Here is a 57,235-nt window from a genome sequence, read left to right on the forward strand (position 1 = left end):
GCCGCCGCATTCGTTATCGCGATGGTCGGCGTCACGGCGGTCGAATTCGGAACCAATCGGCCCATCTCCAGCCTTGTCTCGTCGACGTCGAGCATCGACAGCGGTGCCACCGGGCACACAACAACGCTGGGGAAAGCATTTAGCGGCAATCCGGCTGTCCCGAACGAGACAGACAAATCGCCCGGGAACCCGGCGGAAGTGCCTGGGCAAGTCAAGGAAGGCGCTGGCAAAGCGGGTGCCCTGACTACGGACGGTAGCCCCAGTGGCGTGGGCAGTGGGGCGGCCGGAACTGAAGCGCCGGGAGCTAACGGAGCAAGCGACACCCCGCCGGCAGACCTCGCACCCGACGCCGGACAGAGCCCGGAGCCTTCCCCCGTGACCGAACCGACCTCSGCGCCGGCGGTTCCCTCGGATTCGGGATCGGCCGCGCAGCCCGCACCGTGATGGCGAAGATAGCCCGCTGCTGTGGGCGACGTGCACGTCGCCCACAGCAGCGGGCTWTATAGCTGCCGCGGTCAGAYGGCCGGCTGATGCTGGGTGATGCAATGGATGCCGCCGCCCCGGGCGAAGATGGGGCGGGCATCGACCATCACWACTTCGCGGCCCGGATACGCCTGCTCCAGGATCCGGCGGGCTCCCGCGTCSGCGGGGTCGTCGAAACTGCAGGCGATGACGCCGCCGTTCACCACCAGATGGTTGATGTAGCTGTAGTCGACCCAGTCGAGYTCGTCGCGCAGCGTGTCCGGGGCCGGTACCTCCACGATTTCCCAGGCACGGCCCTGCGCATCCCGGGTCCCGGCGAGCATCGCAATGATATCKGCAGTGATCTGGAAGTCCGGGTGCAGTGGGTTGCGCTGGGAGTGGACCAGCARCACACCCGGYGAYGGGATAGCRGCCACGATGTCCACGTGTCCGCGGGTTCCGAGTTCCTGCGAATCACGRGTCAGCCCACAYGGCAGCCAGATGACATGCGTGGCGCCGATGGTGCGGGCCAGCTCGGCTTCGACGTCCGCCTTGCTCAGGCGCGGGTTYCGGAACTTATCCAGCTGCACCGTCTCGGTGACCAGYACGGTGCCCAGACCGTCCACCTKGATCCCGCCGCCTTCATTRACCAGCGGGCTGTCCAGCAGCTCCGCCCCGGCYAGCCTCACCACTTCCGCGCCGACYTCGGAATCCTTGCCCCAGGTKGCCCAGTCCTGCTGCCCCCAGCCGTTGAAGACCCAGTCCACCCCGCCCAGCCGGCCGTCGTSGCCGGTCACGAATGTGGGCCCGATRTCCCGCATCCAGGCGTCGTCGAGGGGCGCTTCCACGAGGTCAATGSCAGCCGAAAGATAGGTCCGTGCGGCCGYCATGTCYGGCGGGTCCACCACCATGGTGACCGGCTCRAATTCCGCCACAGCATGTGCCACGGCTGCCCACGCCGTGCGGGCCTCATGGGTTTCTTCCGCGGTGTGMCCTATCGAGGAWCKCTCCGGCGGAAATGCCATCCAGACCTTTTCCTGGCGGGCCGTCTCGCTCGGCATCATCCAGCTCATGGCTGGTCCGCGGTCTGCTTGGCGGAGACYGCCCCGTACGGGCGGTCAAAATCGACKTCCCGGGTGAGCTCGGCGTAGGTGTCGGGGCGGCGCGTGGTCAGGAACGGGAACAGGTCCAGCCAGTCCTTGCGCTGGTCCAGGTCRAGGTCGGCTACCAGGACKGCTTCCCGGTCSCGCGGSGCCTGGACCAGKACYCGGCCGTAGGGATCGGARATGAACGAGGAACCGTAGAAGTTGATGTCGCCTTCGTCGCCGGTCCGGTTGGGGACCACCATGAACGTSCCGTTCGTGATGCCGTGGCCYGTGATCACGTGCTGCCACAGCGGCTGGTGGTCGAACTCSGGGAATGTCGGCTCCGAGCCGATGGCCGTGGGGTAGACCAGGATTTCCGCGCCGGCCAGCGAATATAGCCGGGCGACCTCCGGGAACCATTCGTCCCAGCAGGTGGGGAGTCCGACGGCGGCCCCGTCCAGTTCCGCGGGGCGGTACACGGGGTARGCGTCGACGGCCGGWCCGGCGCGGAAGTACGTGTCCTCGTAGTAGCCGGCGCTGACRGGAATGTGGGTCTTGCGGGTGCGTGCCAGCAGCTCGCCCTGGGGCGAGACSAGGATGGCGGTGTTGAAGCCCAGCCCGTCGTTTCCGTCGGAGCGCTCRTAGAGCGAGGCGTGGACGGTGACGCAGTGTTTCCGGGCTGCGTTGGCGGCGAACTCGAASGTGGGGCCGTTGAGCAGGTCCTCGGCATYCYGGGCGGGGTTGCTGCCGGCCCGGACGTTGGCCGGATATTTGGACAGCGTAAGTTCCGGCAGGAACACKGCCCTGGCTCCGGCGTCGGCGSCTTTGCCRATRGCWTSGGTCAGCACCTGCCTCAGCTCGGCGGCGTTTTCCCGCCAGCGGTGCTGSACCAGGGCCACGCGGAGGGGCMKGCGGGTGCTCTCCTGGYTCCGGGCGAAGGAGGCGGGCGGTTCGGTGTTGGCGATGATGTCCATGGTGGTGCTTCCTAACGGGACCCTAGGGGTCCTTGCATGATCGTGGGATTCCGCTGGAATCGCGTCGATTKATRAGTGATTGARAGTTCGGTYGGTGGTTCATTTGCCCAGACCCTGTYCGGAAGGTTCCTGCAAGGTACTCGGGCGTGCTGCGGTGAGTGAGTCGATGGCGGTCGTCACCAGGGAACGCGCATGGTCTGTGGTGATGAAACCGTTGAGCCAGCGGCCGGAGATCCCTTCCACCAAACTGGTGAGGATCTCCGCGGTGACTGCGGCCTCGTCCTCGCTGGTGCCTTCACTGGCGGCCACGATGGCCTGGGCGATCTCACGGTTCCATTCCGCCGTTGTCCGGGAAAGCGGTTCCGCCAGCTCCTTTTCGAAGATGGAGCAGGCCCTCAGTTCGTTCCAGGCCACCGAATTCCGGCGGACATCAGGGTCGTCCTTGATTTCGTCGAGGAGCAGGTGCCTGAAGTGCCGGGCGCGGTCTTCGGCGTCAGGGGAGGCGGGGGCGGCGTCGTCCTTGCTGACCTGCTTGTTGATGTGTTCAAGCGTTGCGGCAAGCAGGCCGGCCCGGTCGGTGAAGTGGTAGTACAGGAGGCCCGGWGAAACTCCGGCTTCTGCTGCCACGTCGTTGACCCGCATTCCCCGGACSCCGTTCCTGGCGATGCAGGTGGTGGCGGCGGTGAGGATCTTGGCTAGTTTGTCAGTCATGGTTTGACAGTAATACGTGCTCACCCCGCTCCGGTGCGGCCTCGGCCAGGGAGGCAGTCGGTTCGGGCCAGAGCCGGAGAGCCGCGAGATAGCCGACGGCTCCGATGACTGTGGAGCCAAGGAAGCTGAGGTCGATTCCCCCGGCGAGCTGCGAGAGCGGGCCCGTGTAGAGGGATGTGTCCGTGGCCAGCAGGCCGAAGACTGATCCGATGGCCCAGGGCATCACGGCCCGGAGGTTCCAGCCGTTGCTGTACCAGTACCGTCCGCGCGGTCCGTTGGCACGAAAGAGCTGGAGGTCTGCGGCGTGGTATTTGCCACGWCGGGCSACCAGGAAGCCCAGAACGTTGATGGCCACCCAGGGGCCGGCGAATCCGTTGAGCACCAGCGTCATGGCGGTGATGGAGTCCACCGCGTTGAACACGAAGACTCCAAGGTAGAGGAGCCCGACGGCGAYCACSGACGTGATCAGCGTGGTGTGGATGCGGCGCAGGCGCGGGAAGAGGGCTTCGAGGTCCAGGCCGCTGGCGTAGAGGTTGAGCACACCCTGGCCGAGCCCGCCGGCCAACGCGATGATGAGGATCGGCAGCAGGTACCAGGCCGGCGCGGACCTCACCAGATCTGCAACGTAGGAACTGCCGAGTTCCGGGATGGCCGAGGCTGTGAAGGCGCCGAAGAGAGCCGTGACAAACAGGCCCAGGAACACACCGAGGCAGGTGGCGCCGACCACGGAACGGTCCGAGTGGCGTTTCCTGGAGATGCGTCTGCTGTAGTCGCCCAGCGTGGGCGCGTAGGACAGTGGGCCTCCGACGGAAATGACGGCGGCCAAAATCCAGGTGGGCCAGAAATCGCCCAGAAGGTAGTCGGCATGTACGGAGGTGGGGCTGAACGTGGGCGCGAAAGCAACGACGCCGACCAGCAGCAGAATGCCGACCACCGGGGCGACAAATTTCTGCATTGCCACCACGGTGCCGTGGCCAAAAAGCGCGACCAAGACGATTTCCACGGAGATCACGGCGTAGCCGATGGCCAGCGTGGTGCCGTCAACGGGGACGCCCAGCAGCCGCTCGGCGGCGGCAACCAGCGCGTCGCCCGAAGTCCAGACCGCGATGGCGGCGTACGCAAGGGCGAATAACAGGGTCAGGGCCGAACCGATCAACCTTCCGCGGGTGCCGAAGTGTGCGGCGCTGGAAACGGTGTTGTTGGTGCCGGTCCGTGGCCCCAGCAGAGCCATCGGGGCGATCAGGGCCGTACCAAGCAGGAGACCGGTGAGGCTGGCCGTGGCGGCGCCGACGAAGTCCAGGCCGAAGGTAATGGGAAGCCAGCCGAAAACGATGACGGAGAAGGCGAAGTTGCCGCCGAAGAACACGGTGAACAGGTTCCGGGGGCGGGAGGTGCGTTGGTCGTCGGGAATGAACTCAATGCCGGCCGACTCAATGCGGCCGAAGCGGTCCTTGTGCGCGGATGCGGCACCGACGGAATCCGCGTCTTTGCGGAAGCGCGTGCTGATCATGGCAAACCTTTCGTGAGCTACATCACATTGATGTATTGCATCAACCATAAGTCCTGACTGAATTTTCAGTCAATAGCTCTCATCGCACAATCTGCCTTATTTTTGGACGGATCCGGCGCTGCGCAGGCCGCCTGCCAGTGGGGCACCGGAAAGCGGACGACGGCGGTACGTCCCGCCGTCGTCCGGGGACGGGATGAAGTTGCGGTTCACTTATCCGGCGGGACCACCGGATTCTCAGCGGTCAGCCCGCGCCCTGGCCCTCCCGGGCCACCTCTTCCAGAATCCTGGCGGTCGGCGCTGCCGTCATCAGCTGTCCTATCACCTCGGGGTTGTCCCACACCTGGGTCCGCAACTTCTCCAGAAAGGCGGTCGCGGCGTCCTGGGTGTCGAAGTCAAGGAGCACGGCCACGCTGTTCCCGTCCTCGGTATCCCGGAACACGCGGACAGACCGGGCGCCCGAGGCCGCGCGGCCTGCGGGATCCGTGTCAAACACTTTCTTGAAAGCCTCATACTCCCGGACCGGGTAGCTAATTTGCAGGGTGAACATCGTCGTTCCTTTCCCTCGGGCTATGGCAGGGACCACGATAGGCCGTCCGGCGTTATCCCGGTAGGGCCGAAGGTGAGCTTAGAACGTGCTGCCCTGCCCTCTTGGCGCAGGTAAACGTAGCAGACGACGGCGGGACCTCCCGCCGTCGTCCGCCTGCACCTGGATGCTCGTCTTGTTCAGGCACCTCCGAGTGTTGCGAGGAGGTTCTTCAGGGCAGTCTGTTCGGTCGCCGCCTTGGGGGTGGGCGCGCGGACAGCGGACAAGACGGGATCGATCTGTTTGTCGATGTAGGTCCAGGCACCGCAGTCGGCAGCGTTCAGCGCAGATTGGTTGTCATCCCAGGCGGTCTCGAGATCGGTAACGCGGGCCGCGGCTGCGGCCTGGTCGCCCTTCTTGACGAAGGCGAGGGTGTCGGAGGCAATGGTTCGGAACTCGGTCATGTTCGCGGCAGGGAAGTTTGCTTTCGCTGCCGCCTGGGCCTCAGGCTGGGTCGGCACGGAACCGGCAGTGCAGCTCTTTGCAGGGCTTTCGTCGGCGAGGGCGCTCTTGTGCGGGAGGCTGCTGGTGTAGGCGAGGAGCATGATGGTGGCGACCGCGACAACTGCCAGGATTCCCAACGCTGTCCGAGGACGCCCGGGAGGCGTTGGAGTCGCTGTCTTGCCCGATGCGCGTTCGACGGTGTCGGTTTTGCTGATTGAGAGATACACAACGGTGGCGAGGATGGCCAGGAGGAAGATGATGCTCGTGGTGAGCGTGCCCAGGCCCAGGCCGCCTTCGGGGGCGGTGAGGCTGAGCCAGTCTCCGATATTCGCGCCCAGGGGACGGGTGAGGATGTAGGCAATCCAGAAGGCGAGTACTGGGTTGGCGCCGAAACGCCAGAGGGCGGTGACGATGCTGATGAGGATGAGGGGCAGCAGAATTGACGCGCCCGGTCCCCATCCGGTGAGATCGAGGGTCCAGTCGCCCAGGGCCGTGCCGAGGGCGAACGTCACGAGGACAGCGAGCCAGTAGAAGGCTTCGCGGGGCCTGGTGGTGATGCTGTGGATGGACAGGGTTCGTTCTTTGACGAACCAGATGGCGAAGACCACAGCGAGCATCACAGAGAACACGCTGGCGCTGATCCAGAGCGGTACGCCTGCCTGGTCCGTGAGCAGGTCGGTGTAGAGCGTTCCGGTAATGCTCAGCAGAACCACCGTGAGCCAGTACGTGTCCGGGCGGTAGCGTCGGAGCCTCATCTGCACGGCGAGTACGACGGCGGTGACGCCGGTGAAAATGACAGCCGTTTCAACGAGGCCTACTCCGAGGGCTACGTTGATGAAGTCGGCAAAGCTCTCTCCGACCGTGGTGCAAAGGACTTTGATGATCCAGAACCAGATCGTGATCTCGGGAACCTTGCTCAGAAGCTTGGTTGGGGGCGGCGACGTCATCTCTCGGGTGCTCATGAACTGCACCCTTCCATTCGTTGCTCCGGTGAAACTGCGAAAAAAGGGCCCCTGTCTGAGAATTCTCACAGACACGCCGAGGGGACACCGTGGCGGTGCCCAGAAGTGCCAACGCGACGCCCGGTTCGGCGAGAATAGCTCCATGGCTGAATCTTGTGACCGTCCCGTGCGAGTGCTGGTGGTCGAAGACGACACTGAACTTGGGCCTCTCCTCGCCCGCGGCCTCGGCGTCGAAGGTTACGAGGCGCACTGGATCGAAGACGGCCTGACAGCCCTGATCGCGGCCCAAGAAACGGACTACGGCGTCGCGATACTCGATGTGATGCTGCCGGGGATGTCCGGATTCGAACTTTGCCGCCGATTGCGCGAGGCGTCACCCGCGCTCTTCATCCTGATGCTCACGGCCCGGGACGACGTCAGCGACCGCGTGAGAGGGCTGGACGCCGGCGCCGATGACTACCTCATCAAACCCTTCGCTTTCAACGAGCTCGCAGCCCGGCTGCGGGCACTCCGTCGCCGGGAGGGCCTGGCGCTCAGTCCCCGGATCGAGGTCGGCGAGCTGATCATCGACAGCCACGACCACGAAGTGCGAGCGGGCGGGAAGGTAGTTCCGCTGAGTCCCAAGGAATTCGCGCTGCTGCGTTTTTTGGCCCAAAACGCGGACGAGACACTGCCACGGGAGCGGATCCTGCTGGAGATCTGGGGAACTCTTCAGCACGCAGATTCGAATATCGTCGATCAGTACATCAGCTACCTCCGCCGCAAGCTCGATCCGCTCCCGACCGGGGTGAGCCTGCGCACCAAACGAGGTGTCGGTTTCCAGCTTGCGCGAGACCTGTGAAGGCGCTTTACAGGCTCTCCATCCGTGCCCGGATCACGATGGGCACGCTGCTGCTGGCCGCTTTGTTCTTCGGTGCCGTTGGCCTCGTCGTGCGGCAGCAGGTCGAGAGCCTTATGCAAAACGCCGCTTTCGAAGTACTCCAAAGCGACGCCGCCCAGTTCGAGACGGCCATTGAGCAGGAGCCAAACGAACCTCGTGACAATCCCGGCGAGGGTCAGCTCGTTGCAGTCATCGATCCTGCCGGAACCAGCCAGGTTTCGACGCTGCCTGCGGCCATCACCTCGAATATGGCTCATATCAACCGATCCAGCACCGGTCCGCAGCAGCTTGTCGCGGGTGAGGCCACCTACTTGGTCGCCGTCGAAACCGTTCCGACCGGCGCCGGTAACTGGACCATCATCTCGGCCCGCAACCAGCAAGAATCCGATCTCATCCTCACCAACCTCACCACGGGGGTGACCTTGGGCCTCGGCGCCCTCACGCTTCTGTTCGGCGCCGCCTCGTGGCTTCTGACGGGAGCTGCGCTCCGCCCAGTTACGCAACTTCGCCGGAGCGCGGAAGCGATCGTCGCGGCCGGTGCGGACGACTTGCTGCCCGTGGGCCCGGCCCGGGATGAGATCACCGGCCTCGCCGCGACCCTAAACCGTCTCATCGAGACCCTCCGGGCATCGGCCTCCCGGGAACGGCAGCTGGTCTCGGATGCCAGCCACGAACTGCGCACACCACTGGCGGTTCTGCAGGCGCACCTTGAGCTGCTCCGCGCCGGCGACCGCAGCAACATTGACTCCGATATCCTCGGCGCCGAGCGTGCAACCACCCGGCTCTCCGAACTTGTAGAAAGCCTGCTGGAACTCTCCCGCCTGGATGCCGGTGGCCCAACACCGTCGGCCACCGACTTCGGGGCCCTCGTCGATGAGGCGGGCGAAGCCATCGACCGGGCCCGGCTCCGCGCCATGGGCCAGGACGTCGAGATCGAATTGACCACACCCGAGAACGCAGACCGCGCCGTACCGACACCAATGCCTGCCCTCCTCTACGGGAGGGTGCTCGATAACCTGCTCTCGAATGCCCTCCGCGCCGTCGACGGGAAGGGAAGGATCACCGCCACCATCAGGCAGGAACCCTCCCACATAATCACCGTCATCACCGACACCGGCCCTGGCATCGAGCCGGACTTCCTTCCCCACGCGTTCGACCGCTTCTCGCGGGAAGAGAACGTGCGCGGCACAGCGAACGGCTCGGGATTGGGATTGGCAATCGTCGCCGCCGCCGCGGAATCGGTCAGCGGCACTGTCGCCCTTGAGAATGCAGCTACCTCCGGCCTTGTTGTGAGACTCGAGATCCCTGTCCCCCGGGAACGCCCCGCGCCTCTCCAGGATCACCCGTAGGTGGGGCCTAATCTCACCCTTCGGCTACCTTCATCAAATTGACACAGGGCTGCGCTACGGTTGGCAGCACCGTCAATTCTCAGGGGGACAAATGGAGTTTGCAGAAAAACTTTCAGCTTTGGCAGCAAAGGTGCGCCAGCAGCGGGGTGTGATCCAAACGGAAGAGGCCACAAAGAATGCCTTTGTCATGCCCTTCATTTCCACAATTCTGGGCTACGACGTCTTCAACCCCATGGAGGTCGTTCCGGAGTTCATCGCGGATGTTGGGCTCAAAAAGGGCGAGAAGATCGACTACGCGATCGTCAAGGACGGCGAGGTCCAGATCCTGATCGAATGCAAGAAGTCCACGGAACCGGTGAAGATCGAGCACGCATCCCAGCTTTTCCGGTACTTTGCCGTCACCAACGCCAGGATCGCCATCCTTACCAACGGCGAGGTGTACCAATTCTTCACGGACCTCGATGCACCGAACCGCATGGACGCCAAGCCGTTCCTCGTGCTCGATTTGAACGACATCGACGAATCCCTCATTCCGGAGCTGCAAAAGCTGTCAAAGGACGTCTTTGATCTCGATTCGATCATCAGCGCGGCAGGCGAACTGAAATATATCGGCGAACTCAAGAGGACCTTGGCGGCACAATTCAAGGAGCCCGAGGACGAGTGGGTTAAGTTCCTCACCGGTCGCGTGTACACAGGCCCCTACACCCAGAAGGTGCGCGAGCAGTTCACCGCGTTGGTGACTAAAGCGTCCAAGCAGTTCCTGAACGACCAGGTCAACGAGCGGCTGAAGAAGGCCCTCGGCGGCGCGGCCTTCCCGCAAGTTGAGGACGTAACGGTGGCTGCCAGCGTCACCAGCGCACCTGTGGCCGAAGCGGATCTGGCGGAGGCCGACGGCTTGGAGACCACGCTGGAGGAAATTGAGGGTTACCAGATCGTGCGGGCCATCGTCTGCAGCGAGGTCAAGCCCGCCCGTGTGGTGCAGAGGGACGCCAAGTCCTATTTCGCAGTGCTGCTGGACGACAACAACCGCAAGCCGATCGCGCGCCTGCACTTCAACCGCACCCAGAAGTACATCGGCATCTTCGACGACAACAAGGAAGAGACGCGGGTGCCGATTAGCTCACTGGAAGAGATCTACGAGCACACGGCAGCACTCCGTGCGAGCGTCAAGAGCTACTTGTAAACGCGACCGCTCTCGACCGGCTCCCACTGGAGGCCTGCCGGAAATACCCTGAACCAACAGGACAGAGTGGGAAGACGACGGCGGGACCTCCCGCCGTCGTCCACTTGCGTTGGGTGCCGGCCACCAGCATTCAGCGGCACAACGGCGCGGGGTGAGGCGGCATGAGGGCGGTGACGTTGATTCGGAAGACGCGCTCCCAGAGCTCGCCATCCACCTCGTGGACCGGACCTAGGGGGGCGTTCATACGAACATCGTGGCGCGGTTGGGCAGCCGCCACGGTGACGATGTACAAGCGTCGACATCGGAGTCAACATGCCCTGCCGCTCCAAGGGCAACGGCGCCATCCTCAGCTCCGGCGTCAGCTGGTTGGCGCTGCAGGGAGCGGCACCGGTGCCGGCGTCCAGCATCAGCGGGTTCAGACTTCCTTAAGGCTGATTTTCAGTGCATCCAGGAGAAGGTCCGCGTGCTCGCTCCGGAATGCAAGCGGCGGGCGGATTTTCAGCACGCTGTCATCTCGGCCAATACGGCTGATCAACACGTGGTTGCGTTTCATGGCCTCGACCAGCCGTTTGGTCCGGTCTGCAGAGGGTGCTTCCGGGACTTTGTCGTCGAAGACCTCAAAACCGAAGAAGAGGCCGGTTCCTTTGATGGGTCCAATAAGCGGATACTCTGCGCGGAGCTTCTCCAGGGATTCCTTGATTGACGCCCCAAGGATGGTGGCCTTTTCCGGAAGCTGCTCGTCCTGGAGGATTGAGAGCACGGTGCTTCCAACCACCGCCGAAACGGGGGTTCCGGCGAAGGTGTTGAAGTAGTTGTTGTGTGGACCGAAGCGGTCCAGCATTTCACTGCTGGTGACCACTCCCCCGATGGGATGACCGTTGCCCATCGGTTTGCCCAGCGTCACGAAGTCGGGGGCTGCACCGATCCGCTGGTGGCCCCAGAAATGCGTTCCTGTACGTCCGAAGCCGGACTGGACCTCGTCAGCGACCACGAGCCCGCCCGCCGCGTGGACTCGGTCGATGACGCCAGTTATGTAGCCTGCCGGAAGGGTGTTCAGTCCCTCCGTGGAGAAGAGGGAGTCGAAAAGGAAGCCTGCAAGGCCATAACCGGCACGGACGAGGGATTCGATTGCGGCATCTACTTCAGCAAGGGATGCGGCCAGCAGGTCTGGCTCGCTCAGTGTGGTGCGGTCCATGTCCGGAATGCGGATGGGCCGGACTTCGGCGGCCAGGGCCTCGCCTGTCCGGAGCCCGGTGGTCAGACCGGCCAAATACGAAGTGTGTCCGTGGTAGCTGAAGTCCGAGACCAGGACGCCCGAGGCACCCGTAGCCTGCCGGACCATTCTGAACGCGAGATCGTTGGCCTCTGAGCCACTGTTAGTGAACAAGACCCTGTTTAATTCAGGCGGAAAGGTGCCCAGGAGTTGCTCGGCGTAGTCCACGACGTGGTTGTTCAGATAGCGTGTGTGGATGTTCAGCCGGCTCGCTTGATCAGCCATGGCGGCTATGATCCGGGGGTGGCAATGGCCTACCTGGGGCACGTTGTTGTAGGCGTCAAGGTACTGCTCGCCGCGGGCGTCCGTGAGCCAGACGTCATGGGCCGCCACAAATTCCAGGGGCTCATCGTAGAAAAGCGGTGAGTAGGGTCCAAGTGTTTCGTAGCGGCGTTTCAGCAGGTTCGCGGTCATTTCAGATTTCTCCTTTGGGTGTTGCCGATGAATCGTCGTGGTGTATCCACCCGGTTGAACCGCTACCGGTAAATCTTTTTGCCGCTTCGACCACCCAAGGGGCCAGCCGGGATTCAGCAAAATCGCTGGCCGGATCCCCTGGACGGTCTGCGGCCCAACCCAGGTAACTCATGCCCCGCGCAATCAAGAAGGCGTCCAATGCGTCGCGTTCGGAGGAGCACAGCGCACGGACGCTTTCGTAACCGTGCAGGAATGCCTCCGCCAGGGTGGCGTAGTTCGCGTGTGGGGTGGCGAAGAAGAGCGCCGTGGCGATGTCGAAGCCGAACCAGCCTTCGCCGAAATCGTCAAAGTCGATGATGACAAGTCCGTTGCCGGTGGCAAGGACGTTTTCGAAGGTCATGTCGGCATGGATGGCCCCGAACACACTGCCATCCCTTCCGAGCGCTCCAATTACTTCCGATGCAGCCTCCGCGGCCTCGGCCAAGGACAGGCGGTCCTCCGGCGTGAGGGACCGCAGCCGGGTTCCATCACCCCAGAGGGCGCCGGGACCGAAAAGCCCGTCCAGGTCCCAGACAGGTCTCCGAAGGGATTCCGGCGAGGTGGTGGATTCTGCGTGACGATGGTGGCGGGCCATCACAGCACCCAGTTCGCGCATGTGGTTCTGGTCCAGAGTGCCGGCCCCCGTAAAGACCTGGAACGAGTCTGCGATAGGGAAGGCATCGGGGAACCAACGCTGGACGGAGACCAACCGCTGGTCGCAGTCCACAGGGACGGTGTAGCCGCCAAGGAGACTTTCAACGGGCTCTGGTACTAGGAGACCGGCTTTCCGAAGGCCGCGCAGATGGTGCGATTCGCACTCGATCTCGGCGGCCGCCCGGTAACCGGGCCGATGAATCCGCACGGCGCAATCCTGGTCGTCGTGTTCGACCCGGAAGACCTGATTCTCGCGTTGTTTGATGAACGTAACTCGCGCTGCGGAGTCGATGCCAAACATTGGAAGGGCCTCACGGACCATGGCCACGCCGGGGGCAAGGGAAGCTGTCATAAAACTAGACTAGCGGTCTAGTTTTCGGACTGCAAGTCTTTTTTCGAGAAGGACGTAGGGTGAGATGTGGGCCGCGAACGGAGTGGCACAAAGGCTGAGGAGGGCACATGTCAGTGGAGAGCGCGAAGCGACTAAGTCTCCGCGAACGCCGGCAGGTGAGTACGCGCAATGACCTGATCCAGTCGGCATTGGCCGTGATTGCCGAAACCGGGACAAGCGACCTCTCTTCGGTGACGGTGGGCAAGATCCTGACGGACAGCGGAATGGCGCGGGCCACCCTTTATGCCCATTTTCCCGGTGGTCGCGAAGAGTTGCTGGCCGCGGCATATCAGCGGGTGGCCCATCAATTCTTGGACAACGCCCGTTCGGCAATCGAATCCAACGGCGGCGAGAAGCTGAATTGGACGCAGCGGGTTGAGGCCTACGCAGAAGCACTGCTTGCAGTCTCAGCGGACAAGGGAATCGGTTACTTCTACAACATTTCCGGACCTCAGCTCTTGGGCTTCAGCAAAGAACGTGGCGTCGGATCCACGGGCGTGTTCACGGCCTTCAGCGCCGAACTCCAAATCGGGACTCGTGAAGGAAAGCTACCAACAGGCTCGAGCGAACCGCTGGCCGTCCTGCTCGCCGGGAGCTTGCGGGATGCCGGGATCCAAGTGGCGCTCAATCCGGACAGCGGGGGCCAGTTGCTGGGCGCTTTTCGGTTTCTCCTTCGATCCTTGAATGAAACGCACGACGCTAGCTGACGGAGCAGCGGGTTCGGACGGCCCTTTGTGGGCAAGCCGCGCATGTCGGCGCCGGCGCCTAACCTTCGGGCAGGACGCGAGGCCTTAGCCGGGATACGAGCGTGGCGGCGAGCAACGCCGTCGTGAGTTCCAGCCCGATGACCAGCAAGAGTTCAGCGGCGCCGGACGCCTCCACAACCTTCGACGCTGGCCCCCCGCCGTGGGCATGACCGGCGCCGCCCGATCCGAGCAGCAAGACAGTATGCAGGAGCACCATCGCCACGGCCGAAATGGTGACCTGGTGGAGAGCTCCAATTCTGCTGTGGCGCCAGATATGCACAGTGCATGGGACACAGACCGCCGCCAAGGCAATCATAAGAGCGCCGAGCCAGGCGTCGTGGTGCCCCGAGGCCGCAAGCCACAGGTGCACCAGGCAGGACACGGCCGTAAGTGCTGCGCAGATTCGCGGGTGCAGGACGGGTCCGGCTGACCGGACCCGTCCCGCCGTCGTGGTCATTTCGTGATTCCTGATGCGAAGGCGCTTAGCTGTGGCAGTGTCCGCCGGCGTCGCCGTCGGCATGGCAGCCAGCGGACGGCTGCGAGTTGGCGGGCACGTCCAGGACGGGGCTGCGGTCGAAGAAGCCCTCCGGGCGGAGCTTGAAGCCGACGGTGTCCACRGGCATSATGGGCCAGTCCTCCACCCGGGGGAAGTGSGTCAGGCCGAAGGWGTGCCACACGACGAKGTCCTGGCCGTCGATGTCGCGGTCCTGGGAGATGTACGCCGGCAGCCCGGCTCCCCCGCTGTGCTGGTTGACGAAGTCGCCGGTGGGGTAGCGCTCGTCTTCTGCGTAGCGGGTGACCCAGAGGTCCTTGGTGGCAAACGCGGCGCGGCGTGCGATGGACGAGCCCGGGTCGGCCAACAGGGTGGGCTGATTCTGGGAGTGGAGCTTGTAGCCCACGGCTTCGCCGAGCCGGTTGCGGGACTCCGGATTGGAGATGATCCACGTCCGGCCATTGGCGGCATCGGCGTCGCGGACGGCTTCTGATTCCCGGGTGAGGACCGTGCGCTTGCGGGAGAATGCGTTGCCGCGTTCGTTGCCCTCGCCCATCGCCTGCCGGACCACGTCCTCTTCCTCCACCCGGTTGGTGAACCCATCGATGGCCATGTCCAGGCGGGCACTGAAGATGTGCTGGTGGAACGGCGCGCCCAGGCCCGGAGCGAGCTGGGAGATGTTGTCGGAGCCGCCTTCAGGGTAGGCGGAGGTGAAGACGACGCCGGTGGCTTTGGCCTCGAATTCAATGGTGCCGTCGAGGTAGAGGTACCAGTAGAAACCGTAGTCGTAGTTGCCGATAGTGGTGAAGAAGGAAATCACCAGGCGGCGGTTCCGGCGCGTGTAGTTGATGCCCGTGTACATATCAGAGTGCTTGGACAGGATGCCCCAGTCCTCTTCGTGCATGCAGATGCCGTTGCGGATCTCGCGCGGATTGCCGAACGCATCGCTGACGATCGGGCTGAGGTACGTGATTTCGCCGAGGCAGTCGCAGCCCAATTCGAGCGAGTTTGCGTACTGGCCCACGAGGTACTCGCCGGTGTCGAAGTAGTTCTGCCAGGACCGGATCGGCGACGGATCTCCGTAGGGAACCACCATCTCGGCGATGGATGCCCGGTTGATGATGGGCCGGAGCCGGTCCCCGTCCTGGAAGGCCAGGTTGTGCAGCACAATGCCTTCGCGGGCGTCGAAGCCGACGTCCAGCCTCCACTTCTCCCACTCGATGTGGTTTCCGCCGGTGACGGTGAAGCTGGGCCCCTCTGGCTGGGTGATGTTGATGGGCTTCTGCGTGGTCCGCAGCGGGCCGGTGAGCTCCGGGTCGGTGTAGTTGCCGTGTTCGGCGGGAACCGGGAAGATGCCGGTGTCGATCACCTGGGTCACAGCCTTGCTAACGACGTCGACGTATCCAACCAGGCCATCGACCGGGTGCGCCCACGCGCTGTCCTCGGGGAAATCCTGCACGAAGGCAAGCCCGCGGAGGATGCGCCGGCCCTTCTCCTCCGGGTACTCGTAGACACCAGCGGAGAGCGGGGCGACGCGGACCTTGCTGACATCCAGGTTCCGGGCGGCCAAGGCCTTGAGCCACCGCTCGTCCTCGGCCAGGAGCTGCTCGACGATCTCGAACTCCTCCTCCAGGACGGGAAGCTCCCCCGCGACTGTTGTATCGAGCTCCAGAGCGGAGATCAGCGTCCCCGTTGTCACAGAAACAATCGCGTCCGTCGGTGCGGCTCCTGACACGTCATGAATGAATGCGCGGAACCGGCGGTCCTCCGCCTCCTGCTCCCGTGACGGATCCAGAAGTCCGAGGTAGGCGATCCGCTTCTCCGGTCCTAGCAGGCCGTTTGCACTCAACAGCGACTGAGCTTCCTGGATTTCGTCAGGGGACGCCAACGGGTGGCGGACGGCCGTTTGCAGTACTGAAGTTCGCATGGATCCTCCGGTTCGACTTCGAAAAAATGTTTTTCTATGACTGTAGATAATACGCGATTGTGATCCTGCCCACAAGCGCGAGGCGGGTCTCGAGATTTTTTTTCGCCAAGTGTGGAAAAAAGATGGATTGGCGTCTACTGTGTGATGTGTCACACGGTAGAAATGTGCCGGACAGTGACGGCAGCGCGCTGAGACCGCGCGGAGTGCGCCGATCGGCCACCAGCAAAACTCTCCCCGTAAGACCAGCACCCCCTCTCCCTATCCCCTAAAAGGAGCACGATGAGCACCAGCACAGCCACAAGTAACGTGGAACCGTCGCCGGCCGCGGCAGGATCGACCCGGACAATTCTTAACCCCGCCACAGGCCAGCCCGTCGGGGAGGCTCCCGTCCACACCGTTGAGGACCTGGAACGCGCGGTCGCCGGCGCCGAGGCAGCGCAGCCGGCCTGGGCCGCGCTGGGCCACGACGCCCGGTCCGCCGCGCTGCTCAGGGCCGCCGACGCCGTCGAACGCTCCGCCGAGGAACTCGCCCGCCTACTCTCCCGCGAGCAGGGCAAGCCGCTGAACGGCCCGAACGCCCGCTTCGAGGTCGGCGCCTGCGCGGCCTGGCTCCGGACGGCCGCGAGCACTCCCCTGGAAGCGGAAACCGTGGTGGACGACGGCGAAACCCGCGCCGAACTGCACTACCGGCCCATCGGCGTCGTGGGCGCGATCGGGCCTTGGAACTGGCCCATGCTGATCACCATCTGGCAGATCGGACCGGCACTGCGGATGGGCAACGCCGTGGTGGTCAAGCCCTCCGAATACACCCCGCTCTCCGTCCTGGCCCTGGTCGAAATCCTCAACCAGGAACTCCCCGACGGCCTCCTCACGGTGGTTTCCGGCGGCCGCGACGTCGGCGAGGCCCTGGCCGAACACCCGGCGATCGGCAAGRTCATGTTCACCGGCTCCACCGCCACGGGCAAGGCCATCATCAAATCCTCCGCSGRCACSGTCAAACGCCTCACCCTTGAGCTCGGCGGCAACGACGCCGGCATCGTCCTGCCCGACGCAGACCCCAARGCCATCGCCGAGGGCCTGTTCTGGGGCGCGTTCATCAACACCGGCCAGACCTGCGCCGCACTCAAACGCCTCTACGTCCATGCGGACATCTACGACGCCGTCTGCGAAGAGCTCACGGCCGTGGCCGCCGCGATGCCGATGGGCAACGGCCTGGACGAGAACAACGTGCTGGGCCCGCTGCAGAACCGGGCCCAGTACGACATCGTCGCCGGGCTCGTCGAGGCCGCCCGCGACTCCGGCGCCAAGATCCTGCTCGGCGGCAACCCGGTACTGGACCAGCCCGGCCACTTCTACCCCACCACCCTCGTGGCCGACATTGACAACGACAACCCGCTCGTCGCCGAGGAACAGTTCGGCCCCGCCTTGCCGATCATCCGCTACACCACCGTGGACGAGGCCGTGACAATGGCCAACGCGCTCGACGTCGGACTCGGCGCCTCCGTCTGGTCCGCCAACCCCGCCGAAGCCCGCAACGTCGCGGCCCGGCTCGAAGCCGGGACTGTGTGGATCAACGCCCATGGCATGGTCAACCCCCTGATTCCCTTTGGCGGGTCCAAGCAGTCCGGCTACGGACTCGAATTCGGGGTCGAAGGCCTCAAAGCCCTCGGCGTTCCGCAGATCATCAACGGCTGAAACCGGCCGGCGTCCGTAAGGGCGCCGGGCCGGGCAGCCCACCAGATTCTTCCTCCGGCAACAACGGCAACGTGACCACGCGTCCCCGTACCTGACGAACCCGGACTGTGTGGTCATTGGTCGGCCACCCCCTATTTTTCAGGAATACCCCATGCAGCGTCGGTCAGCGTAGACCGCCTGCGTCACCCCTTAACCATTCCCCGGAGGCTGAAAATGTCCCACGAATCTCCACAAATCCCTGCCGCTACCCAACCACCGGGCCTGAGCCGGCGGACTCTTGGTGTTCCCGCCTTGGTCTTCATGACAATTGCGGCCTCGGCACCGCTCACGGTGGTCGCTGGCGGTTATCCCGCCAACTTTGCGGTGACGGGAGTGCTCGGGGTTCCCCTGTCCTTCCTTGTGCTCGGAACCTGCCTGACCCTGTTTACCGTGGGCTACGCCGCCATGAGTTCGCGAATTCGAAATGCCGGGGCGTTCTATGCGTACATCGCCCAGGGCCTCGGCAAGAGGACCGGCGTAGGAGCTTCCTTCGTGGCCCTCACCGCGTACAATTCCATCCAAATCGCCGTCTACGGTCTCTTTGGCTTTGCTTCGGCTACGTTCATCAATGAGAAGACCGGGGCGGATGTCCCGTGGTGGGCAACTGCCGGAGTTGCCTTCCTGGTCGTCGCGTGGCTCGGCATCAACAAGGTTGATTTTTCTGTGCGGGTAGTCGCCGTGATGGTGGGCCTGGAATTTCTTGCAGTCATCGTTTTCGATGTTGCCGCCTTTGCTGTGCAGCCGGAAGGCGTTTCGGCGACAGGCCTGTTGCCAAGCGATCTGTTTACCGCCGGAGTTGGCGCTGCCTTGGCATTCAGTATTGCCAGCTTCATGGGTTTTGAATCGGCGGCGATCTACAGCGAAGAGTCGAAAGACCCGAAACGCTCCATCGCACGGGCAACGTACATATCTGTAGCCATTATCGCCGTTTTCTACGCATTCTCAGCTTGGGCAATGATGACCGCTACAGGCCCTGGCCAAATCGTGGCGGTGTCCAGGGAATTGGGCCCCGGGCTGCTGTTTGCTTTTCTAGGTCAAAACGTCGGGACACTCATGGCAGACCTTGCGCAGATGATGTTTCTCACGAGTCTCTTTGCATCGCTTCTGGCATTCCACAATGCTGTTGCCCGGTACGTCTTCTCGCTGGCCAGGGAAGACGTGCTCCCAAAGCAACTGGCTTATGTCAACCCGCGCACCCATGCGCCTGTGGCCGGATCCATTGCCCAATCCATAACCGCGCTGACCGTCATCGTGGCGTTCGCTATTGCCGGCAATGCATCCGATCTGGGCCCGCTCTTTCCCGTCCTGACCCTCTTTACGTGGCTTTCGAATTCAGCCGCCGCCGGACTCGTTTTACTCCTGGTCCTGGTTTCCTTGGCTGTCGTTGGATACTTCCGCCGCAACGCCCACGAGCTTTCCCTTTGGACCACCGTCGTCGCCCCGGTGCTTAGCGCGCTGGCCCTCGGAGCCGTATTCGTGCTTATCCTGGCAAACTTCGATGTTCTCATCGGGTCCTCCGGCCCATCGGTTCTGTCCTGGGTGCTGCCGGCTATTGCGATCGTCCCCGGTGCCGCCGGATTGTGGTGGGGCCATCGCCTGAAGATCAAGTCTCCGGCTGTCTACGAATACATCGGCCATGGCGGCGAAGGCTCTCCGGAGGAGAACGAATATGATCTGCCGACGCCGGACTGCGACGAAGTTCGGGTCAATTAGCAAGAAATAGCTGGACTCCTGTGCGGCATCCTCCGTCCCCTGACATGGGACGGAGGATGCCGATCCGCGTTACCCCGTTCTTGGCTTGAACGGACAGAGCCAAGGCTGCTGCCCCAGGGCGCCGGACGAGGGTGCGACTACCCTAGAGGAAGTCCAGGGAAAAGCATCGGGTAGAGAGAGGTCTCCTTGCCGAAAATTGTCGATCATGACCAGCGGCGTGCAGATGTGGTCAGTGCCACGTGGCGGCTCATCGCCCGCGACGGCATTGAAGGCGCCACCATGCGGGAAATCGCAGCTGAGGCCGGATTCGCCAATGGCGCCCTCAAGCCCTATTTCGGGAGTAAAGAACATCTGCTTGCTTTTGCCTTCGAGCATGTCTTTCACGAAACAAACAAAAGAATCGACACGGCCACCGGAATCAATACCGGTCTGGCCGCTCTCCGTGTGTTCTGCCACGAGGTGCTCCCGCTGGATGAAGAGAAGGAGAACGAAGCCCGGATCGTGATCGGATTCTGGCAACGTGCGCTGGGAGATACGTCTAAGTCAGCGCTCCATGAACGGTCGATGGAACAGTGGCGCGAACGAATCCTGGTCCACTTGAGGGATGCCCGGGCTGCAGGAGAGATCTTCTCGACGGTGAGCGATGAAGACTTTGCCGGAATCCTTATGAATATGCTTCTTGGGGCGCAAATCAGCGTTGCCCTCGCCCCCGGCACCAGCACTCGGCTCCAGCTCATTTCCCAGCTGGAGGCCGTGTTGCATCTCCTTCAACCCTCCCAGGCATGAATCCAGCGCGGGAGCCTTGGAGCAAGGCGTAGGGAAGCAGCGCCACCTGCCAGCGCTTCCACCTGGTGATGTTCTAAAGAATTGACCTGCCGGGATCTGGCCCTGTCCGGACACAGCAAACCACCGGATGGCACCACATCCCCATCAAGGGAACGCGTGGACTGTGCCATCCGGTGGAAAGGGTGTTACTGGGCCGGTGCGAGTACGAAGTCGTACGTCACCTCTCGGCCCGTACCGTCTGCCTTGTCCTGCGGGTCGAGTACCAGCTCGGGCTTCACTGCCGAAGCGATGTCATCGCCAAGGTGCTTGTCGGCCGTGAAATACAGCTGGGTCGTGATCAGCTGATGGTCGGCTGCCGCGATCTTCAGGTGCAGGTGGGCCGGCCGCCATGCATGCCATCCGGCCGCCTCGATCAACTGCCCGCAGGCACCGTCGGTAGGGATCTGATAGGGCGCAGGCTGCACTGTGTGGATCTGGAAGAAACCTTCGGAGTCAGTTAGCGCCGTCCCCCGGAGGTTCCACTCGGGAATATTGGGGGCGAACTGTGAGTAAAAGCCCAGATCATCGGCGTGCCAGATTTCAATCGACGCCCCCGCCAGGGCTGCACCCGCAACTGAAGTTACTTTGCCCTGGAAAACCAGCGGCGTCCCTGGTTCGTCCTCGCGCATCGGGAGAGTCGCCGGCGACTCGAGGACCGGCGACCCCGGGACGTAGTACGGGCCTTCGATGGTGCCCTTGCTGCCTGCCCGGCCGCTGTTGGCGACTTCTTCCACCGCGTGTTCCAGCCATACGTCCAGGAAGAGCGGCCATTCCCCGGTTTCGCCAACCTGAATGAGCCACGTTTTCAGCGCGTTGTACTCCTCGTAGGTGACCTTTTCTTCCAGAACGGTTTCAACGAGGGCGTTAATGGCACGGGAGGCGAGTCGACTGACCCGGTCGGCGCCCACTTCCAAGGCCGAGGATTTGTCAGACCGGAAGCGCTCGGTGGCCTTGGCTCCGGAATCAGCGGCCGTCGCTTCAATTTCTACAGACATTTGATGTCCTTTCTTTGCTTTCCGCCTCCGCGTCGATGCGGAATTGGGTGGTTAGTGTTCGGATGCTGCGAGGGAGGAAGGGTGTTGGGCCAGGGGTGTGACCTGAATGGCCATGTAGGGGTACAGGGGCAGGCGCTGGAGAATTTCGTGCAGCTCGTCATTGCCAGCCACATCGAAGACCGAGTAATTCGCGTACTGGCCCACGACGCGCCAGAGGTGGCACCATCGGCCGTCGCGCTGCAGGGCCTGCGCGAGTTCTTTCTCGGCTGATTTGGCAGCTTCCGCTGTCGCCGGCGGGACATCCGCTGGGATGTTGACGTCCATTCGGACCAGGTAGAGCATTTTTCCTCCGTTTGTGGAAATGGCGGTCGCTACTTGTCCTGTCGGTAGCGTTCGAGTTTTTCGTTGTCGATTTCGGCGCCCACACCGGGGACCTGGGGGACCAGAATTTTTCCTTCGCGGATTACGATGGGGTCCGCGAGGAGGTCATCAGACATATCGAGGAAGTTCGACAGCTCACCCGCGCGGCGCGACGTCGGTTCGTGGGCTGCCCCAAAAGCGACCGTCGCCAAGGTGCCGATTTGCGTGTCGATTTGGTTCCCCATCACGACGTCGATGCCAAGACCCGTGCACAGCCCCAGAATTTGCTGCGCCTCAGTGAATCCGCTGCGCGCCGTTTTGATGCTCACGGCGTTGCATCCGCCCGAGAGCAACTCACGCGAAACGTCACCGGCCGTAGGGACGCTTTCATCACCGACAATGGGAATCGGTGATTTGTCGACCAACCGGCGCCGGCTCATCGTTTCTTTTGCATCGCAGGGTTCTTCCAGGAGGGACAGCCCAAGGGTTTCGGTGCGCCGCAAGACCTCGAAAGCCTCATTGGCGGTCCAACCGCGGTTGGCGTCAAGGTATAGGTCAATGTCAGGTCCCAAACCAGCCCGGAGTGTGTGGCACGCCTCAATATCCAGGATCAGTGGCTTGCGGCCGACTTTCAGCTTGAAGGTGGTGATCCCGTATTCACTGCGAACCCGAAGTGCTTCGTCCAGAAGTTCGGCCGCCGGCTTGAAACCGAGCATATGGCTGACATTCATCTCCGCGGCGTAACCGCCGAGAAGCGCCGATACCGGCATGCTTGCGGCCTTGCCGATGATGTCCCAGAGTGCGATGTCCAAGCCGCCCTTGGCGGTTTGGTTATGGACGGTCCTCGTGAGGATCTGGTGAATCTTGCCGCGGTCCAGCGGGTCCAAGCCCACGATGGCGGGTGCGAATACCTTGTTGATGATCGCCAGCACCGAGTCTTGTGTTTCCCCATAGGTGTAGGGCCGGGGTGGAACATCCGCTACGCCGGTCAGTCCTTCATCGGTGTGGATACGGACCAGCACATGTTCGGCGTCTGTGACCTCGCCGCTCGCGAAGGCCAGCGGCCTCGTGTACGGAATCGAGTAAGGAATTGTCTCGATGCGCTCAATCTTCACGGCATCTTCCTCTGGGTCATGGCGGCACATTTGCCGACGTCGGGTCCGGGCAAGGGAGGTCGTCCCTCCCCATGTGAAAGATTCTTTCCTTCCGCTCGTAAAGGCGACAGACGAAGTATCACCACGTCGAGTAAGGGTTTATCCCCTGTTGGCGCAGGGAAATTGCGTCGTACGGTGTCTGAAATACGATGCAAAGGAGTACCTGTATGCCGCATCCCAAGAACCACGACCGGATGTTCCTGACTTGCTACACGGACACGTTCGGATACGGGTGGCATCATGTTGATCTGTTCGTGCATGACGACGCCGGTCTGGAAGTGAACTGGGTCCACTGGCAGGTGGACGAGGACGGCCCTGCCGCAGCAGATGCGGTAACTGCCAGGGTGGAACCCCAACTGCGCCGAACTTCGGAGTGGAAGCACGGAGTAAGCGCCAATGGCTCCGAGTACTGGACCGCTGACGCCGCGTGGCGCTGACCGACAATGAAAGAAGGGCTCTGTTGGGAAACCCAACAGAGCCCTTCTTTTCGTCCGCTTTTTAGCCGAGTCGCGCCAGCTTTCCCTGCAACCGGCGGCCGGTCAATCGTCAAGGGGCAGCGTCCCACCGCGCTTGGCACCTGTCTGCCGCAAGGCTTCTTCGATGCGCTGCCCGATATCAAACAGCCGGGGTTCCCGCCCAGGAGCTCCGATAAGTTGCAGCCCCAACGGCATGCCATCGGCGGAGGTAAGTCCTGGAATGGTCAGCACAGGTAGGCCAAGCGCCTGCCAGGGGCGGCTGAGAATTGGGCTGCCGGTTGCTTCCAGTCCTGGCGGAGCGGCGCCCAGGGCCGCTGGTCCCAAAACCGCGTCAAAGCGCTCAAGGAGGGCGAGAACCCTCTGCCGGGACACCGCAATGAGCTCCACGGCGGCGGTGTATTCGTGGTGGGGCAGGGAACGGCCGGAGGTGAGGAGCTCGGTGAAGGGCACACTCAATTCATGGTGGTGTGCCAACTCTTCGGCGCGTGCTGCAGAGGCTTCGCTGGCCATGACCGTGGCATGATGCTCGGCGAGGTCCCGGACCATTCCATGGTCTGACCAATCGGTGAAATGGAACCCGGGTTCGTTGCTGAGAGTCGCCTGGGCGGCGGTTAGCGCCGCGGACATTTCCCTGGAGAGTTCGCCGAGCCCGCTTCCGGCCCAGAGCAGAAGTCTCACCGAGCCCAAGGGCTCATCCTGTTTTACTGTCTCGAATCGACTGAGGGATTCCCACGCATACCGCAAGTCCGCAACGGTCCTGGTGATCAGTCCCAGCGAGTCAAGCGAGTGGCTAAGGCCGGTTATCCCGGTAGTTGGGAATTGGTCCTTCGCGGCCACAAAGCCGGCCAGGCCGCAGTAGGAGGCCGGCCGGGTAAGCGATCCCGCGGTTTGCGTCCCCAACGCCAGAGGCACCATTCCGGCGGCCACTGCGGCCGCGGATCCACTCGAGGAACCGCCGGGGGTATGCGCAGGATTTACCGGGTTGCGCGTCGGTCCCGGGGCGAAGTATCCGAATTCGGTGGTCACCGTTTTGCCCACGATGATAGCCCCGGCTTCCCTCAACAACCGCACACAATCCGCGTCCGCCGTTGCTGGCTCGTGGCCGCGCAGTGGGCTGCCGCAGCCGGTTGGAAGGCCCTTGACGTCGATCAGATCCTTGACTGCAACCGGGATCCCCCACAGGGGTCCGTGCAGGCCAGCGGTTTCCAGCGCCTCCGCCTGCGCGGCTGACCCGTCGACGTCGACTCTCACCCAGGCGTGCACCGCGGGTTCTTTCGCACGCACCCGCTCGAGGGCATCGGCGAGGACCCGGCTCGGCTGGGTCCGCCCAGCCCTGAGGTCCGAAACCATCTCCAGGAGCGCGTCCGGGGACGTCAAACAGTCACCAGCTCAGGAGTCACGGAAAGGCGATGAAACTGCCTCTTGAAGTACACGAGGCTGTCACGCTCCCCCTGGACTTCAATACGCTCGACCTGGACGAAAATTACCGAATGGGATCCTTGCACGGAGCGATCGCTAATGCGCCCGACGATTTTGACCAATGCATCCCGGAGCACCGGCACGGATCCTGAGCTTTCCTCCCAGATATCCCAGCCAAAACGTTCCTCCATGGGTACCTTGGTGGCTCCGGAAAAGTGGCGGGCCAGTTCCTCATGTTCGCCGCTGAGGACGTTGATGCAGATTTCACCGTTACTGTTGAAAATGTCATGCGTTGCGCTGGACTGGTTCACGCAAACCAGGACCGTGGGAGGGGAATCGGTTACCGAGCACACGGCGCTGACTGTGATGCCCACCCGGCCGAACGGCCCGCCAGTAGTGATGACATTCACCGCCGCCGGCAAGTGCGCCATCGCAGACCGGAAGTCTTTCTGGATCTGACTGAGTTCAGGCATTTCTTCCTCCAAATGACGCGGCCCTCATTGGGCCTTCCATTAGTTCGTAATGAGAATCTAGGAGGAATTGGAGTTAATAAATATTGCAATTTGTGCCACTGATCGGCAGGTATCGCTTTAGCCGGGTAGGTAGCATCCTTACGGCGGAAGTATTGACTGTGCGGGCCGACCGTCGATAGCGTCGTTTAAGCCCATTTCTCTGCTCTGCAAGGTCGCCATCATGGATTTACCGGAAGCACTCGTGTACATTGTCGACGATGATCAGGAGCTATGCGATTCGTTGTCCTGGCTTCTGGAATCGGTCAACATCCGTTCCCGCATCTACAACGATGTCGCATCATTCTTGGACAACTACGACCCTTCCGTCCCGGCGTGCCTTGTCTTGGACGTGCGGATGCCCAGGACCGGAGGATTTCAGCTGCAGGAGACGCTGAACAGCATCTCCTCTCCGCTGCCTATCATTTTTGTTTCGGCACACGGCGACATCCGGATGTCCGTCAAAGCCCTCCAACAGGGCGCAGTGAACTTCCTCGAGAAGCCCTACGACCCCCAGCACATGCTGGACGTTGTCCAGGAGACACTCGAGTTGGCGCGTCAGCGCTTTGCATCAGACCGAAGCCGCCGGGAAATTGAGGAACGCATTGCGGGTCTGACCCCGCGGGAACGGCAAATCCTGGCCCTCGTCATTGACGGGCTGCCAAGTCAGAACATCGCACGGAAGCTGGGAACCAGTGTCAAGACAATTGACGTTCACCGGACCAGGATCAAGGCGAAGACCGGCGCTGACAGCATTGCCACGCTGGTCCGCGACATCCTTCAACATCACGTGTCAGTTCTTTGAAGATCCCGGATGAACGGGAGAGCAGTGAAGTCTCCCCCGCCGCGGCGGGGGAGACTTCACTGTGGTGCATCCTGAACAGGCGCTGATGGCTGCGGGTCAGTTCCCAGGAACAACATTCTTTAGTACGCGGAGGCGGGCCGGTCTTGGGTGCCGCCAGTCAGAAGAGCTCCAGTGTGAGCCGCGGAGATTTGGCTCGGGACACACAGGCTGCGATCTGGTCATTGGCTTTCTTTTCGCTGTTTGACATGCACTGGTCCCGGTGGTCGGGCTGCCCGCCCAGAACACCCATAATGCAGGTGCCGCAGATTCCTTCTTTGCATGAGGTGTCCACTTCGATCCCGTTGTCGGCAAGGACCTGAACAATGGATTTTCCGACAGGCACTTCGTACACTTCGTCGTCCAGTTCGACTTCAAACGGGGTGTCGCTGTCTGTGTCGGCTGGCTCGCCGGCCTGGAAATGCTCGATGTGGATGTTGTCCGCGGCAATAACGGCGGAGGCAGCTTCTTTCACCCGCTCCATAAAGCCCTGCGGTCCACACGTATACACATGAGACGAGCTGGTGAGGGGCGCCAGAACCCTGCCGAGGACTTCTGCTTGTTGGTCTCGGGTTAGGCCGAAGTGAAAGAAGACCCGATCACCGAAACCGCTTCTGTCCTTGAGCAGGTCGCAGAATGCCGCTTCCTCCCGGGAACGGGCGAAGTAGTGCAGCTCAAACTCTTCGTTGATCCTGTGAAGGTGATAGGCGATGCTGATCATCGGGGTCACCCCGATTCCGGCCGCCACGAGGACGTGCTGGTCCGCCCCTCGTGCCACGGACAGCAGGTTTCGAGGCGTGCTGATTTCCAGCTCCTGGCCCACTTCGACCTGATCGTGCAGCGCGGCCGAACCGCCGCGTGATGCCGCCTCGAGCTTGACCGCGACAACATAGTCGTGGAGTTCATCGGGCGGGCTGCAAAGCGAGTACTGGCGCATGACGGCTGTCGGTCCGACGACGTCGATGTGGGCGCCGGCCGGATAGGGACCGAACGGTGCCCCATCCGTACGCTTGAGGCGGAAGGACTTGATGTTGCTGGTTTCCTCCAGCACTTCGGCTACGCGTACTTTGAACATACCCATGGGGCAACGCTCCTTTCCTTTTCTGTTGGTGATGTGCTGGCCGGCGGCTAGCGCATGTAGAGTCCGCCGTTGATGTCCCAGCAGGCCCCGGTGACCGATGACGCCCCCTGGGAGGCGAGCAGCGCCACCGTGTCCGCGATAAACTCGGCATCCCCCAACCGGCCAACCGGAATGGTTGCCTTTATGATGTCGAGTTTCTGGGGATCAACGGTTTCGTAGACGACGGGAAGATCCAGCGGTCCGGGCGAGACGGCATTGACGGTCACACCGGAGGATGCAAACTCCCGGGCGAAGACCTTGGTGAGCGTGGACACGCCGCCTTTGGATGCGGCGTAGTGGGCGCCAGTGGCAGTCCCGCCGTTGTGTCCTGCGAGCGAGTGGACGTTGATGATGCGGCCGTAGCCGCGTTCCCGGAAATGTGGGCCAAATACCTGGCAGCCCAGGAAAGTTCCCCTGAGGTTGATATCCACATTTTCGGTGAATTCTTCCGGAGTGATTTCCAGAACAGGTGCCACCTTGGAACGTCCGGCGTTATTGACCAGGATGTCAGTGCCGCCCCATTTTTCAGCGAGAGCATCACGGACAGTTTCGAAGTCTGCCTTGCTGCGGATATCCAGTGCGCCTGCCCAGACAGTCTCCCCGGATGGGTCAAGAGCGTCGGCAAGGGGATAGACGGACTCTGCCGTGGTGCCCGTGATGGCGACGCGGAAACCTTCTTTATGGAGTTTGCGGGCAATGACTTCACCCAGCCCGCGGGCTGCGCCGGTAACGAGTGCGACTTTATTCATGGTCGAAGTCCTTAGAGTAGGAAGCCGGAGGCGTTCACGGCGGCGTCGGCGTTGACAAGGCGAATGAGCTTGAGCTCGATCCGGGCGTCGTCGCCGTCGAACCGGATGCGGTGGGTGAGATCGGCGCCAAGTACCTGGAATTTTTCACGTTTGAAGCCCACCAGTACCTGCGCGGAACGCAGCGTGACCGTTTCCGCTGTCTGCTCCTCCACGGTAAACCGTGAAATGGTCCGGGTGGTGCGTGCCGCGGCCMCAGCCGACATGGAGTAGCCCTGAACCAGGCGCGTGATGCGCATGTGCCTCATCCGGGCGTCGTCGTAGACCATGTTTAGGGATGATTCGAAGTCGTCCGTGTCCGGATCGACAGGGATGACGTACTTCGCGTCGTCCGTGTAGAGGGTTTGCCAGGCCTCGTATGCCTTGTCGTCGAGGAGCCGGGCTTCGTGCCAGATCAGCTCGATGGCGCGTCCCACCTGGGGATCGGCGAGCTTGCCCAGGCCAAGGTCGGAGGGTTCCTGTGCGGGGCGGTTATCAATACCGGTGCTCTCTTCGATGGTCTCAGCGGTCATCGTTCATCATCCTTTTCCACATTGCGTATGACTCGCGCATGCCGGTTTCGTCTGTGACATGCGACGTTTTCCACCCCTCATCGGCGGCCACTTCCCGGCCCAGCCCACGGTTGACCAGGATGGGCATCTCGGGGTTGGCCACGGCTCCGCGCTGGACCCGGTCCCATGCTTCTGAATCGTCGGAAGTGCCGAACCCGAAGGGTCCTTGGAAGTGTTCGTGGATGCGCAGGCGTTCCCGGTTTACGCTGTCCGGTCCGCCGTCGAGGCCCAGTGCCATGTGCTGGATTTCGGTTTCGTTCACGGAGATCGGCCGCAGAACGCGGAAGAACGACATTGACAGGGACAGGTTCGGGAACAGATTCAGGTTGTATCCCGCGCCGTGCATTGATCGCACGATGCGGCGCACCTGCTCTGGTGGCATCTTTTCGGAGAGTTCGTCGATGATGGGACGGAACCTCTCTTGGAGTTCTTCCGTGCCGTCGTCGACTTCCAGATCCACGTGCTCGGGGACCATGATGGCAACGCTGTGTCCGTTGCCGAGTGCGTGGGTCACAGCTTCCTCGTCCGTCATGAAGGACAACATGTCTGCCGTTTCGGCGTCCACCGAGGCCATCCAGGAGCGGTGCACGATCGGGAAGTGGTAACCGTCTGTGGTGTTTTCCAGCTGGATTTTCCAGTTTCCGTCAAAACGGAACTTATGCTCACCCTGGACCTTGACCGGGAAGCCGGCCCCCTGCTTCATGAAGCGATCGATCCATAGCTTTGCATCCCCAAGAAAGTCCGCCAGCGGTTCAACGTCCGTCTTGAAGCTGGCGAAGATGAGACCGTTGTAAGTTTCCACGCGCAGCCGCTGCAGGGGCAGGTCACGCTTCTCGGCAACGCCCTCGTAGCCGTCGGGATACGGGATGCCGCGCAGGTTCCCTTCGAGGGAGTATGACCAGGAGTGGTAGGGGCAGGTGAAGCCGTTGGCTTTGCCTTTGGGTACTTCGCAGACGCTCGCTCCCCGGTGCCGGCACCGGTTCAGRAGGACATTGAAGGTTCCCTTCCGGTCGCGGTTGACGATCACCGGCTGCAGGCCGATGTGAGACATCTTGAAGCTCCCGGCGTCGGGAATCTCACTTTCGTGTGCAACCCACACCCAGGTGCTGTAGAAGATCTTCTCCATCTCCCAGTCGAAAATCTCGGGGTCTGTGTAGAGCCTGGCCGCGACGCGGTCCTCGGCTGCCAGTGATGCGAACTCGGTGGCCCGGTCTGAAGTTGGGGCGGTCATCGGTACTCCTTAAGATTTTGCAGGTTAGGTGTTGCTTGTTCACTGAGATGGGCGCCGAACGGGCGTGCGGAGGAGAACATCTTTTCTGTCCGGAAATGGCTGATGACGGCCGTGCCGTTGCGTATGTCAAAGTCGACATTTAGCCGGGCAAATATCAGGTCCAGGTCGCCGTTCCCGTACTCGGAGAGTTGCTGCATGATCCAGCTCCCGGCAGCCGTTCCCGCGGAGACAGTGATGTGGCCTTCGCCCAGGAGGTGGATGTTCCTCCGAAAGTGCGGCGACGGCGGGAGGTATGAGCCCAACATGGCGCAGATGGATTCCCGGCCTTCGATCCGGCCGAACTTGCTGCCATAGTCCGGACCGATTCCTTCCCAGATTGCCTCGTCGGAAAAGAGTGCTTCCAGGACCTCCGGCGCATAGGCGGCACGGGGCACGTCGCATAGGTCCATGTAGCGGCTCATGGTGCGGCGGACTGCCCCGGTGGCTTCGACAGCTGTGAGGCGCTGTGCAAGCTCCGACGTCGAAATAGGTGCCATGGTCAGCCGGCCGCCACTGGGACGTCGTCCCGGATGACGTCGTCCCGAATGATGAGGGCGCGTCCGATCCTGGCCTCGATCTTGGCGTAGTGCCACAAAGCGTGCTCGCCCACCATGGTGGTCCGGAACAGATTGCACGCTGCCTTGATCGTTTCCTGGCTGTCGACGTCGGCCAGGATGTAGCAGGTCCAGGGCCAACCATCGGAGGGACCGACCATGTGGGAGTCGTCATCCATGTTGCCGATGACATTGACGCCGTCCATCTGGCCCATTTCGGACATCATGCCGGAAAAGGCGGTCCAGACGGCGCCGATGCCGCTCTTGGGCAGATCGAAAAAGTTCTGGTTGATGCCGATGCAGAACAATACGCGCAGTGGATCTGCTGGGTTTGTAGTCACGTTCTCTCCTTGTTGCCGCAGGTTCAGATGAAGGCCGGGATGGACGGCGGAATGTCCATAAGGACCGCGCCTGCCCCGTCGTAGATGCCGTCGCCCAGGAAAGCGTGCTGGGTTACGACCGAGGCGTCCCTGAGGTAGCGCTGCATGGGGTTGGCATCGTAGATGGCCGCAGTCCCCGAGAGGGTGTAGGCGGCCTGCACGGCGGCGGCGCCGACCTTGGCGACATGGGTCGACGCCAGGCGCAAGAGCGCTTTCTGCTTGTCTGTCGGGCTGTCGCCGGTCTCGACCGTGGCATAGACCTCGTCGGAAATCTCGTAGAAGAAGGCCCTGGCAGACAGCAGCGCAGCTTCCGCCTTGGCTATGTCAATCCGGTAGTAGGCGCGGTCCGCCAGCTTGGGTGCGCCCGTGATCCCGGTGCGTCCACTGCCGGCGCGGATTGCGTAATCCAGAGCGGCGCGTCCGGTGCCGAGATTCACGGCCGCAAGCACCTGGGCGGCATATGCGATAGCGGGATAGCGGTAAAGGGGCTCGTCGACAGTGGGCTCCCCACCGCGGACGAAGGTCCACTCGTCGGGAACAAATTGACCGTGAACCCGCAGATCGTTGCTGCCGGTGCCCTGCAATCCGACCACGTCCCAGTTTTCGACGATCTCAACCTGTTCCGGCCTCAACAACGCCGTGAGTGGTTTGCCTTGGGTTCCCTCGCCGCCGGCGAGGCCCACGCCAATGATGTCAGCCCCCCGGCAACCGCTGGAGAACTTCCACTCCCCTGAAACTTTCCAGCCTCCGTCAACGCGCTCAGCCTTCTGCACGGGGAAGAGACCGCCGGCAAACACGACGTCGGGGCCACCGCTGTAGAGGGCGGCTTGGGTTTCCAGCGGCAAGGCTGCGAGGTATACGGCTGAACCGAAGCTCGCCACCCAGCCCGCCGAGGCGTCAACCTGTGAGATGCGCTCTACGATGCGCAGGAATTCCGACGGCGGCAAAGCATCGCCGCCGAAGCGCCGCGGAGTCGCTGCCCGGTACACGCCGGCCTTCTTGAACGCCTCAATAACATCCGTCGGGACTGATTTTTGGGCACTGAATTCGTCGCGACGGCGCTCGACTGTAAGCAGCACTTCATCCAGAGTGATCGGTGATGCGGCATCCAGGACATTTGTCATGTTGGGCTCCCACGGGTTGGTCGTCGTCGTTGTCTGTTTCCCAAGCTATGACGCGGTTAGGAACGCAACAATTGGTGATTCACTCCCTACCCCGGCGATAAAACTTCCCCGGCCTAAAGAATTCACCTATGTCGGTCCGGATTCTGTGCGCAGTAGGATCTGGTGTGTCTACTTCCCTGCCGTTGCCCGGCGATGAACGCGAACAGCAGTTCCCGAGTCGCTCGGATTTCGCCCGGTTCATGCAATCCCTCACCCATTGCATCCTCATCCATGACGCCGCCACGAAGGACATCCTGTGGGCCAACCCGGCGGCGTGCGACATGCTCGGCTTCACGTTGTCAGAGCTGAAACCGCTGAAGGCCCCAGACATGAGCAGCGCCGATCCCCGCTTCCGGCGCGCAGCGGGCGTCCAATGGCTTCAAGATGCCGCAGACCACGGCACTAGCCGTACGGAATGGATGTATCGCTCCAAGAGCGGGCGCGATTTTCTCACCGAGGCCATAGCGGTCAGGGTCAATCTCGCAGACCGCTCCATAGTTATGGTGCAATTCCGCGATATCGAAAAAGAGGAGTCGCTCAAATCCGACCTTCAACGTACTGAGGGGCGGCTCCAGGCTTTCCTGAGTCACATGGCGGAGGGGATCCTTGTCATGGACGCCGATTCGGTGGTCAGCTATGCCAGTTCGGCCGCTTCGGACCAGCTTGGCCTCAGCACCGCCGAGCTGGTGGGAACCAAGTTTCTGGAGCTCTGCTCCCCCGGCTCAAAGCAGATGCTTGAAAAAGCCCTGGCCACTCCCCAGCCGGACGGATCTGCCACAAGCATCCGGCTGGAACTGTCCCGCCCCGACAAAACCAAGGTGTGGGTGGGGGCCAGTTGCCAGCACATCGAGCTGGAACGTGATCTTAAAGGGACGCTCGTACTCCTTCATGACATCACCGATCAGGTCGCCGCGGAGGAACAACATCGTCGGGACCTCGAGCACCTCAACTATCTTGGTCGCTACAACGCCATGGGAGACATGGCCATGGCCATCGCCCACGAGTTGGGGCAGCCGCTGGCCGCCGCCACCAACTTCGTCGACGGCGTGTCCCGACGGCTGCGCAATCCAGACACTGCCGTGCAAGACCTGGAGTACGGCCTGGAAAACGCCAAAAAACAAATAAACCGCGCCAACCAAATCGTATCCAGCCTTCGCGCCTTCGTTGTCCAGCTTGAACATTCCGAACAGATTGTCGACCTCAATGAAATCGTCGAAGACTGCCTGTATTTCATCCAGCTCCGCGGCCAGCAGCACGAAACGGAAATTCAGGTTGTCAAGAGCGATGCGCCCATCTGGATTCGATGCGAAAAAATATTGACCGGACAGGTGATCCTGAATTTGTGCCACAACGCCATCGACGAGATGTCCACATGGCCGCGGCGCGAGCGCCATGTCACCATCACCACATACGCCACGGCGGAATCGGGCGTGTTCCGTGTCGCCGACCGGGGTAAGGGCATCGCACATGTCCCGGACGGGAGAATTTTCGATGGCGTGTTCACCTCTAAATCCACGGGCAGCGGAATAGGCCTGGCCCTTAGCCACCGGATCATCACACGCCAGCATGGCAGGCTATGGGCGGAAGAGAATGAGTCCAGGGGTGCCTCGTTTACTTTTGAGCTTCCATTGGCCAACGAATGAGAACACCTGATATGTAGTTCTCGATTTCCCCGGGCTTTGAGCTGGCTCTCGGTCCAGCGACGGGAAGTAGGTTCACACCAGCGGACGACGGCGGGACTCCCCGCCGTCGTCCGCTGGTGTTGGGTGCCGAGGTCGCTCCGGACCAGATGCCTGTGTCGCTGCTGCCGCTAAGCCAATACGAACTCACCACGATCGTGGTCTTCCTCACCGTGGGAGGTGCAGCAGCCGGACTCGCGGTGCACCTCTGGTCTCCCGCCGGACGGCGACTGGTGGCGTGGTGCGCTGCAGCCGGCATTCTTGTGGTTCAGTTCACGGCGCACGACATCCTCGTCCGGTCAGACCGCAAAGCACTCATCCAGGGAGTAGACCCTCAGCCCACGGCGACTCCCGCGGCGACTCTCAGGTCGCCACGGCTCGCGGCTTGGGCCACGTTGCGTCCGGCGATGCGTCCGGAAACCATCGCCCAGCCGATGTGCAACCCGTGGTTGAGCAGCTGGAGCCCGCCCTGCCCGGTTGATCCGGCAGCCCACAAGCCCGGGATGGCTTCGCCTTCGGCCGTGGTCACCCGGAGTTCGGTGTCGACTGCCAGTCCGCCGTCGGCCAGGGTAATAAAGGCGTTCATCGGGCCGAGCGCGTAGAACGGCCCCTCGGTCACGCCCTGGCCCAGGTGCTGGCGGTCGAAGTCGCCGTCCTTGCCGGCCGCCACCTTGGCATTCCATTCCTCAACGCTCGCCGTCAACACCGCGGAATCGAGGCCGGTGCTCGCGGCCAGTTCCTCGATGGTGCCGGCCCGGTGGTAGACGTCCGGGCGGTACCGCTTGTAGTCGTCAACGTAGGCGTAGGCCACGCCGGGGAACGTGGAGACCGGATTGGGCCAGGCCGAGAACTTCTTGGCCACCCGTTCGTCGAAGATCATGTACGCGGTGTTCTTGGCGTCCGCCGCGGTGGCCCGAGCCATGGCCTTGTCCGAGTCCTCGTTGGCGATGCGCTTCCCGCCGTGGCCCACCAGGATCGCCCCGGCGCGGTACATGGTGTTGTTGGGGCCAACCCAGCTGGTCAATGCTCCGCGGACCACGTAGGCCAGGATCTTCCGTGGCAGACGCTCGACTACCAGGCGCATGGCCTTGGAAATGAGCGGATGGGACGGCAGCATCTTGATCGGGTCCACCCGAGTAGAGGGGGCAAAGCGAAGCCCTTCATACAGGCGGTCCATCTGGATCATGACCCCGCCTGCGTCGGCCCCGAGCTTGAAACCATCGCCGGTGTTGTTGGGGTTAACCGGCGGGATCTTGGCCGCCTCCTCGCCCACGAACTTGGCCTTCATTTCGGTCGACGCCGAGTAGTCGCCGGTGGCCAGGATGACGCCACGGCGGCCGAAGTACTCCCTGCCGTTGGCACGCGCGCCGATGACCTCGCCGTCGGCGTTGCTCAGCAGTTCCTCCACGCGCATGGAGGTGTGGATGACGACGCCGCGCTTCCTGCACTCGCGCAGCAGCGCCTCGGCATAGGCTCCGGAGTTCGGCAGGACGTTGTGCATGCGCGGCTTCTCGTAGGGCGGTTCCGGGGTGGGGCCGAGGAACTGCACGCCGATGCTGCTGAGCCACTCCACCGTGGGGCCCGCATTTTCGGCGAGGATTCGGCGCAGTTCCTTGTTTTCGCGCTGCTCGAATTCGCCGTTGGCCAACTTCATGTCCTCGACGAACAGCTCGATGCTGTCATTGACCCCGGCACGGTACTGGTAGGCCGTGTTGGCCGCGGTGAAAGAGCCCACGGACATCGCCGTGCTGCCGCCCACCTTCGGGCACTTTTCCAGCACGATCACCGTGGCACCGCTGGTGGCCGCGGAAATCGCGGCACTCATGCCGGACCCACCGCCGCCGATCACCAGGACGTCTGCTGTTGAACTCGCTGCTGTCGAAATCACAGTGCATTCCTTTCAATTCCGTGCCCGTCGGCGGCGACGGCGCCGCTTCCGTTCCGTACCAATGCGGCCGCCCGTTCGGCCGCCGAGGTCCCGGCCCAGCGGCCGGTGATGTAGCCGGGGGCGAGGCCGCCGGCGTAGCCATAGTTGGACAGCCCGCCGATATCGGCCCCGGCGGCGTACAGCCCCGGTACCGCCGCGCCGTCGTGGTCCAGAGCCTCGCCGCGCGCATTTGTGCGGATCCCGCCGAACGTGAACGTGATGGACGGCTGGACCATGAGTGCGTAGAAAGGGCCATTTTGCGGCGCCCGCGCGGAGGACGAGACCGGAATGCCATCGGCGGTGCCGCCCTGGCCCGCAAGTTCCGCATAGCTATCCAGGGTGCGCGAGAGCTGATCGCGGTCAACGCCCCAGCCGGCCAGCATGTCCACGAGTTCCGGCAGAGTCTGTGCGACGGCGTGCTGCCCGCCTGCGTCGATGGCGATGCCGAGACGGTCGATGCTGCCCAGGCCCGGGAACGGTTCCTCGAGCACTTCCGTGCTCCGCACGAACTCATCGAAGATGAGGATCCCGCGCGCTTCGGGCTGGAAGGTGACGGCCTGGTTGAGCAGTTCGTCGCCGTCGGTCTCGTCCGCAAAGCGCTTGCCCTGCAGGTTCACCAGCACCGTGGAGCCGGAGTAGTACTGCGAATAGGGCAGGTAGTGTTCCGTCTCGAAACTGGAGAGCGGATATGGCAGCAGGTGCCCGTAAAAGGTGCTCATCGCCGTCGTTCCGCCGGTTCCTGCGGCGCGCGCGAGGCGCAGCCCGTCGCCGACGCTGCCGGGATTGGAGCGCAGCACCAGCCGGTCCGCACTGGGGCCGATGGACCGCGTCAGTTCAGCGCGGTCACCCTGGAATCCGCCGCTGGCGAGTACGRCGGCGCCCGCCTCGTACCGGATGCGGCGCCCGTCGATGGTGCGCACCAGGACACCGGTGACGGTGCCGCCGTCACGCATGAGTTCGGTAACGACTGCTCCCGCGGCGGTCTCTCCCCCGGCCGCGAGGACCCGGTCCCGGCACCAGGCCAGGATGCCGTGGATGTCGGTGGAGTAGCCGATGCCGAAGGTCATGATGTCCCGCTTCGGTTCCTCGGCAACCCGGACGCCGGAGGACCGCAGCTCGGCCAGCGCTTCCTCGTAGTCGCCCACGAGTCGGCTGCCGAGGTCCACGTTGCCCAGCGGAATCCGCTTCCGGTAGGCGTCGACAGTGGGTGCGGTCCAGAACATGCCGGCCGAGAGCGCTGCCGATCCGCCGAACGCCGCCTGCTTCTCCAGCAGTGCTACTTTGGCGCCCCGCCGGGCGGCGGTCATGGCCGCGGCCGAACCGCTGACGCCTGATCCGACCACCACCACGTCCACGCGGCGGACCTCGTCCACGCCATGTAGCCCGCCCACGCCACGGTGCCGGACCGGAACACTGTCCCGATGCTGCGTTGCCGTGCTCATTGCGTCACGCCCGATGCCAGCTTGGCGGCGGCGTGCTCGGCGGCGATGCGGCCGAAGACGGCACCCTTGCCCAGCGACGTGCCGGTCATGTAGGCGGCGCCGTGGAATCCGCCGGTGAGCTCACCGATGGCGTACAGGCCGCGGATCACCTCGCCGTCGACGTCCACCACCTCGGCGTTGGGATTGATGGTCAGGCCACAGTAGGTGGTGGTCATCAGCGACTTGGCCGGGTAGGCGTAGAACGGTCCCTGGTCCAGCGGCAGGAGCTCGCCCACCCCGTTGCACAGGTTCCTGCGGCCCACTTCGTCCCCCTCGCGGCTGGCTACCGAAGCGTTATAGCGGGCTACGGTCGCCATCAGGGCTGCGGCGTCGATGCCGGCGGCCTCGGCCAGTTCCTCCAGGGTGTCGGCCTTGAAGATGTGGCCGAGGTCCTCGATCATGCCAATGTCATTGAGCGGGATACCGGGATGCGATTTGGCCCGGACCTTCGCGTCGAAGATCTCGAAGCCCAGTCCCTCAGGCTGCTTGAGAACCTCGCGGCCCAGGGTCTTGTAGGACTTGGACTCGTCAACGAACCGCCGGCCGTCCTTGTTCACGATGATGGCGCCCATGTAATAGGCCGTGAGCAATTCATGGAACTCCTCGCCGGTTTCCGGGTGGGAGCCGTACGTGGCGGTGATGTAGGACATGTCCGCCACGCCCGCGCCCAGTTTCCAGGCCATCTTGAGGCCGTCACCGGTGTTGCCCACCCCGCCGTACGGAATGGCCGCCAGCTGCTCCGGCGCAAAGGTGCGCAGCAGATCGGTGCTGCGGCTGAAGCCGCCGGTCGCCAGGATCACGCCGGCGCGTGCGTTGAACAGGGACTCGGTACCGTCGGACTCGACGACGACGCCGGTCACCGGGCCTTCGTTGCTGCGCACCAGCCGGACGGCGCGGTGTCCCAGCCGCGTGTCCCCGCCGCTTTCGGTGAAGGTCCGGTGCATGTTGGCGAGCAGTTCGGTGATCACGGTGTTGTGGCTGCGCGGCGCGGACTGTCCGGAGCTGATTTCCAGGGCCCGGAACTTCGCGCCCTGGTCCTTGAGCCAGTGGTAGGTCTCGTCCTGGCGTTCGAGATAGGCGTCCAGCAGTGCACGGTTGTTGACGCCGCCGCCAGTGGAGAGCAGGTCCTGCAGGAACAGTTCCGCGGAGTCCTGGACACCTTCGGCCGCCTGCTCTGCGGTCCCGGAGAAGGCGAAGAATCCGCCGCTCATGGCTGAGGAGCCGCCAAGCTTGGCGGTCTTTTCCAGGAGCGCCACCTTGAGGCCGGCTTGCGCCGCGCTGGTGGCTGCAGACTGTCCCGCGATGCCAGATCCGAGAACCACCACATCGTAGTCGTATTGGGGCATGGTCATGGTGCTGTCCCTTTCAGGGGTTTTTGTCATTGGTTCTGTCGCGTCTGTTCTGTCACGTCGGTTCTGTCACGTTCCGTGGCGGCGCGGCCAGGCGTTTCAGCAGGTGAGGAAGCCGCCGTTGACGTCCAGGCTGATGCCGGTGATGTAGGTGGACTGATTACCGGTGAGGAAGGCCACCGCGTTGGCGATCTCCTCCGGCGTCGCAAAGCGCTTCATGGGGACCTGGCCGAGGAGTCTGGCGTCCTGGGGTACGTCGCCCATCATTGGAGTTTGCACGAATCCCGGTGCCACGCCGTTGACCCGGATCTTGAAGTCGGCCAGTTCGTGGGCAAGGCTGGCCGTCAGGTTCTGCAGCGCCGCCTTCGATGCCCCGTAGACCACGGAGCTGGGCAGGAACGGGCCGAAGTCCGCGTCCGGGCCTCCACCGGTCCCGGTCTTGGCCGTGATGGAAAGCAGGTTCACGATGCTGGCGGAACCGTCCGTGGGCATGTGCCGGTAGACCTCGCGGACCAGAAAGAACGGCGCCGCGACATTGACAGCCATTACGGTGTTCCACTCCTCGTCGCTGAGGTCAAAGAAGCGGATCTTGCCGCCGCTGCGCTTGGGTGAAATGCCGACCGCGTTGACCACCACCCCTACCGGGCCGGCCTCGGCCGCGAAGGCGGCCAGTTCCTTGTTGGTGTCTCCGTCGGCCAGGTTGCCGGCAAAACCGCGGTGTTCGGCCCAGCCCACTTCAGGGAGCGCCGCGGCCGTCCGGTCCGCCGCGTCCTGGTCGAGGTCAGCGACGACGACGGCGTAGCCTTCCGCGGCGAGGCGGCTGCTGATCGCTTGGCCGATGCCGCCGGCGCCGCCGGTCACGATCGCCGTCTGCAGCAGCACGGGCTGCTTGAGCGTTTCCGCATCGAATGTGGCAGTGGGGTCACTGGTCATGGCCGGGCTCCTGGTTCCGGCTGAAGGCCGTGTGTGGGTCGGTGACGGCTACGGGCAGGGCGCGGATCGGCGAGAAGGACGTGGGGTACATGATCCGGTTCTCCATCGTCATGATCATGGGCCGGATGATGGCCAGGCATTCCTGCCATTTCCCGCTCTTGGCGAGCGCTGCGCGGCGGGTCCGGCGGTCCTCCAGGTCCTCGTAGGCCCAGAAGTGGTTGAGCTCGTTCTGTCGGCCGAATTCGGTGACGAAGTAGCCCAGGAAGCCTCCCAGGATCGGTTTCTGCGCGGGCAGGCCGATGCTTTCGTAGGCTTCGAGGTACTCGTTGAGTCGTGCACCGGTGTGCAGGACGTAGGTCCGCTGTTCAACAATCACGCCGGTCACGGTGCCTCTCCGGCGGCGGAGCCGACCAGCCCGGTGGCGGCGGGCGCCGTCGTCGTCGTTTCCTCAGCGGGAACGTAGCGACCGAAGCGGTGCTGGCCGCCCTCGAGGGTCTTCCCGTCGTTCATCAGCACCAGGTTGATTAGCGCGGCGACGATGATCACGATCCAGGCAACAGTGATGGAGACGGTGCTGCCGCCGCTGATGCTCATCAACCACGAGGCCAGGAACGGTGCAGGAGCGGCGAAGATCAGGTTGGAACCGGTGAGTGCGAGCGCGGAGCCCGTGTACCGCATATGGGTGGGGAAGGCCTCGGCGAAGAGCGCGCCCTGGCCGGCGTTTCCGAACTGAGCGGTCACCAGGGAGAACGCCACCATGCCCAGCGTCAGCGGGAAGCTGCCTAGGTTCACCACCGGGAAGAACAGGACGGCGGCGAGCAGGGTGCCTGCCGATCCGATCGTCAGGATGCGACGGCGGCCGTAGACGTCCGCGAGCCGGCCGCCCCACCAGATCGCGATCACGGAGAGGAAGTTGGAGATCATGATGATGGTGAACGTCTGGCTCTGCGAGAAGCCGTGGGTGGTGAGGTAGCTGATGCCGAATACGGAGACGATGTAGAAGGTCACGACGATCGGGGCGAAGGCCAGGATGAGCCGCAGGATGGTGACGCCGTGGGTCTTGATCACGGTGGCAGGGTTGGTGGATTCCTGGGCGATGTCCTGCATGCCTTCCTTGAACACCGGCGTCTCTTCAACCTTGAGCCGGATGTAGATGCCCACCGCCACCAGCAGGATGCTCAGCAGGAACGGTACGCGCCAGCCCCAAGAGAGGAACGCCTCCGGGCTCAGCACGCCGGAAAGGACGGCCAGCATCAGGTTGGCGGCCACCTGGCTGATGGGCGAACCCATCGCCATGAGCCCACCGTAGAAGGCGCGGCGGTCCGCGGGTGCGTGCTCCATGGTCATCAACTGGGCTCCCGTGGCCTCGCCGCCGAGGGCGATGCCCTGGACGAAGCGCATGAGAACCAGCAGGGCCGGGGCGGCGATGCCGATCGCCGACTGCGGGGGAAGCAGGCCGATGACCATCGACGCGACGCCCATCGTGATGAAAGTAGTGAGCAGGATCTTGCGGCGTCCCAGGCGGTCCCCCAGATGGCCGAACACGATTCCGCCGAGCGGACGGGCCACGAAGCCGACGCCGAAGGTTGCGAAGGACGCAAGCAGTGCGATCGCGGGATTCATGTCGTTGAAGAACAGTTTGGGGAAGACAGTTGCGGCCATGGCGCCGTAGACGGCGAAGTCGAACCATTCGAGGGCGGACCCGAAGGTACCGCTGAGGACGGCACGCTTGGCCTGCGGGGAGGCGGGCATTGCGGGCTTGAGCGAGCGTTTTACGGCTCGTGACGGCTGGGACAGACTCATCAAGACTCCTTCGTCGGGTGAGCAGTGCGGCGCCTGTGGCGCCTTTAGTTAGGGGGCATTCAGTTGGGGAGTTACAGCTGGGGTGCGAACGACGCGCGGCCCGGCTTTTGCGGGGGTCGCTGCGTAAGTTGTGATGTGAGGCTAGCCAGCTCTATGCGTCGGGCGCAATGGTTGCTATCCTAAATTGCGTGATACGCAAAGATGAAGCGCCGCGGGTTGAATCCGTTCACCGAGCGCTGGTGCTGCTCAAGCACATGGCGGAGCAGGGTTCAATCAGCGTGACCGAGGCTTCCAGCATGCTTGAGGTCAATCCGTCGACGGCCCAGCGCCTGCTGGTGACACTGGTGGGCGACGGCTTCGCCGAACAGGCCGCCCAGCGGCGGTATGTCCCGGGCCCCGAGTGCCGGCGGGTGACCACTGGCAACGCCCCGCCGCCGCTGCGCGTGCGCGTGCGCCCATATCTGGAGCGGCTCTTCGCAAGGGTGGGCGAGACGAGCCACCTAGCAACGCTGATCGGCACGGAAATCCACCACCTGGACGGCATCGAGGCAACCACCCACGCGCTGCGCTTTGGCCTCCGCACCGGCGTGGTTTTGCCAGCCCACTTGACCTCTGCGGGTAAGGCAATGTTGGCGGACCTGCCCCGGGAGGACATAGAGAGGCGCTACCGCGTCCTCGACGACTCGGCGGCCGCGGTCAACGCCGGCATCGATTTCCCCAAGCTGTACCGGGACGTGGACCAGACGCGCCGGCAGCAGATCGGGATGAACTTCGAAGAGAGCGAGGAGGACGTGGCGGCCATGGCCGTATCCCTGGGCCTGGTAGATGGCCAACACGCGGCTTTGAGCATCGCCATGCCAATCGGCCGTTTCGCCCGCCAGGACGCCAAACGCCTGTCCGCCCAACTGCTGGAAACGGCCGCTGAATTCAAGAAGGAACTGGAGGGCGTGAGCCTGGGTTAGACGGGCTGCTGGCTTGCCGCCAGGGCGTCCCGCACTTCAACGAAGTCGAGCCTGCCGTCCGCCGTCCGGCCGCCCCGATTCCCATAAACATGTCGACCGGCACATGCCGGGCGGCCAAGGCCCGGATGTCGGACCCCACCGGAAGAGTACGCAGAGCAAGCGGACGACGGCGGGACTTCCCGCCGTCGTCCGCTTGAGTTGGGTGCTGCTCCCCTACAGCGCCGACCAGCCGCCGTCGGAGGCGAGGATGGCGCCGTTGATGTTGGTGCCGTCGTCGCTGAGCAGGAAGGTGGTGGAGGCGGCGAGCTGCCCTGCGGTGGCGGGCGTTGGGACGGTGGCCTGCATCAGCGGGCCGAGGCGTTCGGCCGCGAGCCAGGATCCCGAGGTGGCGACGACGTTGGCGGTGCCGTCCCCACTGGCCGCCTTCCCGTCTCGCAGGAATCGCAAAGACCCCGGGGCTTAAGGGTCTCCTACAGATCCTGCACTCTGACTCGTTGGCCGTCCAGTAGGAATTTGGCGTCGATTTTCTGTTCTAGTCCCAGGACCTCGCGGGCTGCGATCTCCCCGATTACCGGTGAGGTCTTGAAGCCCTTTCCGGAGAAGCCAGCCAGGACGAGCACGCCGGGCATGCCCGGATGTGGGGCGACGTACTCGTGGCGATTGTGCGTGTATGCCTCGAAGTACGGGGTCATGCGCATCGGGTAGTCCTCCAGGTGCGGCAGGAAGCGTCGCACTAGGCTACGCACTGCCTGGAGGTCCTCGTCGGTGACGTTCATACGGGCGGTGTCCGGGGAGTCGACGGGTAGGTGGTTGGCGAACCCGAGGCCGAGCTTCATTGCCAGGCCGTCGGCGGTCGGCAGGCCGTACGAGTACTTCGGCTCGGTGCGGATATACGGCAGCATCCCCTTTAGGCTTTCGCCGGTACGGGGCAGGAACCAAGTCGAGAGCACGCGCCGGGTGGCCAGGTACGGCGCCATGTCGGGCAACAGCGTCGCGGTCCAGGCGCCGGCGGCAACGATGACACGGTCGTAGCGCTCCGTGCGTCCACCTGCGGTGACCGCGACCTCGTCGCCGTCCTGGACAATGCCTGTCACCCGAGCCTCGGTGCGGATGGTGGCACCGTTTGCTTTAGCCGCAGCCGCGGCGGTGCGGATTGTCTTCTCGGGGAAGATCGTTCCAGCACCTTTGTCGAGGATCACGATCTCGTCCGGGTCGGTCTCGTACATCGGGAACCGTGATTTGGCCTCGGCCGCGGTCATGACCTCAACCCGGTCGCCCAGAAGCACTGCAGACTGCAGGGCGATGCGGGTGGCCGGGGCATTTTCCGCGCTGAAGGTCAGCGCCCCGGAGATGTCTCGAAGCCTCTGGCCCGTGGCCGCTTCGAGGTCCTTCCAGAGCTCATCGGCCCTTCCTAGGATGGGCTGGTATTGCAGGTCCTCGATCTCGATGTGACGAAAGAGCCGCGATTCCCCGCCGGCTGCGCCGCGGGAGTGGCCGGGGCTGAAAAGTTCGTAGCCGGTGGCTTCGCAGTCGAGCTTGGAGAGCTGCCATAGAGTCTGCGAGCCGATGGTTCCGGTGCCGATGACGGCGATGCGTGGTGTGGTCATGCCTGACTCCTTCGTGCTCAGTCTTCCAGATCAACGTACAAGCCGCGGTGAATGGGCCTGCGCGCAGTGAAGAGCGCCAGGCCGGCCACGATCGCGATGAGGGCGACCATCTGTGCCGTGAATGCCTTGGGTGCAATCTGAGTGGCCAGGGAGAGCCCGATGGCTCCGATGAAGACCATGCCAATTCGCCGCGCAGCCGGGTTTTGGATCATCACCGAAGAGAAATTGGTCCACAAAAGCGGACGACGGCGGGACTTCCCGCCGTCGTCCGCTTGCGTTTGAGCGAGGTGCTTTAGAGTGCGGACCAGCCGCCGTCGGAGGCGAGGATGGCGCCGTTGATGTTGGTGCCGTCGTCGCTGAGCAGGAAGGTGATGGAGGCGGCGAGCTGCGCCGCGGTGGCGGGCGTGGGGACGGTGGCCTGCATCAGCGGGCCCAGGCGTTCGGCCGCGAGCTGGGAACCCCAATTGGCCACGATGTTGGTGATGGTGGGGCCGGGGGCCACGGCGTTGAAGCGCAGGCCCTTGGGCCCGTAGATCACGGCCGAGTTCTTGGTCAGGCCGACGACGGCGTGCTTGGACGCGGTGTAGGCGGCGCCGGCGGCGGACCCGCGGAGGCCGGCCTCGGAGGCGACGTTGACCACGGAGCCGGTGCCGGTCTCGAGCATCAGCGGCACCACGGCGCGGGTGAGGCGCATGAGGGCGGTGACGTTGATCCGAAAGACGCGGTCCCAGAGGTCGTCGTCCACCTCGTGGATGGGGGCGAAGTTGTCCATGATGCCGGCGACGTTCGCCAGGGCATCGACCCGTCCGCCGGCGGCTGCGACGACGGCGGCTACGGTCTCCTCGGTGGAAATGTCGCCGGCCACGGGGACCAGGTCCAGTCCGGCGTTCTCGGCCACGAGATCGTCAAGGCGTTCCTTGCTGATGTCGGCGGCGATGACGCGGCCGCCTTCCTTGGCGATCCGCAGGGCTGTGGCCTGGCCGATGCCCGAGGCGGCGCCGGTGACAATGACGGTCTTGCCGGCGAATCGGCCGGTGGTGGTGGCTTCCTGCCATGTAGCTTCGTTGCCCATGATGTCCTTCCAGACGTTGCTGACGGTGATGCCGTCCACGTTATGACACTCTGTGTCATTATGGAAGGGTGAATACTGGTGGGATGCCTTCGGATGCTTTGACGACCGCCGTTCCGCGCTCCACCGGGCGTCCGGTGACGATTGATCCCGACGCCGTGGCCGCCATCGCGCTGCGGCTGTTCGCCGAGCGCGGCTATGAGCAGACCTCCATGGAGGACATCGCGCGCGAGGCAGGGATCGGGCGCAAGAGCCTGTACCGCTACTTCGCCAGCAAGGCCGACCTCGTCTGGGGCGGCATGGAGCCAGTGATCGAAGCCTCGGGTCTCTTGCTTGATTCAGCGCGCGCTGCCGGCGGGGCCGACGGCGACATTCTGGCCGGGCTGCGGGACGCGGCGGTCGCCGGGGTTGCTGTCCTGCCGGACCTCGCAGTCACGCGCGGCCGGCTGCGGCTGATCGCCGAACACCCCGAACTGGCCAGCCGGAGCTACGAGTCCCTGGCGCCGCAGCGCGAGCGGACCCGGGCGTACCTGGTGTCAGCCGGGGTCAGCGAGGACGTCGCGGGGTATCTGTGCGCGGCGCTGATCGGCGCGACGTTTGAGGCGTGGATGCAGTGGGCCGGTGGGACGGATCCGGATCCGGTGCCGTATTTGGTGGCTGCTGTTGGGGTGTTGCGGGTGCCGGTCTCCTAAGTCGTATGACCACAACCTATTCGGCTCGAGATCCCGAACAGGAGCGCCAGCACTCGGGGCGAGGACCCCACCCGCCCTCCCGCCGGTAACCGCCGGGAATGTATCCGCTGGGGGGAASGGGGAGCCCTCCGTAGGCACGCTGTTAGCTGAAAACACCAAGGCCCCGGGGGTTTGCTCTCCGGAGCCTTGCCTTCCTCCGCGGCCGCTGCTGTTTGTTGACAATGCAGAATGCGTGGGCTCATTTCTGGAGGAGCGTATGGACCGCGAAATGGACTAAGTCTTACTTGCCGTTCCCTGCTGCGTCGCCCGGTGAGGTCTGAGGTGCGATGCGTGCAGCAGGGCACTGTATGCTTCCTGCAGGGTGGCCATATGTGCTGGGTGAGAGCGGCTAATGCTTCCCAGGCAGTACCTTGCGCCGCGGCCTGTCCAGCGTGAGTTACTGAGTTGCCGCCGGCCTTCCGTATCCGAATCGCGCCGTGAACGTGTCGACGTCGAGCTCGCGCAGGTCCACCTGATGCTTGACCTGGGCGCGGCGACCATCAGTCCCCTCGATCGTCAGGTCGTGTTCACCGCACAATTGGCCTTGCCCCGGCACTATCTAGACAGTTCTGGCAATAGTCTTGGCGGATGAGCCCGCTTCCCCTTCAGCCTAATCCATCCGAGTCGCCCGATTTGCTCTCACCTAAGAGCTGGCCGGATGGGATCATCTGGCACTACACAAATGCGGCTGGTCTGGCCGGAGTTATTCGAGAGAACGTTCTCTGGGCCAGCTCGGCGGCGTTTTTGAACGACCGTCACGAGATGCGCACGGGGGCGGAACTGCTCAGGAACCTTCTCGAGCGGCATAAGGGTTACCTGGATACCGGCGTTCTCGCAGACCTCGAGTCCATGCTGCGTTATGCGACATCCCAGGATCCCTACAAGACGTTTGTCGCCTGCGGCTGCAAAGATCCAAACAACCTGACCATGTGGCGCAATTACACTGGGCCCGAAGTCGGTTTCGCCGTCGGACTCGATGCCACGAAGGCCATGTCGATGCGCCGGCAGAGAGTTATGACGGAAGAGATGGTTGACAAGTTGGGCTTCCTTGAGCAGGACTCCAAGCAAGAGGTATTTGAGAACGCCCTTCGCGATCTTGGTTCCTTCCCATGGCGGGACGCCGTCTACAACCCGGAGAGTCAGATCGAGATCGCTTGGGGAAGGCTGAGAGAACTAGAGAGCGCTTCCGTCGCTCGCTCGAACGGAGAATGGGCCGACAGACACGAACTCGATGTCATGTCCGACATTTATAACGAGCTCCAGACCTTCAAACACCCGGGTTTTGAGGATGAGCGGGAGATGAGAGTCGTGTGCTGGGCGGGTCTTCACACGGATCTCGTCTATGTGAAGCATCGGGCCAGCAGATACGGCATCGTCCCATACGTCGAGCTTTGCCTGCCGGCTGATTCGAAGAATAATTCGTCCAACGAACCAGAGCCGGTCCAGGACCTTCCAATTGTTGGGATTGCCGTAGGCCCAACGCCCTATCCTGATGAGGCTGCTTCGGGAGTACGTGAACTACTCCGGGCTGCGGGACGTCCGTCCATAGCAGTGATTCCCAGCCAGGTCCCCTTCCGTTGACAGCCGAGATAAACCCCTGAGCTCTGGCTCGCTGGCCCGAATTCTGTGCGCGTCGTTCGAGTAACAGGGCGGAGCTCGCCCAAGCGGCCCTAAAGTAGTGAAAACTGGACCCTGAGATGGAGATGCTTTGTACGGCGGAATTGAAACCACGGGAAGAAGATTCCGAGCCTTGACTGAGGTGTTTATGGTGACCGGATCGAGTCAGCAGGGCAATCCATGAGCGACTATCACCTTGAACGCCTCGGTACGCGGGAGTTTGAGCATGTCACCCGTGCCCTCACCATTGCCGCATTCGGTGCCGCTGTGCGCCCTTTCGGAGAGGGCAAGGACGGGGGGCGTGAAGCGACGTTTGAAGGTCTCACGTCTTACCCAGAGCCGTCGCCGCCTTCGGGGCATTGGGATGGCTATGTGGTCATCCAGGCCAAATTCCGCCAACGTCCCAGCGATGTAGGCAACAACGCGATCTGGTTGCAGGGTGAGCTGCAGAAGGAGATCAAAGAGTGGAAAGACAAAACTAAGAGACGTCGGATCGATGGACGACTGCCGGAGTACCTGCTTTTCACGACTAACGTATTTCTGTCAGCTGTTCCCAAGTCGGGTGGCGTTGACACGATCAACGACTTCCTCAAGACGGAGCTCACTGAACTGGGAGTGAAGGGCTGGGACATCTGGGATGGTGACAAGATTTGCGCCCTTCTCGACCTCCACGAAGGGGTTCGAAATAGGTACAAGGGATTCCTCAGCGCTGGCGACCTGATAGCCCAGATGCAAGAGCTTCTCGGTCTGCCGGATGGCAGCTTGGAATCCCTGTACAAGACACACACGATCAAGAGCCTCCGGCATGATCAGTGGGTTCGTCTCGGCGAATCAGGAGGGGACCCGACCACGAGACTGCCGCTCTCACAGGTCGCAATTGACCTCCCTGTACTGGATACGGAGCGACGCCTAATTGGGGAGACACCGGCTGAACGCCGCGCTAACGGCGCGCTCAACCAGATCGTCGCTCTTGGTGACAATATGTTGCGCCCTGCCGACACACGGCCAGACTTGTCAAACGTTTTGATACTTGGTGGCCCTGGCCAGGGGAAGTCCACACTCAGCCAGCTTTTGAGTCAGACCTACAGGCTAGCTTTCCTGGAAGACTACCCGGACTCCAAGCTCGATCCTGCTGAACGAAACATCAGGAGATCTCTGAGCCATCACATCTTCGCTGAGCTAGGCATCCCCAAACCCTCAAACAGGAGATGGCCCTTCACCATAAAACTCAGTGAATTCGGTGATGCCGTGGCTGGCGGAGAAAATACAGGCGTTCTTCGCTTCATGGCATCAAAAATGACCGAAATGTCCTCCGATGATGGCGAAGTAACACCCGCCAAGCTAAAAAAGTGGCTCGCCCAGTGGCCTTGGATCCTGATCCTGGATGGTTTAGACGAGGTTCCAACACGAGCAGCTCGTGAACGTGTCTTCGAGAAGGTGGCCGACTTCCTTACAGATGCCAGGCAAGTGGACGCAGATCTGTTTGTTGTGGCAACGACGCGACCACAAGGTTACGCCGGTGAAATGAATCCAGAGGAGTATAAACACCTCGTTCTGGCACCTCTCGCTCCTAGCGAAGCGCTAAGCTACGTCGGCCAGCTGTCGGCGGTTCAGTACGCAGACGATGATGAACTACGGGTTCGTGTCAACGARCAAGCCTCCGAAGCGTTGCGCAGAGATGCCACTTCGAAGTTGATGGTGACCCCCTTGCAGGTGACGATCATGAGTCTCCTGCTAGCAAAGAGAATCAGTCTCCCTGAGAGTCGGCACGAACTATTCAATTCGTACTTCTCGACCATCTACGAACGCGAGATGAATAAAAGCCATTCACACCTTGCCAAGCTCCTTCGAGGGCAACGGAGAAACGTGGAGTTCGTGCATCAGCGGGTGGGCCTAGCTCTACAACAGAAAGCCGAAGCTGTGGGTCACGCAGACGCACTGCTGACTGTCGAACAGTTCGAGTCAGTCATCGAGCACCGGTTGCGTGAAGATGAGAAGTTTTCCGAGGCAGACACAGCACGTATAAAGAAAGATCTCTCCGAAGCAGCCCTTGACCGCCTCGTGCTATTAGTACCCCGAGTCGCCGGGCACGTTGGCTTCGAGCTCCGAAGTCTGCAGGAATTCATGGCCGCTTCATTCTTCTTCAGCCAGGGCGAGCAGTACGCGCTCCAACCGTTCGAGGCCACTGCTCATTCCACACACTGGCGACACAGTTGGCTCCTCGGCGCCGGACGCCTATTCGAGGAACACCAAACACTTCGCGATGGCCTTCTCGCATTGGTTGATGACATCGGGCTCCAGTCCCAAGTCTCCCGTGCCTGCTGCATAGGCCCTTTGCTAGCCCTGGATATCCTTGATGACGACATCGCCGCAAACGCTCCCAAGTACCGCCGCAGGCTTACCAACATCGCTCTGCACCTGCTATCCATAACGGCGGGTATGCACAGCGATCAACTGAATCGCGTCCTCAAAGAAGTCACCGAAGATGACGATGAATCATGGAAACTCGTGACCGAACGCATTAACGACGGGCTGGCAAAAGGCGGCCCAGGCAAGGTTGCCATTCTCTTCCTCTTGGCCAACTGGAGCAAAGAAGCAGGGAAAATTGGTTCCTTCGCGCGGAGTAAGCTGACAGCAGAGCTCAAAAGCCTTGATCCAGAGACAGGCGGATCCCTCCTTCACTACATCGAGGGACATCAGGAGGCTGCCCAGCTTCAGAGCTGGTCACGAAAAGCGTTGACGCATTCCGCAAAGACGAATCTAGCTGAAGTCATCAAGCCATACTTCTTGAAAGTTGATGACCACGACAAGGCAGCGAAACGGGAGCTGAACAAAGTACTTAGGAAGATTGGTGTAACCGAATTCACAATGTCGGGAGTTGTAGTTCGAGCCGTCACAGAGGGCCCACAGGCCCATCCGCCGTTGCTGGATTGCCTCATGAGCATAAAATCTGCCCGGTCGCTCCTTACTGCCGCTCTTGGTCATTTCGTTGCGGCCGATGCAGACCCGAGTGACTTCCTACGCACGCAGCTGCGAATGTCCATCGACCGCGCTCGGCCGGAGTGGCCAAAAAGGTGGGAGGACGATCTAGCCTAGGGCCGTCACGGACTCGAGCACGTCGGGGGCCCTGATGCGCGCGATGAACTCTGGCTTGAGCGAGACGTCCTTACAGAGGTTGATGTCGATGTTCAAGGTGGCGGGGTCGAGCATTTCCAGCCTTGCCGGCGGGCGAAAGCGGCGGTGAGGTCACCGAGAACCTGCATCCTTGAGTTCTTCCAACTCGCGCCACGTCGGATCGGCTACAGCGGGTCCTACCTGGACCGCTGACCGACCGAGTCAGCCACCGCACGCGTGTCCCATCACTTCCAAAGATGAACGCGGCACTGGGTGCCGCCAAAACGCCGCCGCCAATGGATAGGGTTGAAACCATGGCGAAACCTACCGCACCGGAATCCAACACTGCGAAGACCGAGTGACACGTGAATAGACTTGACGTGATTGCCGGCTTCGGCTTCACGGGCTACCGCAGCTTCTGGAGCCCCAACTCGCAGCTTATCGGTCCCATCGACAAGGTTCACCTCGTTGCTGGCCCAAATAACAGTGGCAAGTCAAACATCCTTAGATTCGCCCATGCGATGTTCAGCGACGATGACCGCCTTGGAACGCTTAAAAGCTGGATGACTGCTGGCAGCCTGGACCAACCCCTAAACGGCGCATTTGTTGACAAACCGAAACTCGCCCTAGGCGTTCGACCCGATATGGAGTCAGCGTCGGAACTACTGAGCTTCAGCGACCAAGCAAACGAGCAACATGCGGAAGCCTTGGTTCACCTCCTGCGTCAACCAACATTCCGTCGCCAAGACTCAGAACTAGCCTGGTTCGACTTCGAAATCGGCCACAACGGCGGACTCGTCGTGGAGAACCCTTCACTTGTCGAAGAGGTTCAGAAGGAGTACTCGAACAGGGACAGAGATGGCTACGCCGTTCGTATGGAACTCAGCAGCCTCTCGGCCCTTTCACCCATGAGTTCAAGGTGGGGCGGTCAGTATGCCATTTCAGGACTTCTCGCGGACATGGAYATCCCGCAATACCTGCCCCGAGTCGAGACTATCGACGGTCTACGGCACGTCCGGTCAAGCGACTCTGGCGCTTCCTCCCACAGCGGCGAAAACCTCATTATCAAACTTGCCGAGCTGCAGAGCCCAGAGAACCAAGACCCGGACAAGCTACGAAAGTTTCAGGAGATCAACCAGTTCGTTCGCAAAGTACTCGACGACGAAAGCGCCACAATACACATCCCATACACCCACGATGAGATCCTTGTCAGAAGCAAGAATCGAGTGCTCCCCCTAGAGCACTTGGGAACAGGTGTCCACGAGGTCATCATCCTGGCGGCAGCCGCGACAGTCATCGACGAACACTTGGTATGCATTGAAGAGCCCGAAGTACATCTACACCCCATACTTCAGCGTCGGCTGATCCGTTACCTAAAAGAAAACACGAACAACCGATACCTAATTGCCACTCACTCCGCACACATGCTGGACACCGAGCTTGCTTCCATTTCCCATGTCTGGATAGAAGATTCGGGCACCGAGGTAGCTCCGGCGGTCACTCCCCACGAGTTGTCCATCCTAAGTGCAAGGCTCGGCTATCGCGCTTCGGACATCGTGCAATCCAACTGCGTCATTTGGGTTGAAGGGCCATCAGACCGTCTCTACATTCGAAAGTGGATCTCACTCCTCGACCCAAAGCTTTTGGAAGGCGTCCACTACGTCATCATGTTTTACGGCGGGTCCTTGCTAAGCCACCTCTCAACAGACGACCCTCACGCCGATGCAGATGCCTTCATTTCGCTCAGACGGCTCAATCGAAACATGGTCGTTGTCATCGATTCCGACATGCAGAAGAAAACAGACACGTTGGGAGCCACGAAGCTGAGGATTATCGAGCAGCTGGCAACAGACGAACACAGCCACACCTGGGTTACAGCTGGCTACACCGTTGAAAACTACATCCCGGTGGACCTGTTCACGGAAGCCCTGCGAGACCTGTATCCGAACGCCACACCGAGCTGGAAGGGCGACCGCTACGAAAACCCACTTCAAGATAGTCTCCACAGCGGCACACCTATCACATTCAGGAAGTCTGACGTTGCCGAGGCTGTCAGTAGTCGATGGATGCCGGCCCATGGTTTTCCCCACGACCTAAAAGCCGAAGTGCAGAGACTCGTCAACTTCATCCGCACGGCAAACGTCCAAGACCATGTCTGAACCAGAGCTAAGGCTCGGATTCAGGCGGGCACCGCCGAGTCACCTCGTGAATCACGTGTCCGACACAGCATTCGTGGCCAAACTCTCCCCTGGTAAGTACGAGCCGCAATTACCCCGGAAATCTAACCGGCAAGAGGCAGCAGCCAAACGTCGTAGACGCAACAAGGCCAACGTGTCCGAAACCCGGACAAGTTGCACCTGCAAGTTCTGGCTGCTATTTGTCTCGTGTCAGGTTGAGGCCTAAGACCCGCAGCGACCGGCGTCACCGCCTCCTGTCGCACCTTGGCTCGCCCTCTCGTGGGTCCCCTCTGACGGCCATGCAGGCCAGCAGGACAGTTAAACCTCCGCCACAGGAGCCGCGAACTGCGCCTCATACAGGGCCGCATAGGCCCCACCCGCGGCCAGCAGCTGAGCATGGCTTCCCTGTTCCACGATCTGGCCGGATTCCATCACCAGGATGAGGTCGGCGTCGCGGATGGTGGAGAGACGGTGGGCAATGACAAACGAAGTCCGGTCGCTCCTCAAGGCGCTCATCGCCTTCTGCACCAGGACCTCGGTGCGGGTGTCCACCGAGCTCGTCGCCTCATCCAGGATCAGCACGGACGGCCGGGCCAGGAAAGCCCTCGCTATCGTGAGCAACTGCTTCTCGCCAGCCGAGACATTGGAGCCCTCGTCCTCCAGGACGGTGTCGTAGCCCGCCGGCAGGGACCGGACAAACCGGTCCACGTAGGTCGCGCGCGCGGCTTCCAGGATCTCGTCCTCAGTGGCAGAAGGCCGGCCATAAGCGATGTTGTCCCGAATCGTCCCGCCGAACAGCCACGTATCCTGCAGCACCATGCCCATCCGCGAGCGCAGCTCGTTGCGGGTCATCGCGGTGACGTCCACGCCGTCGAGCGTGATGCGGCCGGCGTCGAGCTCGTAGAAGCGCATCATCAGGTTCACCAGGGTGGTCTTGCCCGCGCCGGTGTGCCCCACAATGGCAACGGTCTGGCCCGGCTCCGCCACCAGAGAAAGCGAAGTGATCAGCGGCTTGTCCGGTGAGTAGGAGAAGGAGACGTCCTCGAACACCAGCCGCCCCCGGCCCCCGTCAGGCGAAGAAGAGGGAGAAGGATCAGGGCCCTGTTCCTCGGTATCCAGCAGCTCGAACACCCGCTCGGCCGAGGCCACGCCGGACTGCAGCAGGTTCGCCATGGAGCCCAGCTGGGCCAGCGGCTGGGTGAACTGCCGGGAATACTGGATGAACGCCTGCACATCGCCCAGCTGCATCGCCCCGGAGGCCACCTGCAGGCCGCCCACCACGGCGATCCCCACGTAGACCAGGTTCCCGATGAACGTCATGGCCGGCATGATCAGGCCGGAAATGAACTGCGCGCCGAAGCTCGCCTGGTACAGCTCCACGTTCTTCTGCCGGAACCGCTCCTCCACCTCGCGCTGCCGGCCGAAGACCTTCACCAGCGCGTGCCCGGTGTACGTCTCCTCGATCTGCCCGTTCAGCTCGCCGGTGTGCTTCCACTGCGACACGAACAGCTTCTGCGAGCGCTTGGCGATCACCGCCGTCGTCACCAGCGTCAGCGGAATGGTCACCAGCGCAATCAGCGCCAGCGTGGGCGAGAGCAGGAGCATCATCACCAGCACGCCCACCACGGTCAGCAGCGAGGTCACGGCCTGGCTGATGGACTGCTGCAGGCTCTGGGAAACGTTGTCGACGTCGTTGGTCACCCGGCTAAGCACCTCGCCGCGCTGCACGGAATCGAAGTAGCGCAGCGGCAGCGCGTTGATCTTCGCCTCGATCCGCTCGCGCAGCCGGAACACCGTGCGCTGCACGACGCCGTTGAGGATGTACGCCTGCAGCCAGCCGAACACCGAGGCCAGCACGTACAGGGCAACCGCCCACAGCAGCACGGTGGCCAGGGCGGTGAAGTCGATCCCCGTGCCGGGCGTCAGCGTCATGGCGCTGAGCATGTCCGCCTGCTGGGTCTGCCCCGCGGCACGCAGCTGGGCGATCACCTGGGCCTGGGTCTCACCGGGCGGCAGCTGCTTGGACACGACGCCGGCGAAGATCAGGTTGGTGCCCTCGCCCAGCAGCCGGGGCCCGATCACCGAGAACGTCACGCTCACGACGGCGAGCAGCAGTACCAGCACCAGCCACAGCCGTTCGGGCCGCAGCTCCCCCAGCAGCCGCCGGGCCGACGGGCCGAAGTTCATGGCTTTCTCTGCCGGGATGTTCATCCCGGCAAACGGTCCGCCACGGCCGGGTCCGCCGGCGGGGCGGGGAATCCGCAGCGGCGCCTGCGTCGGAGCAGCGGCGGGGGCCGGCGTGGGCGCCTTGTCGGTGCGGCTCATGCTGCCTCCTCCGCCGCGAGCTGGGAGTTCACAATCTCCTGGTACGTCTCGGACGTTTCCAGGAGCTCGGGGTGCGTGCCGTGCGCGACGATCCTGCCGYGGTCCAGCACCAGGATCTGGTCCGCGTCCACGATGCTGGAGACCCGCTGGGCGATGATCACCAGSGTGGCCCCGGCCGTGTGCYGCYTGAGCGCCTGCCGCAGCCTGGCGTCCGTGGCGGTGTCCAGCGAGGAGAASGAGTCGTCAAAGATGTAGAGCTCTGGCTGTTTCACCAGGGCCCGGGCGATGGCGAGCCGCTGCCGCTGGCCGCCGGAGACGTTGGTGCCGCCCTGCGAGATCGGCGCGTCCAGCCCGCCCTCCAGCTCCTCCACGAAGTCCTGCGCCTGCGCGATGGCCAGGGCCCGCCAGATCTCGTCCTCGGTGGCGTCCGGTTTGCCGTAAAGCAGGTTGCTGCGCACCGTGCCGGARAACAGGAAGGGCTTCTGCGGGACCAGTCCGATGTGCCCCCACAGCAGGTCCGGGTGGAGCTCCCGGACGTCCACGCCGTCGATCCGCACCGAGCCGGACGTCGCATCGAACAGCCGCGGCATCAGGTTCACCAGGGTGGTCTTGCCGGAACCGGTGGCCCCGATGATCGCCGTCGTCTGCCCCGCCCGGGCGGTGAAGCTCACGTCCGAGAGCACCGGCTGCTCGGCACCCGGGTAGGCGAACCCGACGTCGCGCATCTGAAGCTCGCCCCGGCCGCTCCGGCCGGCAAAGCTGACCGGATGCAGTGGCGGCCGGACGCTGGACTCGGTCCCGAGCACCTCGCTGATCCGGTCCGCGGAAACGGAAGCGCGCGGGATCATGATCGCCATGAACGTGGCCATCATGACGGACATCAGGATCTGCATGAGGTAGCTCAGGAAGGCGATCATGGTGCCCACCTGCATGGAGCCGTCCTCGATCCGGAATGCGCCGAACCAGATCACGGCCGTGCTGGAGACGTTGAGCACCAGCATCACGGTGGGGAACGCGAGTGCCATGAGCCGGCCGGCGCGCAGCGCGCTGTCCGTGACGTCCTCGTTGGCGCGGGCAAAGCGCGCGGTCTCCACATCCTCCCGGACGAAGGCCCGCACCACGCGGATGCCGGTGAGCTGTTCGCGCAGCACCCGGTTGACGGTGTCGATCCGGCCCTGCATGAGCTTGAACAGCGGCACCATCCGGATGATGATCGACCCCACCCCAATCAGGAGTACGGGCACACTCACGGCGATCAGCCAGGACAGCTGCACGTCCTGCCGGATGGCCATGATCACGCCGCCGATGCAGAGCATGGGCGCCGTGACCATGAGCGTGGCGGACATCAGGACCAGTTGCTGGACCTGCTGGACATCGTTGGTGGAGCGGGTGATCAGGCTGGGCGGGCCGAAACGGGTGACTTCCTGCTCGGAGAATTCGGCCACCCGCGTGAAGATGGCCCCGCGGACGTCCCGGCCCAGCGCCATCGCGGCCTTCGCGCCGAAGTAGACGGCGGCGATGGTGCAGGCGACCTGCAGCAGGGTGATCATGAGCATCATGCCGCCGATGCGCAGGATGTAGTCGGTGTTCCCTGTCGCGACGCCCTGGTCGATGATGTCCGCGTTGAGGGTGGGAAGGTACAGCGAGGCGATGGACGCCGCCAGTTGGAAGACGACGACGGCGAGCAGCAGCCGCCGCTGCGGCCTCAGGTATTCGACAAGCAGTTTCCAGAGCATCCGGTCTCCACTTCACGCGTCACGGGCTGTTTCGCACAGAACGATGTGACGGTCAGTCTACGTCCGGCCGCCGGGAGCTAGCTGGGTTTCTCTCAGGGCGAATCGGAGTGTGTCCCCGCGGCAGGCATATCAGTTGCCGGGCTTTGCGGGCGGGTGTAGCTTGGCCGGATGCTGAGCATTGGCTCGATCGTGATCCGGGTGGACAACCTCGAACGCCAGATGCGTTTCTGGCAGACCGCCCTGGGCTACGAGCCGCGGTACGCACCCGACGGCGACTTTGTGATCCTGGCGCCGACGGACGGTGTGGGCACCTGCATCTCCCTGGACCGCGTCCCGGCCGCCGTCCAGGTGCCGCCGCGCCTGCATCTGGATCTGTACACGGACACCCAGGGCGCTGAAGTGGACCGGCTCCTGGCCCTGGGCGCCACGCGGGTGGAGTGGAGCAAGCGGCCGGCGGACGCCGACTATGTGATCCTTGCCGATCCGGAGGGCAACAGGTTCTGCGTGGTGGACACAGCCCGGCCGGAGAATTCACCCGAGAACCCGTAGCCCGCAGCGGCGGCCCGCCTGCCCCTCCTGACCTTTCCTAAGCCTCCTGATCGACGTCCGACATGTCGCCGACGCCGGGCGTGCCCTCGGCGAGGGCGTAGCGCTGCATCACCGCACCCTTTGGCGAGGCGACCACCGGCTCGATGAGCCTGAGGTTCGTCGGAACCACCCCGTCGGCGAAGACCTTCTTCCCCCCGCCGAGGAGGATCGGATACACCCAGAGCGT

At 62.9% G+C, this 57,235-nt stretch carries 52 protein-coding genes (1 of these 52 cut by a window edge); 16 read left to right on the plus strand and 36 right to left on the minus strand.

Features of this window, described 5'->3' with window-relative positions; all coding sequences use genetic code 11:
* Window positions 1–515: 515 nt before the first annotated feature.
* From AC1DEY_RS15090 to AC1DEY_RS15115, 6 genes are all read right to left on the minus strand, one after another.
* Window positions 516–1,535, minus strand: coding sequence for an agmatine deiminase family protein (locus AC1DEY_RS15090; RefSeq protein WP_476868646.1), 1,020 nt, complete (start codon window positions 1,533–1,535; stop codon window positions 516–518).
* A complete protein-coding gene (locus tag AC1DEY_RS15095; protein ID WP_476868647.1) occupies window positions 1,532–2,521 on the minus strand; it encodes a nitrilase-related carbon-nitrogen hydrolase in 990 nt (329 codons plus the stop codon). The genes AC1DEY_RS15090 and AC1DEY_RS15095 overlap by 4 nt, the downstream gene beginning before the upstream one ends.
* Window positions 2,522–2,620: 99 nt before the next feature.
* A complete protein-coding gene (locus tag AC1DEY_RS15100) occupies window positions 2,621–3,232 on the minus strand; it encodes a TetR/AcrR family transcriptional regulator (RefSeq protein ID WP_476868648.1) in 612 nt (203 codons plus the stop codon).
* Window positions 3,225–4,742, minus strand: a complete 1,518-nt coding sequence (locus AC1DEY_RS15105) for a purine-cytosine permease family protein (protein ID WP_476868649.1) — start codon at window positions 4,740–4,742, stop codon at window positions 3,225–3,227. Before AC1DEY_RS15105 ends, AC1DEY_RS15100 begins: the two co-directional genes overlap by 8 nt.
* Window positions 4,743–4,983: 241 nt before the next feature.
* The gene (locus tag AC1DEY_RS15110; RefSeq protein ID WP_476868650.1) at window positions 4,984–5,289 is read right to left on the minus strand and encodes a hypothetical protein; all 306 of its coding nucleotides are present in this window, start codon (window positions 5,287–5,289) and stop codon (window positions 4,984–4,986) included.
* A 176-nt stretch (window positions 5,290–5,465) separates the two neighbouring features.
* Window positions 5,466–6,731: a COG4705 family protein gene (locus AC1DEY_RS15115; RefSeq protein WP_476868651.1), complete on the minus strand. Its 1,266-nt coding sequence runs from the start codon at window positions 6,729–6,731 to the stop codon at window positions 5,466–5,468.
* Between the two features lie 142 nt (window positions 6,732–6,873).
* On the opposite strand from AC1DEY_RS15115, the gene AC1DEY_RS15120 reads away from it, so the two are divergent.
* The 3 genes from AC1DEY_RS15120 (at window position 6,874) to AC1DEY_RS15130 (ending at window position 10,143) form a co-directional block, all read left to right on the plus strand.
* Complete coding sequence (locus AC1DEY_RS15120) at window positions 6,874–7,572, plus strand: response regulator transcription factor (RefSeq protein WP_476868652.1); 699 nt, start codon at window positions 6,874–6,876, stop codon at window positions 7,570–7,572.
* Window positions 7,569–8,960: a sensor histidine kinase gene (locus AC1DEY_RS15125; protein WP_476868653.1), complete on the plus strand. Its 1,392-nt coding sequence runs from the start codon at window positions 7,569–7,571 to the stop codon at window positions 8,958–8,960. The genes AC1DEY_RS15120 and AC1DEY_RS15125 overlap by 4 nt, the downstream gene beginning before the upstream one ends.
* A gap of 91 nt (window positions 8,961–9,051) precedes the next feature.
* The gene (locus AC1DEY_RS15130) at window positions 9,052–10,143 is read left to right on the plus strand and encodes a type I restriction endonuclease (protein WP_476868654.1); all 1,092 of its coding nucleotides are present in this window, start codon (window positions 9,052–9,054) and stop codon (window positions 10,141–10,143) included.
* Window positions 10,144–10,558: 415 nt separating this feature from the next.
* Here AC1DEY_RS15130 and AC1DEY_RS15135 read toward each other — a convergent pair whose 3' ends face one another.
* A complete protein-coding gene (locus tag AC1DEY_RS15135; protein ID WP_476868655.1) occupies window positions 10,559–11,830 on the minus strand; it encodes an aspartate aminotransferase family protein in 1,272 nt (423 codons plus the stop codon).
* Between the two features lies 1 nt (window position 11,831).
* Complete coding sequence (locus AC1DEY_RS15140; protein ID WP_476868656.1) at window positions 11,832–12,875, minus strand: phosphotransferase enzyme family protein; 1,044 nt, start codon at window positions 12,873–12,875, stop codon at window positions 11,832–11,834.
* Window positions 12,876–12,982: 107 nt separating this feature from the next.
* Between AC1DEY_RS15140 and AC1DEY_RS15145 the strand changes: the two genes are divergently transcribed.
* A complete protein-coding gene (locus AC1DEY_RS15145; protein WP_476868657.1) occupies window positions 12,983–13,621 on the plus strand; it encodes a TetR/AcrR family transcriptional regulator in 639 nt (212 codons plus the stop codon).
* A gap of 58 nt (window positions 13,622–13,679) precedes the next feature.
* On the opposite strand, the gene AC1DEY_RS15150 is transcribed toward AC1DEY_RS15145, so the two are convergent.
* Together AC1DEY_RS15150 and AC1DEY_RS15155 are read right to left on the minus strand one after the other, a co-directional pair.
* Complete coding sequence (locus AC1DEY_RS15150) at window positions 13,680–14,117, minus strand: hypothetical protein (RefSeq protein ID WP_476868658.1); 438 nt, start codon at window positions 14,115–14,117, stop codon at window positions 13,680–13,682.
* Window positions 14,118–14,142: 25 nt separating this feature from the next.
* Window positions 14,143–16,080, minus strand: coding sequence for a primary-amine oxidase (locus AC1DEY_RS15155; protein WP_476868659.1), 1,938 nt, complete (start codon window positions 16,078–16,080; stop codon window positions 14,143–14,145).
* 279 nt (window positions 16,081–16,359) lie between these two features.
* On the opposite strand from AC1DEY_RS15155, the gene AC1DEY_RS15160 reads away from it, so the two are divergent.
* From AC1DEY_RS15160 to AC1DEY_RS15170, 3 genes are all read left to right on the plus strand, one after another.
* On the plus strand, window positions 16,360–17,775 hold the full coding sequence (locus AC1DEY_RS15160; RefSeq protein WP_476868660.1) for an aldehyde dehydrogenase family protein: 1,416 nt from the start codon (window positions 16,360–16,362) through the stop codon (window positions 17,773–17,775).
* Window positions 17,776–17,988: 213 nt separating this feature from the next.
* A complete protein-coding gene (locus AC1DEY_RS15165) occupies window positions 17,989–19,527 on the plus strand; it encodes an APC family permease (protein ID WP_476868661.1) in 1,539 nt (512 codons plus the stop codon).
* A gap of 186 nt (window positions 19,528–19,713) precedes the next feature.
* On the plus strand, window positions 19,714–20,313 hold the full coding sequence (locus AC1DEY_RS15170) for a TetR/AcrR family transcriptional regulator (RefSeq protein WP_476868662.1): 600 nt from the start codon (window positions 19,714–19,716) through the stop codon (window positions 20,311–20,313).
* 185 nt (window positions 20,314–20,498) lie between these two features.
* Here AC1DEY_RS15170 and catA read toward each other — a convergent pair whose 3' ends face one another.
* The 3 genes from catA to AC1DEY_RS15185 are packed head-to-tail and all read right to left on the minus strand — an operon-like array spanning window position 20,499 to window position 22,822.
* Window positions 20,499–21,347 (minus strand): catechol 1,2-dioxygenase, encoded by an 849-nt coding sequence (gene catA / locus AC1DEY_RS15175; protein WP_476868663.1) that lies wholly within the window; start codon window positions 21,345–21,347, stop codon window positions 20,499–20,501.
* 51 nt (window positions 21,348–21,398) lie between these two features.
* Window positions 21,399–21,689 (minus strand): muconolactone Delta-isomerase, encoded by a 291-nt coding sequence (gene catC, locus AC1DEY_RS15180; protein WP_476868664.1) that lies wholly within the window; start codon window positions 21,687–21,689, stop codon window positions 21,399–21,401.
* Window positions 21,690–21,718: 29 nt separating this feature from the next.
* A complete protein-coding gene (locus AC1DEY_RS15185; RefSeq protein ID WP_476868665.1) occupies window positions 21,719–22,822 on the minus strand; it encodes a mandelate racemase/muconate lactonizing enzyme family protein in 1,104 nt (367 codons plus the stop codon).
* A gap of 206 nt (window positions 22,823–23,028) precedes the next feature.
* Between AC1DEY_RS15185 and AC1DEY_RS15190 the strand changes: the two genes are divergently transcribed.
* Window positions 23,029–23,298, plus strand: coding sequence for a hypothetical protein (locus AC1DEY_RS15190; RefSeq protein WP_476868666.1), 270 nt, complete (start codon window positions 23,029–23,031; stop codon window positions 23,296–23,298).
* Between the two features lie 102 nt (window positions 23,299–23,400).
* Here AC1DEY_RS15190 and AC1DEY_RS15195 read toward each other — a convergent pair whose 3' ends face one another.
* Window positions 23,401–24,714 (minus strand): amidase, encoded by a 1,314-nt coding sequence (locus AC1DEY_RS15195; protein WP_476868667.1) that lies wholly within the window; start codon window positions 24,712–24,714, stop codon window positions 23,401–23,403.
* Window positions 24,711–25,229, minus strand: coding sequence for a 4-hydroxyphenylacetate 3-monooxygenase, reductase component (gene hpaC / locus AC1DEY_RS15200; protein WP_476868668.1), 519 nt, complete (start codon window positions 25,227–25,229; stop codon window positions 24,711–24,713). The genes AC1DEY_RS15195 and hpaC overlap by 4 nt, the downstream gene beginning before the upstream one ends.
* Window positions 25,230–25,449: 220 nt before the next feature.
* Between hpaC and AC1DEY_RS15205 the strand changes: the two genes are divergently transcribed.
* The gene (locus AC1DEY_RS15205) at window positions 25,450–26,070 is read left to right on the plus strand and encodes a response regulator transcription factor (RefSeq protein WP_476868669.1); all 621 of its coding nucleotides are present in this window, start codon (window positions 25,450–25,452) and stop codon (window positions 26,068–26,070) included.
* A gap of 157 nt (window positions 26,071–26,227) precedes the next feature.
* Here AC1DEY_RS15205 and AC1DEY_RS15210 read toward each other — a convergent pair whose 3' ends face one another.
* Genes AC1DEY_RS15210 through AC1DEY_RS15240 form a run of 7 tightly spaced genes read right to left on the minus strand, consistent with a single transcriptional unit; the run spans window position 26,228 to window position 31,911 of the window.
* A complete protein-coding gene (locus AC1DEY_RS15210; protein ID WP_476868670.1) occupies window positions 26,228–27,187 on the minus strand; it encodes a PDR/VanB family oxidoreductase in 960 nt (319 codons plus the stop codon).
* A 47-nt stretch (window positions 27,188–27,234) separates the two neighbouring features.
* Window positions 27,235–27,975, minus strand: coding sequence for an SDR family NAD(P)-dependent oxidoreductase (locus tag AC1DEY_RS15215; RefSeq protein ID WP_476868671.1), 741 nt, complete (start codon window positions 27,973–27,975; stop codon window positions 27,235–27,237).
* 11 nt (window positions 27,976–27,986) lie between these two features.
* On the minus strand, window positions 27,987–28,544 hold the full coding sequence (locus AC1DEY_RS15220) for an aromatic-ring-hydroxylating dioxygenase subunit beta (protein WP_476868672.1): 558 nt from the start codon (window positions 28,542–28,544) through the stop codon (window positions 27,987–27,989).
* Entirely contained in the window at window positions 28,534–29,814 is a 1,281-nt protein-coding gene (locus AC1DEY_RS15225) for an aromatic ring-hydroxylating oxygenase subunit alpha (RefSeq protein ID WP_476868673.1), read from the minus strand. The genes AC1DEY_RS15220 and AC1DEY_RS15225 overlap by 11 nt, the downstream gene beginning before the upstream one ends.
* Complete coding sequence (locus AC1DEY_RS15230) at window positions 29,811–30,350, minus strand: nuclear transport factor 2 family protein (protein ID WP_476868674.1); 540 nt, start codon at window positions 30,348–30,350, stop codon at window positions 29,811–29,813. Before AC1DEY_RS15230 ends, AC1DEY_RS15225 begins: the two co-directional genes overlap by 4 nt.
* Window positions 30,351–30,352: 2 nt before the next feature.
* Window positions 30,353–30,748, minus strand: a complete 396-nt coding sequence (locus AC1DEY_RS15235) for a hypothetical protein (protein ID WP_476868675.1) — start codon at window positions 30,746–30,748, stop codon at window positions 30,353–30,355.
* A gap of 23 nt (window positions 30,749–30,771) precedes the next feature.
* Window positions 30,772–31,911: an acyl-CoA dehydrogenase family protein gene (locus AC1DEY_RS15240; protein WP_476868676.1), complete on the minus strand. Its 1,140-nt coding sequence runs from the start codon at window positions 31,909–31,911 to the stop codon at window positions 30,772–30,774.
* Between the two features lie 164 nt (window positions 31,912–32,075).
* On the opposite strand from AC1DEY_RS15240, the gene AC1DEY_RS15245 reads away from it, so the two are divergent.
* Window positions 32,076–33,593: a PAS domain-containing sensor histidine kinase gene (locus AC1DEY_RS15245; RefSeq protein ID WP_476868677.1), complete on the plus strand. Its 1,518-nt coding sequence runs from the start codon at window positions 32,076–32,078 to the stop codon at window positions 33,591–33,593.
* Between the two features lie 370 nt (window positions 33,594–33,963).
* Here AC1DEY_RS15245 and AC1DEY_RS15250 read toward each other — a convergent pair whose 3' ends face one another.
* The 6 genes from AC1DEY_RS15250 to AC1DEY_RS15275 all read right to left on the minus strand — a co-directional run bounded on the left by AC1DEY_RS15250 (window position 33,964) and on the right by AC1DEY_RS15275 (window position 41,122).
* Window positions 33,964–35,517: an FAD-dependent oxidoreductase gene (locus tag AC1DEY_RS15250; protein ID WP_476868678.1), complete on the minus strand. Its 1,554-nt coding sequence runs from the start codon at window positions 35,515–35,517 to the stop codon at window positions 33,964–33,966.
* A complete protein-coding gene (locus AC1DEY_RS15255; protein WP_476868679.1) occupies window positions 35,514–36,998 on the minus strand; it encodes an FAD-dependent oxidoreductase in 1,485 nt (494 codons plus the stop codon). Before AC1DEY_RS15255 ends, AC1DEY_RS15250 begins: the two co-directional genes overlap by 4 nt.
* Window positions 36,995–38,389, minus strand: a complete 1,395-nt coding sequence (locus AC1DEY_RS15260; RefSeq protein ID WP_476868680.1) for an FAD-dependent oxidoreductase — start codon at window positions 38,387–38,389, stop codon at window positions 36,995–36,997. Before AC1DEY_RS15260 ends, AC1DEY_RS15255 begins: the two co-directional genes overlap by 4 nt.
* Window positions 38,390–38,485: 96 nt before the next feature.
* Window positions 38,486–39,319, minus strand: a complete 834-nt coding sequence (locus tag AC1DEY_RS15265) for an SDR family NAD(P)-dependent oxidoreductase (RefSeq protein ID WP_476868681.1) — start codon at window positions 39,317–39,319, stop codon at window positions 38,486–38,488.
* Window positions 39,309–39,695, minus strand: coding sequence for an NIPSNAP family protein (locus tag AC1DEY_RS15270; RefSeq protein ID WP_476868682.1), 387 nt, complete (start codon window positions 39,693–39,695; stop codon window positions 39,309–39,311). Before AC1DEY_RS15270 ends, AC1DEY_RS15265 begins: the two co-directional genes overlap by 11 nt.
* A gap of 5 nt (window positions 39,696–39,700) precedes the next feature.
* Window positions 39,701–41,122 carry an MFS transporter gene (locus AC1DEY_RS15275; RefSeq protein WP_476868683.1) on the minus strand — a complete coding sequence of 474 codons (1,422 nt, stop codon included), beginning with the start codon at window positions 41,120–41,122 and terminating at the stop codon, window positions 39,701–39,703.
* A gap of 188 nt (window positions 41,123–41,310) precedes the next feature.
* On the opposite strand from AC1DEY_RS15275, the gene AC1DEY_RS15280 reads away from it, so the two are divergent.
* Window positions 41,311–42,084, plus strand: a complete 774-nt coding sequence (locus AC1DEY_RS15280) for an IclR family transcriptional regulator (RefSeq protein ID WP_476868684.1) — start codon at window positions 41,311–41,313, stop codon at window positions 42,082–42,084.
* Window positions 42,085–42,297: 213 nt separating this feature from the next.
* Here the strand turns inward: AC1DEY_RS15280 and AC1DEY_RS15285 are convergent, their stop codons facing one another.
* The 4 genes from AC1DEY_RS15285 to AC1DEY_RS15300 form a co-directional block, all read right to left on the minus strand.
* Window positions 42,298–42,531, minus strand: a complete 234-nt coding sequence (locus tag AC1DEY_RS15285; RefSeq protein ID WP_476868685.1) for a hypothetical protein — start codon at window positions 42,529–42,531, stop codon at window positions 42,298–42,300.
* Window positions 42,532–42,554: 23 nt separating this feature from the next.
* Window positions 42,555–43,691, minus strand: coding sequence for an FAD-dependent oxidoreductase (locus AC1DEY_RS15290; protein ID WP_476868686.1), 1,137 nt, complete (start codon window positions 43,689–43,691; stop codon window positions 42,555–42,557).
* A gap of 17 nt (window positions 43,692–43,708) precedes the next feature.
* A complete protein-coding gene (locus tag AC1DEY_RS15295; protein WP_476868687.1) occupies window positions 43,709–43,906 on the minus strand; it encodes a hypothetical protein in 198 nt (65 codons plus the stop codon).
* A gap of 77 nt (window positions 43,907–43,983) precedes the next feature.
* Window positions 43,984–44,763, minus strand: a complete 780-nt coding sequence (locus tag AC1DEY_RS15300; RefSeq protein ID WP_476868712.1) for an SDR family NAD(P)-dependent oxidoreductase — start codon at window positions 44,761–44,763, stop codon at window positions 43,984–43,986.
* A gap of 83 nt (window positions 44,764–44,846) precedes the next feature.
* On the opposite strand from AC1DEY_RS15300, the gene AC1DEY_RS15305 reads away from it, so the two are divergent.
* From AC1DEY_RS15305 to AC1DEY_RS15315, 3 genes are all read left to right on the plus strand, one after another.
* On the plus strand, window positions 44,847–45,452 hold the full coding sequence (locus AC1DEY_RS15305; protein ID WP_476868688.1) for a TetR family transcriptional regulator: 606 nt from the start codon (window positions 44,847–44,849) through the stop codon (window positions 45,450–45,452).
* A gap of 627 nt (window positions 45,453–46,079) precedes the next feature.
* Window positions 46,080–47,072 carry a DUF2971 domain-containing protein gene (locus AC1DEY_RS15310; RefSeq protein WP_476868689.1) on the plus strand — a complete coding sequence of 331 codons (993 nt, stop codon included), beginning with the start codon at window positions 46,080–46,082 and terminating at the stop codon, window positions 47,070–47,072.
* A gap of 216 nt (window positions 47,073–47,288) precedes the next feature.
* Window positions 47,289–50,204 carry an NACHT domain-containing protein gene (locus AC1DEY_RS15315; protein WP_476868690.1) on the plus strand — a complete coding sequence of 972 codons (2,916 nt, stop codon included), beginning with the start codon at window positions 47,289–47,291 and terminating at the stop codon, window positions 50,202–50,204.
* Here AC1DEY_RS15315 and AC1DEY_RS15320 read toward each other — a convergent pair.
* Complete coding sequence (locus AC1DEY_RS15320; RefSeq protein WP_476868691.1) at window positions 50,196–50,318, minus strand: hypothetical protein; 123 nt, start codon at window positions 50,316–50,318, stop codon at window positions 50,196–50,198. The two genes, AC1DEY_RS15315 and AC1DEY_RS15320, sit on opposite strands and share 9 nt — an antisense overlap.
* A 269-nt stretch (window positions 50,319–50,587) precedes the next feature.
* Between AC1DEY_RS15320 and AC1DEY_RS15325 the strand changes: the two genes are divergently transcribed.
* Window positions 50,588–52,381, plus strand: coding sequence for an AAA family ATPase (locus AC1DEY_RS15325; RefSeq protein WP_476868692.1), 1,794 nt, complete (start codon window positions 50,588–50,590; stop codon window positions 52,379–52,381).
* 336 nt (window positions 52,382–52,717) lie between these two features.
* Here the strand turns inward: AC1DEY_RS15325 and AC1DEY_RS15330 are convergent, their stop codons facing one another.
* Together AC1DEY_RS15330 and AC1DEY_RS15335 are read right to left on the minus strand one after the other, a co-directional pair.
* A complete protein-coding gene (locus AC1DEY_RS15330; protein ID WP_476868693.1) occupies window positions 52,718–54,724 on the minus strand; it encodes an ABC transporter ATP-binding protein in 2,007 nt (668 codons plus the stop codon).
* Window positions 54,721–56,460: an ABC transporter ATP-binding protein gene (locus tag AC1DEY_RS15335; protein WP_476868694.1), complete on the minus strand. Its 1,740-nt coding sequence runs from the start codon at window positions 56,458–56,460 to the stop codon at window positions 54,721–54,723. The genes AC1DEY_RS15330 and AC1DEY_RS15335 overlap by 4 nt, the downstream gene beginning before the upstream one ends.
* Before the next feature lie 168 nt (window positions 56,461–56,628).
* On the opposite strand from AC1DEY_RS15335, the gene AC1DEY_RS15340 reads away from it, so the two are divergent.
* On the plus strand, window positions 56,629–57,009 hold the full coding sequence (locus AC1DEY_RS15340; RefSeq protein WP_476868695.1) for a VOC family protein: 381 nt from the start codon (window positions 56,629–56,631) through the stop codon (window positions 57,007–57,009).
* Window positions 57,010–57,046: 37 nt separating this feature from the next.
* Here AC1DEY_RS15340 and AC1DEY_RS15345 read toward each other — a convergent pair whose 3' ends face one another.
* Window positions 57,047–57,235: the end of a dihydrofolate reductase family protein gene (locus AC1DEY_RS15345; protein ID WP_476868696.1), read on the minus strand. 435 nt of this gene lie beyond the right edge of the window; 189 of the gene's 624 nt are visible here — the last part of the coding sequence; the start codon falls outside the window, past its right edge; its stop codon occupies window positions 57,047–57,049.

This window comes from Arthrobacter sp. 05T47 (assembly GCF_056395825.1).

What these genes read in the sequence shown, in the direction of transcription:
- AC1DEY_RS15300 (WP_476868712.1), bottom strand. Translation starts at nt 44,763, where the DNA reads ATGGGCAACGAAGCTACATGGCAGGAAGCCACCACCACCGGCCGATTC.
- AC1DEY_RS15210 (WP_476868670.1), bottom strand. Translation starts at nt 27,187, where the DNA reads ATGGGTATGTTCAAAGTACGCGTAGCCGAAGTGCTGGAGGAAACCAGC.
- AC1DEY_RS15135 (WP_476868655.1), bottom strand. Translation starts at nt 11,830, where the DNA reads ATGACCGCGAACCTGCTGAAACGCCGCTACGAAACACTTGGACCCTAC.
- AC1DEY_RS15240 (WP_476868676.1), bottom strand. Translation starts at nt 31,911, where the DNA reads ATGACAAATGTCCTGGATGCCGCATCACCGATCACTCTGGATGAAGTG.
- AC1DEY_RS15290 (WP_476868686.1), bottom strand. Translation starts at nt 43,691, where the DNA reads ATGACCACACCACGCATCGCCGTCATCGGCACCGGAACCATCGGCTCG.
- AC1DEY_RS15150 (WP_476868658.1), bottom strand. Translation starts at nt 14,117, where the DNA reads ATGACCACGACGGCGGGACGGGTCCGGTCAGCCGGACCCGTCCTGCAC.
- AC1DEY_RS15340 (WP_476868695.1), top strand. Translation starts at nt 56,629, where the DNA reads ATGCTGAGCATTGGCTCGATCGTGATCCGGGTGGACAACCTCGAACGC.
- AC1DEY_RS15120 (WP_476868652.1), top strand. Translation starts at nt 6,874, where the DNA reads ATGGCTGAATCTTGTGACCGTCCCGTGCGAGTGCTGGTGGTCGAAGAC.
- AC1DEY_RS15260 (WP_476868680.1), bottom strand. Translation starts at nt 38,389, where the DNA reads ATGACCATGCCCCAATACGACTACGATGTGGTGGTTCTCGGATCTGGC.
- AC1DEY_RS15205 (WP_476868669.1), top strand. Translation starts at nt 25,450, where the DNA reads ATGGATTTACCGGAAGCACTCGTGTACATTGTCGACGATGATCAGGAG.
- AC1DEY_RS15165 (WP_476868661.1), top strand. Translation starts at nt 17,989, where the DNA reads ATGTCCCACGAATCTCCACAAATCCCTGCCGCTACCCAACCACCGGGC.
- AC1DEY_RS15330 (WP_476868693.1), bottom strand. Translation starts at nt 54,724, where the DNA reads ATGAGCCGCACCGACAAGGCGCCCACGCCGGCCCCCGCCGCTGCTCCG.
- AC1DEY_RS15305 (WP_476868688.1), top strand. Translation starts at nt 44,847, where the DNA reads ATGCCTTCGGATGCTTTGACGACCGCCGTTCCGCGCTCCACCGGGCGT.
- AC1DEY_RS15320 (WP_476868691.1), bottom strand. Translation starts at nt 50,318, where the DNA reads ATGCTCGACCCCGCCACCTTGAACATCGACATCAACCTCTGTAAGGAC.
- AC1DEY_RS15230 (WP_476868674.1), bottom strand. Translation starts at nt 30,350, where the DNA reads ATGGCACCTATTTCGACGTCGGAGCTTGCACAGCGCCTCACAGCTGTC.
- catC (WP_476868664.1), bottom strand. Translation starts at nt 21,689, where the DNA reads ATGCTCTACCTGGTCCGAATGGACGTCAACATCCCAGCGGATGTCCCG.
- hpaC (WP_476868668.1), bottom strand. Translation starts at nt 25,229, where the DNA reads ATGCCTGAACTCAGTCAGATCCAGAAAGACTTCCGGTCTGCGATGGCG.
- AC1DEY_RS15115 (WP_476868651.1), bottom strand. Translation starts at nt 6,731, where the DNA reads ATGAGCACCCGAGAGATGACGTCGCCGCCCCCAACCAAGCTTCTGAGC.
- AC1DEY_RS15310 (WP_476868689.1), top strand. Translation starts at nt 46,080, where the DNA reads ATGAGCCCGCTTCCCCTTCAGCCTAATCCATCCGAGTCGCCCGATTTG.
- AC1DEY_RS15130 (WP_476868654.1), top strand. Translation starts at nt 9,052, where the DNA reads ATGGAGTTTGCAGAAAAACTTTCAGCTTTGGCAGCAAAGGTGCGCCAG.
- AC1DEY_RS15140 (WP_476868656.1), bottom strand. Translation starts at nt 12,875, where the DNA reads ATGACAGCTTCCCTTGCCCCCGGCGTGGCCATGGTCCGTGAGGCCCTT.
- AC1DEY_RS15145 (WP_476868657.1), top strand. Translation starts at nt 12,983, where the DNA reads ATGTCAGTGGAGAGCGCGAAGCGACTAAGTCTCCGCGAACGCCGGCAG.
- AC1DEY_RS15265 (WP_476868681.1), bottom strand. Translation starts at nt 39,319, where the DNA reads ATGACCAGTGACCCCACTGCCACATTCGATGCGGAAACGCTCAAGCAG.
- AC1DEY_RS15190 (WP_476868666.1), top strand. Translation starts at nt 23,029, where the DNA reads ATGCCGCATCCCAAGAACCACGACCGGATGTTCCTGACTTGCTACACG.
- catA (WP_476868663.1), bottom strand. Translation starts at nt 21,347, where the DNA reads ATGTCTGTAGAAATTGAAGCGACGGCCGCTGATTCCGGAGCCAAGGCC.
- AC1DEY_RS15110 (WP_476868650.1), bottom strand. Translation starts at nt 5,289, where the DNA reads ATGTTCACCCTGCAAATTAGCTACCCGGTCCGGGAGTATGAGGCTTTC.
- AC1DEY_RS15215 (WP_476868671.1), bottom strand. Translation starts at nt 27,975, where the DNA reads ATGAATAAAGTCGCACTCGTTACCGGCGCAGCCCGCGGGCTGGGTGAA.
- AC1DEY_RS15275 (WP_476868683.1), bottom strand. Translation starts at nt 41,122, where the DNA reads ATGAGTCTGTCCCAGCCGTCACGAGCCGTAAAACGCTCGCTCAAGCCC.